The sequence below is a fragment of the Pseudomonas sp. NMI542_15 genome (genome assembly GCF_021283425.1).
Lineage (GTDB): Bacteria > Pseudomonadota > Gammaproteobacteria > Pseudomonadales > Pseudomonadaceae > Aquipseudomonas > Aquipseudomonas fortuita.
Genome location: NZ_JAJSRO010000014.1, coordinates 1 through 57,671 on the forward strand (window position 1 = coordinate 1; position 57,671 = coordinate 57,671).

General features: G+C 56.3%; 39 protein-coding genes and 2 pseudogenes (1 of these 41 running past the window's edge). 18 read left to right on the forward strand and 23 right to left on the reverse strand.

Translation table 11 applies throughout. The features are described from left to right. Positions 1-605, reverse strand: a pseudogene (locus LU684_RS19255) (glucose-6-phosphate isomerase); the annotation flags it as partial. A gap of 329 nt (positions 606-934) precedes the next feature. On the opposite strand from LU684_RS19255, the gene LU684_RS19260 reads away from it, so the two are divergent. Continuing rightward, positions 935-1,729 carry a lipopolysaccharide kinase InaA family protein gene (locus LU684_RS19260; RefSeq protein WP_224372456.1) on the forward strand — a complete coding sequence of 265 codons (795 nt, stop codon included), beginning with the start codon at positions 935-937 and terminating at the stop codon, positions 1,727-1,729. A 109-nt stretch (positions 1,730-1,838) separates the two neighbouring features. Here LU684_RS19260 and LU684_RS19265 read toward each other — a convergent pair whose 3' ends face one another. From LU684_RS19265 to LU684_RS19290, 6 genes are all read right to left on the reverse strand, one after another. Further along, a complete protein-coding gene (locus tag LU684_RS19265; protein WP_060518624.1) occupies positions 1,839-3,857 on the reverse strand; it encodes a polysaccharide biosynthesis protein in 2,019 nt (672 codons plus the stop codon). A 105-nt stretch (positions 3,858-3,962) separates the two neighbouring features. Beyond that, on the reverse strand, positions 3,963-4,970 hold the full coding sequence (locus tag LU684_RS19270; protein ID WP_060518626.1) for an MraY family glycosyltransferase: 1,008 nt from the start codon (positions 4,968-4,970) through the stop codon (positions 3,963-3,965). After that, the gene (locus LU684_RS19275) at positions 4,970-5,938 is read right to left on the reverse strand and encodes a UDP-glucose 4-epimerase family protein (protein WP_102689854.1); all 969 of its coding nucleotides are present in this window, start codon (positions 5,936-5,938) and stop codon (positions 4,970-4,972) included. The genes LU684_RS19270 and LU684_RS19275 overlap by 1 nt, the downstream gene beginning before the upstream one ends. A 219-nt stretch (positions 5,939-6,157) precedes the next feature. Next, complete coding sequence (locus tag LU684_RS19280; protein WP_232894918.1) at positions 6,158-7,573, reverse strand: TolC family outer membrane protein; 1,416 nt, start codon at positions 7,571-7,573, stop codon at positions 6,158-6,160. Next, positions 7,570-8,895, reverse strand: a complete 1,326-nt coding sequence (locus LU684_RS19285; RefSeq protein ID WP_232894920.1) for an HlyD family type I secretion periplasmic adaptor subunit — start codon at positions 8,893-8,895, stop codon at positions 7,570-7,572. The genes LU684_RS19280 and LU684_RS19285 overlap by 4 nt, the downstream gene beginning before the upstream one ends. 12 nt (positions 8,896-8,907) lie before the next feature. Continuing rightward, entirely contained in the window at positions 8,908-10,713 is a 1,806-nt protein-coding gene (locus LU684_RS19290; protein ID WP_232894921.1) for a type I secretion system permease/ATPase, read from the reverse strand. A 574-nt stretch (positions 10,714-11,287) separates the two neighbouring features. Here LU684_RS19290 and LU684_RS19295 point away from each other — a divergent pair. The 9 genes from LU684_RS19295 to LU684_RS19335 all read left to right on the forward strand — a co-directional run bounded on the left by LU684_RS19295 (position 11,288) and on the right by LU684_RS19335 (position 24,459). Then, complete coding sequence (locus tag LU684_RS19295) at positions 11,288-12,163, forward strand: hypothetical protein (RefSeq protein ID WP_060518634.1); 876 nt, start codon at positions 11,288-11,290, stop codon at positions 12,161-12,163. A gap of 17 nt (positions 12,164-12,180) precedes the next feature. After that, positions 12,181-13,638, forward strand: coding sequence for a DUF4214 domain-containing protein (locus tag LU684_RS19300; protein ID WP_060518636.1), 1,458 nt, complete (start codon positions 12,181-12,183; stop codon positions 13,636-13,638). 145 nt (positions 13,639-13,783) lie between these two features. Further along, positions 13,784-16,255 carry a glycosyltransferase family 2 protein gene (locus tag LU684_RS19305; protein WP_232894922.1) on the forward strand — a complete coding sequence of 824 codons (2,472 nt, stop codon included), beginning with the start codon at positions 13,784-13,786 and terminating at the stop codon, positions 16,253-16,255. After that, positions 16,255-18,636, forward strand: a complete 2,382-nt coding sequence (locus LU684_RS19310; protein WP_232894923.1) for a glycosyltransferase family 2 protein — start codon at positions 16,255-16,257, stop codon at positions 18,634-18,636. Before LU684_RS19305 ends, LU684_RS19310 begins: the two co-directional genes overlap by 1 nt. A gap of 98 nt (positions 18,637-18,734) precedes the next feature. Continuing rightward, positions 18,735-19,811, forward strand: a complete 1,077-nt coding sequence (locus tag LU684_RS19315; RefSeq protein WP_232894924.1) for a tetratricopeptide repeat protein — start codon at positions 18,735-18,737, stop codon at positions 19,809-19,811. A gap of 3 nt (positions 19,812-19,814) precedes the next feature. Next, on the forward strand, positions 19,815-21,722 hold the full coding sequence (locus tag LU684_RS19320; RefSeq protein ID WP_232894925.1) for a glycosyltransferase family 2 protein: 1,908 nt from the start codon (positions 19,815-19,817) through the stop codon (positions 21,720-21,722). Further along, positions 21,719-22,732, forward strand: coding sequence for a glycosyltransferase (locus LU684_RS19325; protein ID WP_232894926.1), 1,014 nt, complete (start codon positions 21,719-21,721; stop codon positions 22,730-22,732). Before LU684_RS19320 ends, LU684_RS19325 begins: the two co-directional genes overlap by 4 nt. Continuing rightward, complete coding sequence (locus LU684_RS19330) at positions 22,729-23,895, forward strand: nucleotide sugar dehydrogenase (protein ID WP_232894927.1); 1,167 nt, start codon at positions 22,729-22,731, stop codon at positions 23,893-23,895. The genes LU684_RS19325 and LU684_RS19330 overlap by 4 nt, the downstream gene beginning before the upstream one ends. Positions 23,896-23,958: 63 nt before the next feature. Further along, positions 23,959-24,459, forward strand: a complete 501-nt coding sequence (locus tag LU684_RS19335) for a hypothetical protein (RefSeq protein WP_232894928.1) — start codon at positions 23,959-23,961, stop codon at positions 24,457-24,459. 347 nt (positions 24,460-24,806) lie between these two features. On the opposite strand, the gene LU684_RS19340 is transcribed toward LU684_RS19335, so the two are convergent. Further along, positions 24,807-25,673, reverse strand: coding sequence for a hypothetical protein (locus tag LU684_RS19340; RefSeq protein ID WP_232894929.1), 867 nt, complete (start codon positions 25,671-25,673; stop codon positions 24,807-24,809). A 964-nt stretch (positions 25,674-26,637) separates the two neighbouring features. Here LU684_RS19340 and LU684_RS19345 point away from each other — a divergent pair. Beyond that, a complete protein-coding gene (locus LU684_RS19345) occupies positions 26,638-26,799 on the forward strand; it encodes a hypothetical protein (RefSeq protein ID WP_232894930.1) in 162 nt (53 codons plus the stop codon). Then, positions 26,792-30,136 (forward strand): glycosyltransferase, encoded by a 3,345-nt coding sequence (locus LU684_RS19350; RefSeq protein ID WP_232894932.1) that lies wholly within the window; start codon positions 26,792-26,794, stop codon positions 30,134-30,136. The genes LU684_RS19345 and LU684_RS19350 overlap by 8 nt, the downstream gene beginning before the upstream one ends. An 81-nt stretch (positions 30,137-30,217) precedes the next feature. Here the strand turns inward: LU684_RS19350 and LU684_RS19355 are convergent, their stop codons facing one another. Continuing rightward, the gene (locus tag LU684_RS19355) at positions 30,218-32,119 is read right to left on the reverse strand and encodes an acyltransferase family protein (RefSeq protein WP_158248162.1); all 1,902 of its coding nucleotides are present in this window, start codon (positions 32,117-32,119) and stop codon (positions 30,218-30,220) included. Positions 32,120-32,650: 531 nt separating this feature from the next. On the opposite strand from LU684_RS19355, the pseudogene LU684_RS19360 reads away from it, so the two are divergent. Beyond that, positions 32,651-34,657: pseudogene (locus LU684_RS19360) on the forward strand (glycoside hydrolase family 99-like domain-containing protein); the annotation flags it as partial. 14 nt (positions 34,658-34,671) lie between these two features. Next, positions 34,672-35,814 carry a glycosyltransferase family 4 protein gene (locus LU684_RS19365; RefSeq protein ID WP_060518665.1) on the forward strand — a complete coding sequence of 381 codons (1,143 nt, stop codon included), beginning with the start codon at positions 34,672-34,674 and terminating at the stop codon, positions 35,812-35,814. 194 nt (positions 35,815-36,008) lie between these two features. Here LU684_RS19365 and LU684_RS19370 read toward each other — a convergent pair whose 3' ends face one another. Further along, the gene (locus LU684_RS19370) at positions 36,009-36,971 is read right to left on the reverse strand and encodes a GDP-mannose 4,6-dehydratase (protein WP_060518666.1); all 963 of its coding nucleotides are present in this window, start codon (positions 36,969-36,971) and stop codon (positions 36,009-36,011) included. A 70-nt stretch (positions 36,972-37,041) separates the two neighbouring features. Next, complete coding sequence (gmd, locus tag LU684_RS19375; RefSeq protein WP_060518668.1) at positions 37,042-38,073, reverse strand: GDP-mannose 4,6-dehydratase; 1,032 nt, start codon at positions 38,071-38,073, stop codon at positions 37,042-37,044. A gap of 429 nt (positions 38,074-38,502) precedes the next feature. Between gmd and rfbB the strand changes: the two genes are divergently transcribed. The 4 genes from rfbB to LU684_RS19395 are packed head-to-tail and all read left to right on the forward strand — an operon-like array spanning position 38,503 to position 42,321. Further along, positions 38,503-39,579, forward strand: coding sequence for a dTDP-glucose 4,6-dehydratase (gene rfbB / locus LU684_RS19380; RefSeq protein ID WP_232894934.1), 1,077 nt, complete (start codon positions 38,503-38,505; stop codon positions 39,577-39,579). Further along, positions 39,576-40,481, forward strand: a complete 906-nt coding sequence (gene rfbD, locus LU684_RS19385) for a dTDP-4-dehydrorhamnose reductase (protein WP_060518672.1) — start codon at positions 39,576-39,578, stop codon at positions 40,479-40,481. The genes rfbB and rfbD overlap by 4 nt, the downstream gene beginning before the upstream one ends. After that, positions 40,478-41,368, forward strand: a complete 891-nt coding sequence (rfbA, locus tag LU684_RS19390) for a glucose-1-phosphate thymidylyltransferase RfbA (RefSeq protein WP_060518673.1) — start codon at positions 40,478-40,480, stop codon at positions 41,366-41,368. Before rfbD ends, rfbA begins: the two co-directional genes overlap by 4 nt. A 2-nt stretch (positions 41,369-41,370) precedes the next feature. Continuing rightward, positions 41,371-42,321, forward strand: coding sequence for a glycosyltransferase (locus LU684_RS19395; RefSeq protein ID WP_102689512.1), 951 nt, complete (start codon positions 41,371-41,373; stop codon positions 42,319-42,321). A gap of 76 nt (positions 42,322-42,397) precedes the next feature. On the opposite strand, the gene LU684_RS19400 is transcribed toward LU684_RS19395, so the two are convergent. The 12 genes from LU684_RS19400 to LU684_RS19455 form a co-directional block, all read right to left on the reverse strand. Continuing rightward, positions 42,398-46,330, reverse strand: coding sequence for a rhamnan synthesis F family protein (locus tag LU684_RS19400; protein ID WP_102689511.1), 3,933 nt, complete (start codon positions 46,328-46,330; stop codon positions 42,398-42,400). Next, the gene (locus tag LU684_RS19405) at positions 46,331-47,707 is read right to left on the reverse strand and encodes an ABC transporter ATP-binding protein (protein WP_060518678.1); all 1,377 of its coding nucleotides are present in this window, start codon (positions 47,705-47,707) and stop codon (positions 46,331-46,333) included. It lies immediately after the preceding gene. Further along, a complete protein-coding gene (locus tag LU684_RS19410) occupies positions 47,697-48,527 on the reverse strand; it encodes an ABC transporter permease (protein WP_060518680.1) in 831 nt (276 codons plus the stop codon). Before LU684_RS19410 ends, LU684_RS19405 begins: the two co-directional genes overlap by 11 nt. Before the next feature lie 106 nt (positions 48,528-48,633). Next, positions 48,634-49,179 (reverse strand): dTDP-4-dehydrorhamnose 3,5-epimerase, encoded by a 546-nt coding sequence (gene rfbC, locus LU684_RS19415; RefSeq protein WP_060518682.1) that lies wholly within the window; start codon positions 49,177-49,179, stop codon positions 48,634-48,636. A gap of 105 nt (positions 49,180-49,284) precedes the next feature. Next, entirely contained in the window at positions 49,285-50,247 is a 963-nt protein-coding gene (locus LU684_RS19420) for a glycosyltransferase family 2 protein (RefSeq protein ID WP_232894935.1), read from the reverse strand. 128 nt (positions 50,248-50,375) lie between these two features. After that, a complete protein-coding gene (locus LU684_RS19425; protein ID WP_060518685.1) occupies positions 50,376-51,818 on the reverse strand; it encodes a mannose-1-phosphate guanylyltransferase/mannose-6-phosphate isomerase in 1,443 nt (480 codons plus the stop codon). A 281-nt stretch (positions 51,819-52,099) separates the two neighbouring features. Further along, a complete protein-coding gene (locus LU684_RS19430; protein WP_232894936.1) occupies positions 52,100-53,530 on the reverse strand; it encodes an MBL fold metallo-hydrolase RNA specificity domain-containing protein in 1,431 nt (476 codons plus the stop codon). Between the two features lie 102 nt (positions 53,531-53,632). Beyond that, positions 53,633-53,896 (reverse strand): lipopolysaccharide assembly protein LapA domain-containing protein, encoded by a 264-nt coding sequence (locus LU684_RS19435; RefSeq protein WP_016485360.1) that lies wholly within the window; start codon positions 53,894-53,896, stop codon positions 53,633-53,635. 19 nt (positions 53,897-53,915) lie between these two features. After that, a complete protein-coding gene (gene ihfB / locus LU684_RS19440; protein ID WP_016485359.1) occupies positions 53,916-54,212 on the reverse strand; it encodes an integration host factor subunit beta in 297 nt (98 codons plus the stop codon). Positions 54,213-54,502: 290 nt separating this feature from the next. Next, on the reverse strand, positions 54,503-56,179 hold the full coding sequence (gene rpsA, locus LU684_RS19445; RefSeq protein ID WP_003252673.1) for a 30S ribosomal protein S1: 1,677 nt from the start codon (positions 56,177-56,179) through the stop codon (positions 54,503-54,505). 124 nt (positions 56,180-56,303) lie between these two features. Continuing rightward, a complete protein-coding gene (gene cmk / locus LU684_RS19450) occupies positions 56,304-56,990 on the reverse strand; it encodes a (d)CMP kinase (RefSeq protein WP_016485358.1) in 687 nt (228 codons plus the stop codon). Beyond that, positions 56,987-57,671, reverse strand: the 3' portion of a protein-coding gene (locus tag LU684_RS19455; protein WP_016485357.1) for a bifunctional prephenate dehydrogenase/3-phosphoshikimate 1-carboxyvinyltransferase. It continues 1,556 nt past the right edge of the window; the window shows 685 of its 2,241 coding nt (coding positions 1,557-2,241); its start codon lies off the right edge, out of view; its stop codon occupies positions 56,987-56,989. The genes cmk and LU684_RS19455 overlap by 4 nt, the downstream gene beginning before the upstream one ends.

Genomic DNA, 57,671 nt, shown 5'->3' on the forward strand with positions numbered 1-57,671 from the left:
GCGCGCAGGTTGGCCGAGAGCTCGTGGAATTCACTGCCGTCGATGTTCGCCAGGTAGTGGCAGCGTACGCCACGCTGAGCGTAAGGCAGTAGCGCTTCGGAAACCAGCTCGGGGCCAAGGAACGAGCCACCGATGCCAATGTTGACCACGTCGGTGATCGGCGTCTCGTTGTAGCCGCGCCACTGGCCACAATGGATGCGCCCGACCAGTTCAGTGATTTGGTTGAGCACCTTGTGCACTTCCGGCATGACGTCCACGCCGTTGACGCTGAGCTTGTCGCCCACCGGCCGGCGCAGGGCGGTGTGCAGCACCGGGCGGCCTTCGGAAGCGTTGATGATTTCGCCGCTGAACATCGACTTGATGGCGCCCTGCAGGCCCACTTCGTTGGCCAGGTTCACCAGCAGGTCGCGGCTTTTTTCGGTGATCAGGTTTTTCGAGTAGTCGAGGAACAGGCCGCAGCAGCTCAGTGAGAACTGGTCAAAGCGTTGGGCATCGGCGGCGAAGGCTTCGCGCATGCTGAAGCCTTGCATGGCTTTGCGATGTTCATTCAGCGCCTGCCAGGCGGGCATGCGCGTTACATCATGGGGGTTACGGTAATACGACATTGCAACTCGGTTCCTTCATGTACATCGTTCCTTGAATAGCCCCACTGCAGCGGGGCCTGGGTAGCAGCAACTGTTTGGCCCCTGAACTGAAAGACTGCTTGGTGCTTGCGTGCCCATGTAAAGCAACCTGGCATTGTATGTGCTGCTAATAGCCGGTTGCCAGCCATGAAGGTGACTTCTCCCGCTCATCGTGCAGAATTGTAAAAAAGTGTACGGAATAAGGCAGAGAAATGTATCATTGGATCCATTAGGCTGATGGCATTTTGATTCCATAAGGATGTGACGTGGTAGGCGATCCCCGGGTTTGGCAAAACGAGTACCCCCATGTTGTGCGTTATCGTGATGCCACCCTGCATTTTCAAACCGTCCTCCCCAGCCATACCCGGCAAGCTATCGAGCAGTTGGTGGAACAGACGCCAACCGCCAAACGCGTGAGTGCGCCGCTCCCGTGTAGCGCCAGCAAGCTTTTTGCCAAACGCGAAAAGCTCGACTCACTGAAAAAAAAATGGCGCATGCAACGTGGTAACCCAAAGCGCAACGGGATGTACGACTGGCCCATTGAAGAGCTGATTAACACGCGTGAAGCGGCCAAGCGAGGCGCCCGGGTACCGGGGCTGATCGGTTATGGATACACCAGCTCGAAACTTGGGCTGATCCAGGACTTTTTCCTGATTACCGAGTTGCTGCACGATCACGTCGACGGGTTGAGCAAAGCCCGTGAGGCGCCCGCAGCAGTGAGCGCCGTGATAGAGGCTACCTTCGAGCTGCTGCATGCATTGCACCGCCGAGGCATTACGCATATGGACCTGTGGGTTGCCAATGTCATGCTGCCCCAACAGGGTAAAGCTCGCGCCATCGACCTGGAAAACTGCTTCTTCGGCCAAACGGATTACCCGGATGAAATCCTGGGCTTCCAGTTTGGTTTTATCTACTTCCGAGAGATTTATCGGTACATCACCGAAGCGGACTATGACAGCGCGGTAGAGCAGGCGCTGGCCACGTATTTCCCGAACATTGGCCGCGCGGGTTTCGACCGCATTTATGCATTGGCCAAGCATCAGGAGGTGGGGCGCCTGGAGCGGCGTGACATCTTCAACAACGGCGTACTGCAGAGCCGTTGGTAGGGCCAGAGCGGGTTTAAGCTGTAGCGACGAACTTGCCCCAGGGCAGCGGTTAATCAATCAAGGCGGTTATGCGGCCATCGCCGGCAAGCGGGCCGCATTAGCTGCCGCCCTATCGGTCCAACAGCCCTTGGCGCCGCTGCAGATACACCCAATCCACAATTTCTCCCTGAGGCGAGTAACCACTGACCAGTTCTCGCAACAACTGTCGCACACGGGTGAAGTCATCGTCGGCAACCGCAGCCAGCAACTGGGTCAGCCGCTCACGCAGAAAATCCCACGCCAGGAAATCTTCGTTGGCGGCCATGATCATCGGGTGGGCTGTGGGCGATACGTCATCGCCGATAAGCAACTCTTCGTAGAGCTTTTCACCGGGGCGTAGCCCCGTGAAGTCGATGGCGATATCGCCCTGCGGGTTGCCCTGGCTGCGCACACTCAGCCCCGAGAGGTGGATCATTTTTTCGGCCAGCTCGACAATGCGTACTGGCTCACCCATATCCAGCACGAACACATCGCCGCCCTGCCCCATGGCACCTGCCTGCACCACCAGTTGGGCAGCTTCGGGGATGGTCATGAAGTAACGGGTAATTTTCGGGTGAGTTACCGTCAACGGCCCACCCGCCTTGATCTGCTTGTGAAACAGCGGAATCACCGACCCGGAAGAGCCCAGAACGTTGCCAAAGCGCACCATGGTGAACCGGGTCTTGTTCACCCGGGCAATCTTGCTGCTGTCTCCATACATCACCGGTGCCGCCTCGCGGCTCAGCGCCTGCAGGATGAGCTCGGACAACCGCTTGGTGCTGCCCATGACATTAGTCGGCCGCACGGCTTTGTCAGTGGAAATGAGCACGAAGTTGGCGACACCGGTCTGCAGTGCTGCCTGGGCAGTACACAACGTGCCATAAACATTGTTGAGAATACCTTCGGCGATGTTGTGCTCGACCATCGGCACATGCTTGTAGGCTGCCGCATGGTAGACCGTATCGACGCGCCAGGTGGCCATTACATCAACCAGGTGCTGCTGATTGCGAACCGAGCCCAGAATCGGCAACAGCCTTACCGATAGCGACTCACGCAAGATGCGCTGTTCCAACTCACTCAAAATGCTGTAAAGGTTGAATTCACTGTGATCGAACAACAGTAGCGTGGTAGGCCCCAGCCCGATGATCTGGCGGCACAGCTCGGCACCTATGGAGCCCCCCGCCCCGGTGACCAACACGGTTTGCTTGTAGATGCAGCGCTCAAGCAGCCCTTCCTGGGCGGGAACCGGGTCACGCCCCAGCAGATCGGCGATGTCTACGTCCTGAATGTCATCCACTTTTACCCGGCCACTGGCCAGGTCGGCGAAAGCTGGCACGCTCCGTACGTGCAATGGGTAGGGTTCGAGCAAGGCGAGGATGTCCCTGCGCCGTGCTCGCGAAGCGGATGGTAGCGCCAAGAGAATTTCCTGGGCGCCGGTTTCTTTGATCAACTGGTCGAGGTGCTTGGGTTTGTACACCTGCAAGCCTGAAATCACACGGCTGGCAAGATCGCTGTCATCGTCAATGAAGGCCACAGGGCGCATGACCCGGCCCATACGCAGGGCTGCCAACAGCTGGTTGCCAGCGGTACCTGCACCATAAATGGCGACCTTGATAAGGTCGTCGTCGCGGTTGGCGAATGGTATCTGATGAGACCCGGTAAACCAGTCCCCCAGGAAGTACTGGCGCATGATCAGGCGCAGGCCCCCGATGATGACCATGCTCAACCACCAGTAGTTGAAAATGATCGACCGCGGCACGACAACTTGATGGTTGCTGTACCAGTACACCACCACCGCCAGAATCAGTGACGACAATGTTACGGCCTTGATGATGGTCACCAGCGCATCATTGCCGAAATAGCGCATGACCGCCCGGTACATGCCAAAGCGGATAAACAACGGTATGGCAACTACCGGTGCGGCGAGGAACAGCCAGCCATGCTCGACGATAGGGTTGTACATTTCATCGACGCCCAGGCGCACGATAAAGGACAGCCACAACGCAAACCAGATGAGCACAATGTCGGTGCACACTTGTACCAGGCGTTTCTCCCGCCGGGACAAGCTGACAAGGTACTCACGCATTTTTTTATTTTTTGCGTCGCTCATCCAGTTATCCTCTGCGCATCGGGGCTTCGATTGACTGACCAGAGCGCTTCTGAGCAGAACCGAAGGTTCAGCAGCGCGATACGACGCCTTCCTTGTTCGACCATCCTATTCCTGTTTCCCTGCCTGATAGATCAGCGCCAACACTATAAGAGGCGCATACGCCACCATCGTTCCCAGCGCACCATCGAGTTTCAACAACACCACCGCCATGGCCACAGGCAACAGCCAGCCAAGGTTGATGGCCGCCACTGCCAGGCTGACCGGGCGGTGGCCGGCGTAGCGACGCGAGGCATACTGGTAGGCATGGCTGCGGTGCGCCTGGTAAACCTTGTCGCCGCGCAGCAGGCGCCGTGCAAGGGTGAACGTGGCGTCCACCACGAACACCCCCAAAAGTATTAACCACCCCCAGAATAATAGCGGGTTTATCCAGCCTGCCATTAATGCGAGCAGGCCCAGGACAATACCCAGAAAACCACTGCCGGCATCGCCCATGAAGATGCGTGCAGGAGGCAAGTTCCAAACCAGGAAGCCGGCCACCGTGGCCGCCAGCAACATTGGCAACAAGGCCTCCTGGGCATGGCCGGTCAGCCAGTACAGCAGGCTGCCCCCAAGGCATACGCAGATAGCCTCGATGCTGGCGATACCATCGATGCCGTCCATGAAATTGTACAGATTGAGCAACCACACCAGGTACAGCAGCCCGATGATGATGCTGAGCCAGGCTGCAGATAACGGCACGCCAAAAATCATCATCGGTGGCAAGCCGCCGATCCAGAAAAGCCCCCAGCCGGCCGCAATGAAATGCCCCAGCAAGCGCCAGCGCGCGGCGATGTGGCCATGGTCGTCCATGAAGCCGACCAGCGCTACCACACCACCAGCACCCACTATTGCAAACACAGTCTCATTGGCGAGTGCGCCAGACCAGCGAAGCGCCACCAGGCCTAGAAGGAAGGCAAATACGAACGATAGGCCGCCCCCACGAGGCGTGGGCAAGGAATGAGAGCTTCGCGCATTGGGGATATCCAGAATACTGCGTGCCAAGGCATAACGGCGCAATGCGGCAGTCATCAGTAGCGAAGCCAATCCCGCCACAACAAGAAGGAGCCAAATCATCAATATCGGTGTTCCAGAAATGAGCGGGCGGTTATCTGCAGGCCTTGGTCGAGCGTCAAAGGCGGCGTCCACGCAAGCAGGTCGCGATTTTTTCGAATGTCCACTTGCAACGATCCCAGCAGCCGCAAAGCCAGGTCACCTCGCCCGACCATGCCCGCTGCAAACTTCAAAGCCACCACAGGCACAGGCACAAGCCGCACCGGCCGACCCAAAGCATGGCCCAATCCACGCAACAAGCGAGGCAACGAAACATCGTCACCATCGCTGGCGATAAATACTTGATTGGCCGCGGCGGGATGCTCGATACAGGTAACGATCAAATCGACCAGATTGTCTAGCGATACCAGGCTGCGCCGGTTATCGACTGCCCCAAAGGGTAACGGGACGCCCCGCTGCACCCAACACATCATGCTGTGGAAATTGGCTTTTACACCCGGCCCGTAGACCAGCACAGGGCGAATCACCACGACTTCGAGGCCGCAGCTGGCTGCCAGTTCGAACAAACCCTTCTCGGCTTCCTGCTTGGAAATACCATAGGCATCCACGGGCGCTGGTACATCGTCTGCGTGCAATGGACGACCAGGCTGACTGGTTTCGCCATTGACCTTGACGGAGCTGATGTAGATAAAGCGCCGCACCCCCGCAGCAGCCGCTTGCCTGGCAAGGTTCAGGGTACCTTCGACATTAACCAGGCGAAATGCCGCCAAACTATCGGCAGCAGTTTCGTTCATCACGTGCACACGCGCAGCGGCATGCACCAGCACATCAACACCTGCCAGCGCCGCAGCCCAGTCGGTAGAGGCATTCAGATCGCTGACAGTAGCAGCCTGGACGCCAGGTGGAAGCGGTGTGCCGGCCACTCGCACCGCCCCTCTGGTGGCAAAGGCACCGTGCGTGCTCAACGTATGGCAAAGCGCGCGCCCTACGAAGCCACTGGCACCAGTGACAAGAATCGTGCGTCTATCCATGAAAGCTGTCTCGGGAACCTGCTGCTTGCAACGCCTCGTTGGCGTTATCGCCAATGAGGATTAAACGCGGCAGTATACATCTCAGGCCTACATCGCTCGACACCGATTCTGTAGGAAGAAAGCCAAGCGCATCCGGCGCCCGACTTGGGGCTGCCTGGCAAGGCAGCCTCCACATATCATAGTGAACAGCCTCTGCATGCCCGTGCATTGCCCATCTACTCAGGTGCGCGCATCCAGGCTTGCCACATCGCCACCCGGCAGGGTGGTCTCAGGCACCGGACTAAGCCACACATTTACGTTGTCGACACTCTCCTGGTTCAACTCGCCCGCCCATCGACTGAGCAGGAACAGGTTGGTGATGAAGTCATACTGAGACTTGAGCAGATCGCGGCGTGCCTTGAACTCGTTCTGCACGGCAGTTAACACATCGACCGCATTCACGACACCAAAGGTAAATGCCTTCTGCGCCGCCACGCTCGACTTTTGTGCCGAAGACAACGCATTGCGGTTGGCGCGTATTTTCTCGACGCTGGATTGCGCTGTCAGGTAGGCCGTGGTGGTTTCCTTCACCACCTGCCTGCGAATACCCTCCGCTTGCACCTCCGCCGCCAGCTGCTGGTCATACAAACCCCGCACGCGAGCCGAGGTGGAGCCACCGCTATAGATCGGGATCTTCAACCCCAGGCTGGCGACATAGCTATCGCTACGCGGCGCCTGGGTGTTGTCATAACCCTGGTCGCTCTGTTGGGCACTCACGCTCAGGGCGAGTTGTGGGTAATGCTCCCCCTTGCCTTCACGCACCGCAGCATTCGCCGCTTCGGCGTTGCTTTGGGAAGCCTTGAGCATCGGGTTTGTTTCAACTGCCTGGGTAATCCAGCTTTGCAGCGGCCGCGTCGGCGCCTGCAGGGTTACATCGTTGCGCACCCGGCTGAGCGGCTCATGGATAGGCCGCCCGACAATTTCGGCCAGCGCCTCGCGACTAACCTGCACCTGGTTGCGCGCATCCACCTCCTGGGCGGCCAATGTATCAACCCGCGCTTGTATGTCGAGCTTGTCGGTAATTTTTGCCATCTGCCGGTCGAACATCATGCTGACACGGTCCAGGTTTTTTTGCGTGGCACGGCGCTCCGCCTGAACCAGCGCCAACTCGTCATCGGCAGCCAAGGCGACGAAATAGCGCTTGGCCAGGTCCACCGTCGCCTCAGCCAGGGTGTCCTCGGCCTGCTGCCCTTTCTGCGCCTTGACACTCTTGGACTTCTGATAACGCTCCCAAGCCGGTTTGTTGTACAGGTACTGCGTGAGGCTAAGGGAATAGGTTTCGTTGTTGTAGATGTCGCGGGTGGCCTCGTTCTTGCGCAGTACACGGCTGGAATTGGCATTGGCCGACACCTGCGGCAGCAACTGGCCAAGGGCCTCGCGCTGCTGCTCGGTGGCGGTGCGAGCGTTGGCGTAGGCCGCCAGCACACGCGGGTCTTCAAGGCGCGCTTCGCGGTACAGGCCAGCAAGGTCCAGGGCATAGGTTGATGCCGAAACACTCTTGGCCGGCTCGGTGGCCAGGTTTTTCGACTCGACGGCCGTTGCCTGCAAGGCCGTCAAGCAAATGAGTACACCAGGTAGCAGACGCAACACGATCATTCCTCAATCAGCGATTGAGCGAACATGTTGCTCGCCGGTTTCAGCAGGTATTCCAGCATCGTGCGCTCGCCTGCATTGATCAACACGTCAGCGGGCATGCCCGGCTGCAGCTTGCGGTTGCCGAGCTTCTTCATGCCGTCTTCCGACACTTTCACCCGCACCAGGTAATAAGGGTCGCCGGAGTGCTCATCGGTAAGGCGGTCGGCCGAAATGCGCACCAGGTTGCCTTCGATAACCGGCGTGGTGGCAGCACTGAACGCACTGAAGCGGATATCAGCCGTTTTACCCAGCTTGAGCCGATCGATGTCCTTGGGGTCTACCTTGGCTTCGACAACCAGTTCCGACGCTTCCGGAACGATGTCCAGCAAGGGCGTGGCCGCGCTGACTACACCGCCAATGGTGTGCACCTTCATGTCCAGCACCATGCCGCTTTCAGGGGCACGGATTACGACGCGCGACAACCGGTCGCGCAATGCCGCTTCTTTCTCCTGAAGGTCGAACACCTTGGCCTGCACATCGGACAGTTCGTTGGCCACATCAGAGTCAAACTTTTTCTTCAGTTGCACGATCTGAAGTTCGGTCTCGCCGATTTGCAGCTTGGTCTTGCTGATGGTCGACTCATGGTCGGCCACTTCGGTCTTGAGCATGTCAAGGCGGCGCTCTTGCTCCAACAAGCGCTGGTTATCAACGAAGCCTTCGGCCAACAGCTCTCGCAATTGCTTGATTTCGCCGCTGTATGACTTCTCAAGGCCTCGCTTGGTGCGGATCATTTCGTTAAGGCCAACAATCTGCTGCTTCATCTGCTCGATGCGTTCGCGGTTTACCGAGATCTCACCCTGCAACGAATTGCGACGGGCCGTGAAAACCTGCAGTTCACCGTTCAGCGCCTCACCGGCACGGGGCGAGTCGGTGCCCTCCATCTCAACTGCCGGGATCGCATCCAGGCCGTCGCGCTCGGCGCGCAGCCTTGCTTCTTTATAACGGGCCACGATCAGTTGGTTGCGTGTGGACTCGTACTCGGCGCTCAGCTGGCTTTCATCCAGCACGATCAGCGGGTCGCCTTTTTTTACCAAGTCACCATCACGGGCATGCAGCTCTTTGATGATGCCGCCTTCAAGGTGCTGCACGGTTTTGCGGTAGTTTTGCACGGTGACCACACCCGACCCGTGCACTGCGTTGCTCAAGGGTGCAAACGCAGCCCATGTACCAAAAATGCCGAAGGTGACAAACACAATGGTAAGGCCAAGACGACGTATGCCCCGGTCGGATGTGGGCATGTCATCAAAATTGTGGTCGAACGTGCTGATAGCTTTACTGCTCATCTGAAAGTCCTTTTACGCGCCAGTACTGGTCGGTACGACCGGCGCTGCGGCAGCAGGCGCTGGGGAAGCTGGGTTGGGTGTAGCGGCGGCAGGGGCCTGCGCTGCGGCGGCCTGGCCGACACGCTGCTGGCCCTTGGCTTGCTGCGCGGCCAACTCGGCGATAACACGGTCACGCTCGCCATACAGCGAAATGGCCCCACCAGCCATGACCAAAATGCGGTCCAACCGGGTCAGGATATTGGGGCGGTGCGAGACGATGAACACCGTAGCGCCGGTTTCCTTGAGTTTTTGCAAGGCAACCCCCAAGGCGCGCTCGCCGACATCGTCCAGGTTGGAGTTAGGCTCGTCGAGTACGATCAAGCGAGGGGTACCGTAGATAGCCCGCGCCAGGCCGACACGCTGGCGCTGGCCGCCGGACAGGTTGACACCGTCGCTACCGATCACGGTGTCGTAGCCATCCGGCAGCATCAGGATCATTTCGTGCACGCCAGCCATTTGTGCAGCCTGCACCACTTTTTCCGGGTCGATCTTGTCAAAGCGGGCGATGTTTTCGCTGATGCTACCTTCGAACAACTCGATATCTTGCGGCAGGTAGCCCACATACTGACCCAGCGCTTGTTTGTCCCAGCTGGCGATATCGGCGCCGTCCAGACGCACCACACCATGCTGCGGCGGCCAGATGCCCATCAACGCTCGTACCAGGGTGGACTTGCCCGCCGCACTTGGCCCAACGATACCGACGATGGAACCGGAAGGCACCACGAAACTCATGTTACGAATCACGGGGGCCTTGGCGCCTGGTGGCGCAACAACCAGGTTTTCTACCTGGATCTGGCCTTCGGGTGCCGGCAGCGGCATACGCTCTGGCTCCTTGCTCAGGGCGTCTAAAACCTTGCTTAAGCGGTCGTATTGCACTTTGGCCGCGACGAAGCCTTTCCAGCTGCCGATCATCTGATCGATGGGCCCCAATGCCCGGCCAAGCAGCAACGAGCCTGCCATCAGCAAGCCTGGGTTTATTTCGTGGGTAACCACCAAGTAAGCACCAATGGCCAGCATGATCGACTGCGACCAGGTGCGGAAGGTTTTCGAGATGGTGCTGACGATCCCCCCCTTATCACTGGCCTCCGACTGCATCAGCATGATGCGGCGCTGGCGCTTGGCCCAACGGTTCATGAGCGTTTCGAGCATGCCCATCGACTCGATGACTTCCGCATTACGCAGCGTCTTGGTAGTGACAATATTAGAAGCGACGTTCTCTTTGTTGGCATTTGCCAAGGCATTGGCAGTCAGCCGGTGATTGACCACGGCCAAGCCAGCGAGGACAAGCCCGCACGCTAATGTCATGTAACCGAACCAAGGGTGGAACAGGAACATCACGACGGTATAGATAGGGAACCATGGCGCATCGAAGAAAGCGAACAAACCCGAACCGGTAAAGAATTGGCGCAGCGCCGTAAGGTCGTTCAGCGACTGCGCCGTGGCATCCGCACCACCGCTGGAGAGCGCGCGCTTGAAGCTTGCGCGATAGACATCGCGGCTTAGCATCACATCCAAACGGTTGCTGATACGCACCATGATTCGCGAACGCACCCACTCCAGGGCGCCCATCGTTGCGACCAACACAGTCAGGATCAACGTCAACATCAACAGGGTCGAGGTGCTGCTGGATGGGACCACCCGCCCCGATATCTGGATCATGTAAAAAGTGGGCACCAGCATCAGTGCGTTGACGAAGAAGCTGAAGAAGCCAACCGACAGGAAGCTGCTTTTGCAGGCTTTGAGAGCGGCTTGCAGGTTGTTGTCAGATAGAGAACTCATGGTATCCATACTGAGAAAGGCGAAAACGGCCGGCAGTGTACCACCCACTTCCAACGAGTAGGGCGCCGGTTGGCGACTTGGCGTCCACCTGTGCCTCTCGCCTGAAAATTTGTGAATACATAGTGAATAGCGTCAAAACGCCACAATTCAATCCCGAACAGCCGTGGCACCGCGAATCGGCACCTCCGACTTAAAGCTGTCATATCAGCGAGGCGACAGACGGCACCCCTTGTATCGCAACCACTCTTGACCTGTCGAAAATCCGCCACAACGCTGTCAAGCGTTATCTGATAAATCTTTAAATCATTGATTAATATGGATTTTCTTGTAGCATCACAAGGCCGACCAACTCACTAGGTTATCGAGCAAGCCAACCCGCAGACTGCTAAGAGGATGATTTTGTTCAATTTCTTGGTGAAATTTTTTTTACCTTTGTGAGTTGACAACTTTTCCCATGCATTGCATCTTCGCACCTTCGCAGGGAGCCATCACTGGCCGTTTTGTGTGCATGCACGGGTCTGAGCAAGTTAGCTACCAGTGTTTTGTTTAAAAGGAGCTAAACAACGCCATGTCTATGCCTTCGCAACCCCTTGACGGCCTGAGGATAAGCACCCGGGTCACGTTGCTTGAGCCCGGCATGTTCATTTTCCGGTTCGCCTCGCAACCGCCTGCCGACAAGCCCGTCTGCATTGCACTTCAGCAAGCGCCCCTAGGTAAAGGCTCCATCGACTTTTTCCCTGCCGAAGGCGTCAGCAAAAACATGCTGACTAAGCTTGGCGATACCATTGTGGCGCGCGTCAAAGGTGGTGTGACCACTGTTTTGATCACCGAATACCATATGTTCGAAGACGTGATCGAGCCCGTCGACCTGCGTATCGACCGCATCGACACCTCACCTGCCATCATGCGCACCTTCGCCGTGGTTGCCACCGACCCCTCTCTCGCACCGCCCAGTACCGCCCCCCTGCCTTTCGAGCTTACCGCCCACTTCAATCGGGGTGGTGAGGTGGTATCGACCGAAGGGTGGGTGGGCTCGCCAGGCAGCGACGATTTCATCGAATGCTTCGCCATCGACTGGCCGAACAAGCCCACCGGCGTCGACCTGCTGTACACCTGCATGGTTGCCGGGTCCGGCCCAAGCCGGAACGTGTCCACCGGCACCTTCGTCGGCTTGCGCGGTGAAGGCCTGCCGTTGATCTGCGCAGGCTTCAGCCTGGTCGGCCCACAGCGCAAACACTATGAACTTACAGGCCACATTGTGTTCGGCAACGCCGAACCGCAGTGCCTGGTGACCAATCAGATGATGCATGGCCCTACCGGCACCGAGCCGTTGGTGGCGCTGCATATCGCCATTACTCCCGTTACGAAGACGAACGCTGCCCGCTCTAAGTCTCCGTGGGAAAACTCTGCCTATCAGCAGAAAATCAGCACCGCAAGCCAACTGGCTTGAAGTAACAGGAATACACCATGCAATACGATAACCCCGTATCGTCCACACAGCTGCAAGCGCACCTGGACAGCTCCACCCTGTCGGACAGCACTGTAGCCGCCATCAGCTCCCTGCTGGGCTTGGGCGAAGGCACCACTGTCAATGTGGCTAGCTTCGACGGCGTGAACCTGCAGGTTCCGACCTCCGGCGCTGTCGACGTGGTAACCGGCGTTGTAGCCGGTAACAAAGGCGACCAAGTTACCCTCGACCTGTCCAAAGCTGAAGCCGCTGGCGCCAGCACCTACATCCTGGAAAGCGACGCTAACCTGGTTGTCAACCTGCAGGGCAACTCCGCTGCCCCAGCCGTTCAGGCCTTCGCTGCCCTGGCTGCCGATGTTGCCGTCACCGCTGACGACTCCGCCATCCAACTGGTAGTCACCACCGGCAACGGCGATGACGTGATCACTGTCAAAGGCGACCAGAACACCCACATCGACGCAGGTGACGGCAACGACACCATCGTTACCGGCAACGGCAACAACACCGTTATCGCTGGCGCTGGCAACAACAACGTGACCACCGGTTCGGGTAACGACACCGTCGTCCTGAGCGGCGTTAACCACGCTGACGTAGTCGACACCGGTGCAGGCTTCGACGTTGTCCAGCTGGACGGCGCGCGCGATGCCTACAACTTCGCAGTTGGCAACAACTTCAACGTCAACCTGACCGCTGCTCCAGGTGCTGGCCAAACCGCTTCGATCACTAACGCTGAGTTCCTGACCTTCGTTAATGGCGAAACCGTTGAAACCGTAGCCCTGGCTCACAGCCAAGACGAAGCTGCTGCCCTGCGCCTGTATGAAGGCATCCTGGGCCGTGACGCTGACGCACAAGGCGCCAAAGACTTTGTTGGTGCAGTGAACGCTGGCGTTTCGCTGACCGACATCGCCAACATCTTCCTGAACTCCAACGAGTTCGCCGGTGCTGTCAACGCTACCGACATCAACGAACTGTACCAAGCTCTGCTGGGTCGTGATGCTGACGCCGACGGCGCTGCTGCCTGGGCTGGCCAGCTGGCCAACGGTTCGCAGTCCCTGGCCGACATCGCTGCCGCCATCGCTACTTCGCAAGAAGCGATCGCTGCCGACCAGTCGAACGGTGACTTCGTCCGTGACCTGTACGAAAACGTACTGGGCCGCCCTGCCGAGGAAGAAGGCCTGAACGCTTGGGTAGGCCAGCTGTTCAACGGCGCAAGCCGTGCCGACGTGGCTGCTGCCATCGTTGGTTCCGCTGAAGCTCAGACCAAGTCTGACAGCGACTTCATCGAAGGCCTGTACCAGTCCGCGCTGGGCCGTGCTTCGGATGCAGACGGTAAAGCTGATTGGCTGGCTCTGCTGGCTAACGGCGGCACCCACGCAGACGTGGCGCTGGGCATCGTTGGTTCCGACGAAGCTGTTGCTCACATCGACAACGTCGTTGTGCTGCACGGCCAAGTCTAACTAGCCCTGCTATAGCGAAGCGTGTGCCCGGCCGCAAGGCTGGGCATATGCCAAAGGGGGCGACTTTCGGGTCGCCCCTCTTTTTATTTTTTGTAGCCAAGCCAAGCTTATGTCCAGACAACTCGACCATGGGCGAGAAACGCTCATGGACATTTTCCACCGTCACCGTCAAGCCAACGAGCCTGGCCCGGCGGCAGCGGCACTCGAGCGCGCCCTGCACACCGCCGAGTACCGGCCGGAAGCGCTGGTTTGGAAGGGCATCGCGGCATTGCCGCAAACGCCCGAGCTGGCCTTTGTTTATTTCGCCAATGCCGCCCAGGCCCTGCCGGAGCGTGCAGACATCCATGCGCTGGTCGGGCGCAGCCTACTGGCGCAAAACCATTTCGAACTCGCCACCCGTTACCTGACAACGGCGTGGCAGACACAGCCCAACGACCTGGCGCTGCGCCTGACGCTTTGGCAGGCCCGCAGCCAATCGGAGCACCCTGCCGAGCTGCACCGCATGATTTTGGCCCACCTGCCAGACATTCATACGGGTCAGGAACTGGCCCATGTGCTCAAGCAGCTGGCAGGGTTGACCGATACCCCGACCACAGTAGGCGTGGCACGCTATGTACCTGAACAGCAGGTAATCCAGGGTTGGGCGATCGACTTGCGCAACCTCCAGGCGCCCGTTGCACTCAAGCTTCAGGCCAACGGTATACAAGCCGATACGTCTGCCAGCGCAGCGCACCCACTGCTTAGCGCCGCAGGCTTGCCTGGGAGCCATGGCGGCTTCCGGATCAGCGTGACAAACCCAACCGCCGCAGTGCATCTGTGCTTTGCCAATGGCACACCGCTGCTGGGCAGCCCGGTATTCGCAATGCCAGCCTTTGCACCGCCCCCACCAGCAGGCGGCGGCGGCCAGCAGCAGCCTGTGGACGTGCTGATTCCGGTGTACAACGGCCTTAGCGAGACATTGGAGTGCATAAACAGTGCACTGGATGCCCGCAAGCTCAACCGCACCCCCCACCGCCTGGTGGTGATAGACGATGCCTCCCCAGTGCCCGCACTGTCCAAAGCACTGAAAGTACTGGCAGCCAAGGGCAAGATCACCTTGGTGACCAATGCCGTCAACCTGGGCTTTATCCGCAGCATGAACCGCGCCATGGCCTTGAGCCCGAACAAGGATGTGGTGTGGCTGAATGCCGATACCCGGGTGCATGGCAACTGGCTGGACAGGTTACGCCAGGTGGCTTACAGCGATGCCACCATCGCCTCGGTCACCCCCTTTACCAACAATGGCGAACTGATGAGCTTTCCGCAAAGCCGGGTCAGCCATGCCATGCCCACCGCCCACGAGCAGGCCGAACTCGATACCCTGGCGCAAAGCTGCGACAGCGTGCCGGTGGAGATCGAAACCGGCTGCGGCTTCTGCCTTTATATAAAGCGTGCAGCACTGGATGAGGCGGGGTACCTGGACGAAGCGCAACTGGCCCGCGGCTACGGCGAAGAAACCGACTGGTGTCTGCGTGCCCGTACCCTGGGGTGGCGACACATGGGCGCGACCAATGTGTTCGTGGCGCATCAAGGGGGTATTTCGTTCGGCGCGGAAAAAACCCTGCGTGTAGCACACAACAATGCCATTTTGCGTAAACGCTACCCGGATGCCCCAGCCCGCTACAACAGGTTTTGCTTGCGCGACCCTATCAAGCCTGCCCGCCAAGCCTTGCAACGCGCCCGGCTGGCTAAACTTGCCAGCCTACCTCACGCTACCCGCAAGGCCCAGTGGCCCAAGCAAAGCCAGCGGGTTTTGCACCTGCACGCTGGCTCGCATAGCGATGCTCAATTCAACCTGGCCTGGCACCATGACAGCCATCGCACCTGGGTAACGTTGCAAGCCCCACTGCCACCCCTGGCACTGCAATTGGACTTCGAACTGCCTGGCGAATTCGACACGCTGGTCGACACCCTGCGCAGCTTGCCCCTGGAGAGGCTGGCATATGAACAACTGGCACGCTGCCCAACTGCTTTGTGCGATTTACCCAATTTGCTGGGCGTACCTTACCACATCATTTGCCGCGACGACCGCCTGCTGGGCGAAACTGAAGACTATGATTGGCGCTGTTTTGTCCAAGAAGCAGCCACTGTGCAGTTACCCTGGCAAGCCCTGCTGGGCAATTACTCAAATAGCTACCCCACAGCTGACTGGTCAACGCTGGCGACCAAGCAGCACCCGACAAAAGCGCCCAAAGCACCCCGCGTGTTGCTGATTGGCGACACCCTGATCAACTCAATCATTGCCCAACGCTGGCTTGCACTGGCCAGACACATAGCCCGCCAAGGCCTACCGTTGGTATTACTGGCCAAGGATGACACCCCTTGGCTCAAGGTACTTCAGGCAACCGGCAGCATCCACCGGCTGCCCGCCCCAGCGGGCTTCAGCCTTGCAGAGCGTGCCCGCGCGGCAGGCTGCGACGGGGTTTTGAGCCTGGATGATGCCCCAGGGGCAGGTTGGCTGGCCCCCCCCCTGGCCGACGAACTCACCACCCCCCTGTACGCACCGCCAAGCGCTGCTGCTGACGAAGCCGGCGCAAACTCGCTGGCCACCCTCCCCTTTTCACTGAGCCAAGCCTGATGACTCAAGACTTGCAGCAAAAGCCCCAGGCGGCCCAGCAACCCGTCGCATCCCAAACCTTCAGTGGCGCCATTCTAGGCCTGCAAGGCGATGTGCTGCAGGGTTGGGCGATAGATACTGCGCAACCGGAACAACGCCCGGTCGTAGAAATTTTTATCGACGGCGCTGGCATAGCACTGGCACGTGCCGATCAGTATGAGCCGCAAGCTCCTCAGGGCGACCAGTTTCACGGTTTTGCCGTACAGCTGCGCGAAAGCTGGCTCGCCGAGGCAAAGGTTATTACCGCTCGTATCGCCAACCAGCCTTTCACTCTGGATGGCACCGTCGTGCTACCCGCCAGCCCGAGCAAGCAAGCGCCTGCATTTGCCTCCCAGGTGTGGCACACGGGCGGGCTGCGCGTTGCGGGCTGGTCTTGGGACCCGCAGTCGCCAAACCGCCACGTGCAAATCACTGTGCGGGAAGGTGATCAGATAATCGGCCACGCTACCTGCAACACCCACCACCAGGCGCTGGCATATCGAGCCACCAGTGACCATGGCTTCACCCTTGACCTGCCTTGGGAACTGGCTGACGGCAAGGTGCATGTACTGGACGTCGTGAACGACCTTGAACAACCACTTGCCGGTAGCCCTATTCGCGTTTGCTGTCGACCGGAGGGTGCTGCGGGCTTGCTGCGCCAGCTTGACTCAAGCCATGACACCGCAGCCTTGGCCCTACTTACCGAAATCATCAAGGAGCAGGACCAACTCCTGGCAAAAAGCTCAGGCTGGCAGCATTATCCAAAATGGTTCGAAGCCTTTCAGCGACTTGAAGGCCTGGAGCGCCCTGCCCTGCAGGGTAAAACCGGCCTTTTGCTACTCAGCGAAGGCGATAAGGAACGCGAGCAAACCAGCCTGGCCAGCCTGGGGGCAGACGTCGAGCACGTGCACCATTTAGCCACGGCCCCGACCGATGAGCTTTTGCCGGCCATCCGGGAACTGCTGGCACAGGGGTGCGACCGCATCCTGCCCCTTGCTGCTGGTGATCGCCTGGCCCCACTTGCCTTACCACACCTCTGTGCGTTGTTGGATGACGGTAGCGCCTGGGCCTATGCCGACTGCGATCGCGACAGCGCTCAGGGGGAACGCAGTTTGCCGTGGTTGAAGCCTACCTGGGACATAGATTTGTTTGTGGGAGCAGACATTTTTTCGCCGGGTGCCATTTTCAGCGCACACATCATTGAACAAGCCTTGGCATTATTGGAACTTGGCGATAAACCGCGAACAACAGGCTGGCATGACCTGATTGCAGCGATAGCGTTGGCGACGCAAAAGAACAGCGCCAGTGTGGTCCACCTGCCACGCGTGCTTTACCACCGAGCCAGTGACACTCCCGCTAGCCCGGAGCAGGCAGAGCCTTCATCGCACAGGCTGAGTGCTGTGGAATGGCTATGCGATAGCCTGACGCCTGGCGCAATAGTGACCCGCGTAGCGCATTACCCGGCGCTTCTCAGAGCGCACTGGCCACTGCCTGAGCAACTGCCGCGAGTGAGCCTGATCGTTCCGACACGCGACCAGTACAAATTGCTGCATGCATGCCTTGAAGGCCTGCTGACCCGTACTGATTACCCAAACCTTGAAATAATGGTTGTCGACAATCAATCCACCGATCACCAAACCCTGGATTACCTTGCCACATTGAAAGCGCGAGGTGTGATAGTGCTCGATCACCCCTTCCCGTTTAATTACTCGACCATCAACAACCGCGCCGTAGACGCGGCCACCGGCGAAGTGATCGGCCTGATCAACAATGACATAGAAATCATTGAAAGCAGTTGGCTAAAGGAAATGGTCGCACAACTGATGCGTCCGGGCGTTGGTGCTGTAGGTGCTAAATTGCTCTGGCCAAATCGCATTGTTCAGCATGGAGGCGTAGTAGTCGGCGTTAACAAGCTGGCAGCACATTCAGGAAATAATCTCGATGACAACGATGCTGGTTATCTGTCAAGAAATCAGCTCGTTTGCCGCCAAAGCGCTGTTACGGCAGCATGCCTGCTCATGAGAAAGTCAGAATTCCAATCAGTGAATGGACTTGATGAGGAAGCGTACCCAGTCGCATTCAATGACGTTGATCTGTGTTTGAAAATCAAAAAATCTGGTCATCACATCATCTGGACTCCATTCTCGAAGCTCATCCACGCAGAATCTGCTAGTCGCGGGAAAGACATCAGTAAAGAAAGGCGATCAAGAGCACATCGCGAGCAAATGGGCTTTATTCAGAAATGGACTAAATGTGACAACATTGATCCGTCCTATCACCCAGCGCTTAGTCATGATTACTTGAGCGGCCCATACGGAGGCTTGGCAATGCCTCCCCTCTCAACAAACCCAAGAAAATATTAACAGCCTGTTAACGTAAAGGAACTACCACAGATCTCAACTCTCAAAAACTACTAGTAACTTTTACTAATCAGAGCTCCTTTAAGCCAAGGCTTGGACCCATGCTAAAATCACACTCAAAACCAGCTCCCCAAGCGCCAGTTCAAATTGTTGGCCACCTCGACTACGTTGATGAAGGCTATGCTTATGGATGGGCATTCAACCCTCTAAATCCACATAACCGAGTGAGTGTAGATATCTTATGTGAAGGTAAATTGGTAGGGCATGGCCCAGCTGATGGATATCGTGAAGACTTGAAAGAAGCGAAGATCGGAGATGGAAATCATTTATTCAAGATCAAGCTTTCTTACGAACTTTATGATGGAAAGGTGCATAGCCTTTACGCTCGCAATGCGAGCAATAATATCCTGTTAACTGGCTCAAACGTAATAATGGGCCCTGAAAAGGCAACCTTGCCTTTCCCCTTAATATCCCGCGACGAGGGTGAGAATTACATCAGTGAGCTGTGCCAGAGCCTGACCACCAAAACAACGAGTAAGCAGCTCGAAAAGATCACTCACGCCTTCCAGATTGCGAGTCTGCTTCAGGAAACGGGGAAACTTGATGACTCTCGCTACGCTTGGAACTCCCTAATAAAAGTTTTAGGACCCAATTCCTTTTGCTGCTGCAAAGTTGCTGAATCTTACCTGTTAGAAGGCCAGCACGCTCGTGCGCTAGAGCACTATAAACATGCCGCGGAACAAAACCTGCTGAATTCATGGGCTCATTTAGGCATGAGCATCTGTCACAAGTTCCTAGATGATTACGAAGCTGCGGAAAGCGCGCTTGATTTCGCTTCTAGCACCTTACCCATATCAGAATCAATTAGCGACCAAATTTTAGTCGCAAAGTTAGCTTTGCTGCCAAGAAAGATTGAAATATTATTGGCAAACGAAAAGAAAAGTGACGCAATCGGCCTGCTCTTCCAATATCTTTTAGCGGACCCAGAACAAAATTACGTCCTGGACACTATCAAAGGTTTATTAGGCCAAGAAATTCAACACTCAGGCAGCAAAAATACGGCGGCTGCCCTCACCTCACACCATCAGTCGCTTAGATTATTAGAGATGGCTATTGCCGCTACCACCGCTATCTCTACCCAAGAAATCTCATCAAATGACACCTTGCAGGCGGAATAAATAATGTCTAGTGAACTTAACATCAAGTCACTCGAAGAACGACGGGCACGTCTCGGGGCGATTGGCGCGCTAGACTTCCTCATTGATTATCAACGCAAAAAGCAAAGCGGCGCCTCCTATCCTATTAATTACATACCTTTCGACACAAAAGCTGTCGCCGTTGACAATGATTTAAGCCGCTTCAGCAAAGTACCCCAGAACTTTCCACTGGCTGAAAGCTTGCCTCCGATCCAAGGTCTCGCCAATGATTTCTCCCACATGGAGAGCGAGATCGATCCTACGCCTGAACTCAACAAAGTAAAAGTGTCGATTGTAATTTTAACTTACAATCGAATTGACCCCCTACGCAGAACTCTTGCAGGCTTGTCGCGACAAAGTTATCCCTCCGACCTTATCGAAGTAATTGTGACTGATGATGGCAGCAGCGAACAAACAACTGATGTCATCAAGGAATTCAGCAACCTTCTTGACATCAAGTACGTTTGGCACAAAGATGTCGGATTCACTGCATCAGCAGCCAGAAACAACGGTGTGAACGTCGCTCGCAATGATCTTATTATTTTGCTTGACGTGGACATGTTCCCATCAAAGCACCTCGTGCGCAACTATGCAAAATGGTGGCAAACTTTAGATAGGACGGTTCTAATCGGACCGCGTAAATACATCGACCTATGCAACACAACTGTTTCCACCATTTTGCATGACGCCAACCTTGAAGATAGCTTCAAGGAGATCGTGACCAATAACACCGTTGCCGGTAAAATCCAAGGGAAGCACTCTGTCGACTGGCGACTCGAAATTTTCGAGCGCACTAATAATCTTCGTACTGAATCGGTGCCTTTTAGAACTTTCGCTAGCGGCAATGTCGCTTTTTCTAAAAAGCAGTTTACGGAGATCGGCGGCTTTGATGAGCGTTTTAACTCTTGGGGTTTCGAAGATACCGAGCTTGGGTATCGTTTTTTCAATACCGGTAAATACATAGTCCCAGTACTGGACGCCATGGCCTTCCATCAAGAGCCCGAGGGCGGCGAAAATGAGACGGATCGTAGCGCTGGCAAGGAAATAAGCGGTGAGTTGTTTGGTAACATCTGCCCTTACTACAGACATTTGATCTCAAACAAAAAAGAATTTTATAGCGTACCTCGGGTTTCAATCTACATTCCTGCCTATAATTGCGCAGATACAATCTGCGATGCGATTCACAGCGCCCTCAATCAGACCTTCACAGATCTAGAGGTTTGTGTTTGCGATGATGGATCGACGGACGACACACCTCAGATCCTTGAGCGTTACTTCTCCAATAACCCCCGCGTGCGATGGGTACGCCAAGAAAATGGTGGTATAGGAAAAGCATCCAACACAGCCTTGAGCTTGTGTCGGGGTATTTATGTCGGACAGCTTGACAGCGACGATTACTTAGCCAGAGATGTGGTGGAGAAATGCGTTGCCGTACTCGACAAAAAACCAAACACCGGCTTAGTTTATACTACTTATGAAAATGAGTATCCAGATGGCCGCATTGAGCAGGGTTATAACTATCCGGTATTCACCCGCGAGAAGATGCTAACGGCCATGATTGCGCATCACTTTCGAATATTCAAAAAGAGATATTGGCATCGAACACTAGGATTCAATGAGCGCGTGCGGAACGCTGTCGATTATGACATGTACTTAAAGTTGTGCGAAGTTTCTGAAGCCGAGCATCTCAATATTATCGGTTATCGCCGTCGACTACACGGGCAAAACACCTCCCTCGTCAACTTTGGGGAACAGATGAAGAATACGGCCGTGGTTGTTAACTCTTCAATGCGCAGACTTGGAATTAATCTCCAGGCCAGCCTTGAAAGCGAGAACGCCTCGCGACTCGTTTACCAACCGACAACTTATCAGAACGCGAAATTAAAATCATGAAAAAAAATATAATTATTGCAATCCGCTACTCCATCATACAAAAGAATAGCGCCTCTTGGCGCGCGGCCGAACTCAGCTTTGAAGACTACGCAAATAAAATATTAAGCAACGAACGGTTAAATATCCGCGAGCAAACCTTCAAAAGCTTAACCCTAAAATCTCTTTGCAACCAAATCAATACGGATAAGAATGTAACTTATACTGTCTTGATTATGGTTTCCGATATGCTACCTGAAGGGCGGATAGATAGACTTCGCTCAATGATAAACGAGAACAACATATCCGGACTTGACTTCAAAATTGTTAAAATAGACTCAGGCACTGGCCTGATGCACGACCATATAAATATTAATGAAGCTATAAAGGCCACCATAAAGCGAAATTTAGCAAATCTACCGGAAGCTTTGCTAGCAACAGTACGTCTTGATGACGATGATGGCCTCAGCACTAATTTTATTGAGAAGCTGAGTCATCATATGCGTCCTGGATTGACAGGTTATGCTGTTTCTTTTGCCTACGGAGTTGAAGGCTATTGGGATTCAGCTGCAAATACAGTGAGTGACCTGAAGCATAGCTATTTCCCTAAATCCGCATTCGGGTTGGCATATCTTAATGCTTGGTCCCAGATTAGAGGTTTGGAAGATAATAAAACGATCCATGTTTACAACATGGGAAATCATATGAAAATTGACGAGAACTACCCAACTATCGTCGACGCTACCGAGCCGATGTATTTCAGAACTTTGAGCTCCACCAATGACTCTGTAGGTTCTCCATATCACAAAAACCTGCCTAGCATCAAAGGAAAAAACACCCTTTCCAACTTTGGCTATTTAGTAGATTTGCATACGGAGCAATCTCTTCCAGACTATGAAGATATCAAAAGCTTAGAAATTTGCAAGTCGAGTAGTCCCTGGATGGCATTGATAACACATTTAAATAACCGCATACAGCTGCGCGAAAAACAAATTCGTGAATTGACTGCTCGTCTTGAGGGTAACAAGCCTTGAAAATTGCAATCGCTGGAACTGGCTACGTTGGTATGTCGAATGCTGTGTTGCTCGCGCAGCATAACGAGGTTATTGCTTTGGACCTGTTACCGGAAAGAGTGCAGGCCATCAATGATCGGCAGTCGCATTTAGAAGATGCCTGCTTGCAAGAATACTTACAAACCAAGGACCTCAATCTTCGTGCCACTCTCAGTAAAGAGGAGGCATATGACGGCGCTGATTTTGTCGTAATTGCAACCCCAACTGACTACGACCCCGCGACTAATTTTTTTAATACCACTTCAGTTGAGTCTGTCGCTAGAGACGTAAAATCTATCAACCCCGATGCCACGATAATAATCAAGTCCACGGTACCGGTGGGTTTCACTCAAAAACTCAAAGATGAGATCAACCATGCTAACATTATCTTCTCTCCTGAATTTTTGAGAGAAGGTAAAGCTTTGCATGATAACCTCTATCCGTCGCGGATAATTTTAGGCGCCGACAACGATACCGCTAAGATCTTCGCACGCCTACTTGCCGATGGAGCCATTAAACAGGATGTACAAACTCTGTTTACTGAGCCCAACGAAGCTGAAGCAATTAAACTTTTCGCAAATACCTTCCTAGCAATGCGAGTTGCTTACATTAACGAGCTTGATACTTACGCCGAGGTTCACAACCTCAACGCTCGGCAGATCATTGAAGGCGTAGGGTTAGACCCCCGGATTGGCAATCACTATCATAACCCATCTTTTGGATATGGTGGCTACTGCCTTCCAAAGGACTCAAAGCAACTTCTTGCCAATTACCAGGACGTGCCAAACAACCTAATTGGGGCTATTGTAGAGGCTAACAGAACGCGCAAAGATTTCGTTGCCGACTCGATAATAAAGAAATCACCCGAAACAGTTGGGATTTACCGTCTCACCATGAAAAAAGGCTCCGACAACTTTAGGACTGCCTCAATTCAAGGCGTGATGAAACGTATCAAGGCAAAAGGTATAAATGTCGTTGTATACGAACCCACTCTAGATGAACCAACCTATTTCAATTCCAAGATCATTAAGAGCCTTGAAGAGTTCAAGTCGCTCTCGGATGTCATTGTTGCCAACCGCTGGGAGGACGAAATTAGGGACGTGAGCTCGAAGGTGTATACGCGGGACCTCTTTGGTCAAGATTGAGGACTCGGTTGCATCAATACTCCGACGCTAGTTTTATCTGTATCGTCAATCATAGGTAAGCAGATGACATCTATTACTAAAATCCAAAAGATCATTTCCGACTTACAGGCTGCTGAAAGGGATTTACACCTTGACCTTTCTAGCTCGCGTGAAGGCACACAAGCCTCACGAGCACAGGCTTGTATCGGCCATGATATGACGCTCTCTACCCACGAGGAAGAGGTCGGCAGGCTTAACGATCAGCTTGATAAGCTTTCATCAAGACTCGAGCTCGTTGAAAACCAGAACAAAGATTTAGAATCTGAACTGGAGACTCTAAGAACAGAGAACAAGAGTCTTGCGCAACAACTTTATGACGCTCAAAAAGAAAGTATTTTAAATAGGATCTCCCGCGAAGAGGCATCTCAAGAAAACGAGACATTGATATCCAAAATCCTTCAAGTCCAAATTGAACTTGAAGAATACTACCAAGATAAGGTTTCGCTTGAGCTAGCTCTAGGTAATTCGACATTAGCACTGGATAAAGCGAGAATAGCTATTTGTAGCCTGAATGCCGAGAAGTGAACAAGACACTTAACTCAAAAGCTTCCACATGAGTACTTGAGGGCTCCTTTTCATAGGAGCCTTCCCATGTTTCTGACAAAAGCTCAACGTGGACGGCTCATCCAGCCTTACAGCAAAGAAACTATAAACCGCCAACCTTAGATACTCTGACATACCGATTTTTTTGACCTAGGCTCCAACGTACGCTCCTTCTGAATAATATTTAATGCTAGCAACAGGGCAAATAGAAAACCCAGAATCGTCAAACCTTACAGAATACATACAGATAATTGACACCCTATTTATTTCCTGCATAATCACTTACAAAACCAAACTGTCGATTATCACTAAATAACCTCTGATGCTTTCTAGTGCTGCGTAGCACTTTGAACTCTACCAAAGTCCACCACAGCTTTAAGCCATCCCGCTTTAGGGTCAAGAACGGGTCGCTTACCTGACGAGTCACGTGAACGGCTACTCGCCCATAATACGCAACCATCAGCACCAAGACTTTTTAGCAATTTTAATCGACTCATCATCTCATCATAAGAAAGCCAGCGAGACCTCCCATTATCCTCAACTTCCGGAGTTATAAACGGGAAGATCTTTTTTGTTCTCGAGTACTTTTTTGCCGCTTCAATATTATATTCCGCCCCTTTTTTCCAAGACTCGAAGTCATTAAGGCTATAATTGTATAACGACGGACTAAAATAGTCGACAGCATCAGCTACTGTGGCATATTTCTCGTTTTGTCCATCGTAATGTCCACGTTTTTCCTCACGCCAGACATAAGTATTTTGTGGAACGGTGGAATAGAAACCTACTATCGCATCTGGATTCGCCTCGCGAAATATTTGCAACACTTTCAAATATCGACTCGGGGTTTCTGAACTGAAGCGATTCCAACTTTCCAGGTCGAGCGAAACCATAACATCTCTACTTTGACCCGACTCTTTCGCAATCCTAGTGACTTTATCGACATTAATAACCGCATTACTATTCCCAGTACTGTTATCCGGTCTATCCAGAAGCCTATCCTCGTAGACTAGCTTTATCGGCTTAATACCGAGATTTCTAAACCAATTGTCCGAAGGCCTGCCGCTTACGATTTCATTCCCCACTACTTTTGACGTGTAGGGTATGAACCCATAAATTTCGAAAGCTGATGAGATGCCTGAGAAAACCATCAGCACTGCAACCGTGAGGCCCCGTATTTTGTTTCCATATGCCTTCACGAGCATTCCTCCTGAACGTCTTTAACAACAAAGTCTTTTCACAGGAATTAAAATACCTTGCACCTTCCGAGAATTCAAGCCAACCAATGAGCATGAAATCTGTCGCACACGCAACATTCGTCTTCCTATGCAGGCACAAATATTGCGATCGTCTTCCATGTGAGATTTTGCAATTCTATTTTCTCTTCGGCACCATTCGAAACTCTGCTCGCCCAAATTTCACGCCCCTTCACTGCCTCTTTTTGGTCAACAGGGTTTTGGCTGCACCTCCTTCAGTGCAGCGAAGATGAGAGATTTTTCCGATATTGATCTCGGTAGCAGCGTCTCTACGGATTGCTAACCTCGTCCACAGCGCTTTAGTGTACCGGACGTCACTGACGGAGCTGCCACATACAAGGAATAGCGACTGTATCCGTTGGCGTCGCAGAGCACGCGGACTTTGGATGTCAGCCTCCACTATTGGGGCCTAGAGCGTGGTAAGCATACGTATCTGCCAATTTTTCGGTCCCGCTGCTAGAATAGACGCAGGTAGTGTTGAGTTGGGTAGAACATCCAAGCCTGCTAATTAATCAAACTTTCCTTGCACAACCCAAATGCAGGCGCTTAATCATCTGTTAGTATCAGCCCCGTTACATCATCCTCTGGATCCGTTGCTGACAGCTTCCCGCGGGCCGAAAGGCTCTGGTTTATCTTGCCGAGCTACAGAGGCCCCTTCGAGCATCACTCTGCCCCAGAAACAGGACCGCGTTCGATCATGTGTTCCCCTAAGAAATCGGCAACAGACCAGCCTTCATCCGAGGCGTCTTGCCGCATTATCCTCGTAAGATACCTTCAGCGAGCCGTTAACATGTTCACTCGCCAACGATGAATTAAGCGATATACTCGCCACGATTTATACCCGTGACGTGTACAGCAAGGACTGAGCGCGGCCATGACATGGATACCGCTTTCTAAGGAGGCTTCGATGCACCCCCTACTTTCCGGCTTGAGTGAGCAGGCCCGCCGCGCGGATGTTGGATTTTTTTATGACGGGACCTCCTCGGTTGGGGGGTATCCAATCATGCAATGGGGATCGGTTGCGGCCTACATGATTGCCGATCATCAACGAGTGCCTGCCGATGCCTGATTATAAAGTGATAGCCCCGTACAAAAGTGTGGTCGACGCTCAGTGGTATCTGGCGACTTACCCCGATGTTGCCGTTGCCGGGGCCGACCCGCAAGAGCATTACGATCTGCATGGTGCCGTTGAGGGTCGGCTGCCCCGTTGTATGCAAGCCTACCGCCTGGAATCCACCCTATGGGGCGGATTCACCAAGCTGGCGCTGCCCGAACTCAAGGCCCTCCAGCACTCCACTACTGACCCTGAGGAGCATGCCTACGCTTCCTGGGCCCTGGCCCGCTGGCATGCCAGTGCCTCGCAATGGTCGAGCGCACTGCCGTACATAGACGCCCTCGCACAGCCACTGCCACCTTACATCGGCACCCTTGGCCCAATATTGCTAAGGGCCGAGGTGCTGCTGCGGAATGGCCAGCAGTCACTTGCGCAAGCCTGCATCGCCGAGGCCATCGCGGCAAAAGGCCTGCAAGCCGACTTGTGCCTGGCAGCCGCCAATGTGTCGCTGGCCACCAAGGGCACCCAACACCAGCCGCCAGCCGCTATGCGCCTGTTCTGGCTTAACCGTGCGCTCGCCGCTGCCGACCTGGCACCGGTTGCCCTGCGCGACGCCGGAGCTGCGCTCACCCTGGATAACATCCAGGCCGCGTCTGCCGCGAAGGTTCCGCCCCAGGCCCAGCCAAAAATCAGCGTGATCATGCCGGCGTTCAACGCCGAGGCCTTCATTGAAACGGCCCTGCGCAGCCTACTGGCTCAAAGCTGGAGCAACCTTGAAATCCTAGTTGTCGATGACTGCAGCAGCGATGCCACGGTCGAGCGTGTTTCTGAGCTGGCCCGCGAAGACGCGCGCATCATGCTGCTAGAGCAACCGGTAAACCGCGGTGCTTACGCGGCGCGCAATACCGCGTTGAAACACGCGACCGGCACGTTCGTGGTCAACCACGACAGCGACGACTGGTCCCACCCTCAGCGCCTCGAGCTCATGGCCACTCCGCTGCTGCATAACCCAGGCCTGGTCGGTACCTTGGCGGAATGGGTCAGGGCTGATACCGAGCTGCACTTCCAATGCTGGCGCATGGAAAACAGCCTGATCGAACCAAGCGTTTCCACCATCATGATGCGCTGCGACGCAGTACGCGCCCTTGGCGGCTGGGATGAAGTGCGCGTCGCTGCCGACCACGAACTGCGCCAGCGCTTGCAGCGCTGCCATGGCGCCGATGCTCTGCTGTATGTGCTCCCAGGGGTGCCGCTGGTCATTGCCCGTCACCTGCCACAGTCGCTGACCATGGCTTCCGGCACGCACTTGCGCTCAACGTTCTATGGCCTGCGCCAGTTATACAGCGCTCTTGCCGAGGCCTGGCACGGCATGGCGAACGATGCAGGCGGGCTGCGCTTGACTCCAGGTAGCGGCACGCGCGCGTTCCCCGCGCCAACGCCGATGCTGCGTAACGCCCAGACCGAGGCCAGCTACGATTGGCTGGTGGTCAGCGACCTCAGCGAAGCAGCGCGCACCGCCAAGCCTCTGCGTCTGGTGCTGGCGCGCTTGCAGGATCAGGGCGAGCGTATCGGCCTGCTGCATTGGCCAGATTATCAGCGGCCAAGCCCGATTGACCCGGCCCTGCTGCGCCAGGCCGTCTCGGGTGAAGTCGAAATGGTGCTGGGCGAGCAGGCACTGGTGGCCCGCCGAGTACTGGTCGTGGGTCGGCACCTGCTTGCTAATCCATTGGATCAAGTACCAACAGTCAAAGGGCTGCAAAGCTGCCGGGTTATCGATTCGGTCCGCGAGGCCAAGTCGCTGGAAATCGGCGCAACACCAGTTTCACCTCAGTTGGCCGGCCCGCTCGCTGCCGAGGTGGCTCCGGCACTTGTTACGCCGCCAGTACCGCAGGTTGCCATCCCTGAGCAGCCCGCAGTAGAGGCCGCCGCACTGGAGCCCGCCGAACCTGTGATACCGGCCTTGTTCGACGAGGCCTGGTACTTGGAGCGCAACCCAGACTTGCAAGGCGCCAGCCTCGACGCCTGGCAGCATTACCTTGCCCACGGTCATGCTGAGGGCCGCGAACCTGGCCCAGACTTCAATACGGCGTGGTACCTTGAGCAATGTGTCGAAGCCCGCGACAGTGGCATGCCTGCACTGCTGCATTATCATCAGTCGGGTCGTCATACCGGTTACGATGTTGGCAACCCAACATTCGCTGGCAACCTGCAGCACCGCCCAGGAAGGCCCACCGTACTGCTTTGCGCCCATGCGGCTAACGTGCAGCTGTTTGGGGCGGAGCGCAGCTTGCTGGATATGCTGGATGCGTGCGCTGCGCTAGACTTGAACGTGCTGGTCAGTGTGCCGAGCGTGGCCAACCCGGCTTACATCGACGCGTTGCGAGCGCGCGCTACGCATGTGGCATGCATCCCAACCCAGCTGTGGCGCACTGACATTGCGCCGTGCCGGGTAGCCGTTGAGCGTTTCTGTGCCTTGATTCGCACCCACTCGGTGGACCTGGTGCACAGCAATACCCTGATGCTGCGCGAGCCGCTGATCGCAGCACGCCTTGCCCAAGTACCGGCCGTGCTCCATGTGCATGAGTCCCCCGCGCATGATGCTGACCTGTGTGCGGCCATCGGCTTGCCAGCTGACCATATCGTTGCCGAGGCATTGAGCCGAGCCGACCAGGTACTGGCCAACTCCGCCTTCACGGCGCAGCACATCGCCAAACCGGGCGCTACCCATGTGGTCGGGAACATCATCGACCTCAAGGCGTTCGACCTGCCTAACACGCCGGACAACAAACGCATCACAGCGGCACTTATCAGCAGCAATTTACCCAAGAAAGGCATCGCCGATTTGTTGCAACTAGCGTGTGACACCGCTGCCGACACGCCCAACTTGCAATTGTTGTTGATTGGCCCGCACACGCCGGGTGTTGCTGCTTTGCGCACCTTGGAAGCCCGCGGCAAACTGCCACGCAATTTGAGCATCATGCCTTACGCCGAAAGCCCGCAGGCTGCCATTGCCCAAGCCAACATTGTGCTGAATCTGTCTCACTGCCAGGAAACCTTTGGCCGCACTGTCCTGGAAGGTATGGCTGCCAGCCGGCCGGTGCTCGCCTATCGCTGGGGGGCTTTGCCAGAGCTGATTGATGAAGGCGTTACGGGGTACACCTTTGAGCATGGCGACACCAAAGCCATGGCCAAAAGATTGCGCCAGTTCTGCCTAAATCCGAAAAAGATCCGCACGCTGGGTGCTGCGAGCCGCAAACGTGCCAAACAGTACAGCCTCAAGCTGCTAAGTCAGCAATTGAAAAGCGCTTATGAGTCGGCGCTGGGAACTTCACTGATGCGGTCAGGCGATTGAAATGAGGTGAACGGCACGGCAGGCACGGCTTGAGTCTTAAGCAGTGCCTGCCGCTCTGTTCGGCCTGCGCCGCTTACAAGGTTACTGAAAGATTTCAGCCTTGATCTTATCCACAAAGTAGATAGAACCATGCTTGCTGAGGTGACCAAAGTCCACCACTGGCAGGTCGATCAAGTCGCTGCCAAGGCGGCTTAAACACCCCTCCCCTTTGCAGAGTATATCCAGGGCCGAGATATAGGACGCACCAATAGAGGGTACGCGCTGCTTGAAGAAGCCGTCCCAGTCCGCTACTTGCGGGTTCAACCCGTACGCCATGTATTGCGGCGGAACTTTATTGTGTTCTGCCCAATAGCCCAGCACCACCGAACTTAAATTGCCATTCCAGTGCGGGACTGGGCCAATCACAACGACTTTGCTCACGGGCGACACGGCTTTTATCTTGCTCACTGTTTCTTGCAGCATGGCCAACGCTTGGTGCTGTTCATGAGGGGCATTACTGCCGAACACCAGCCAGGTCAGCACCACCACGTCGGGCTTATAGTGCGCCACGGCTTCAAGCCGGTCGTTGTTGGCTTGTGCAACTGGCTTGCCTTCATCGGTCTTGCCAGGGATGGCAAAGAATGGTGGGCCATTACCGTCGGTCATTTGTGAAATACCGTATTCGGTGTGCCCGTTATCGCGGGCACTCAGTAGACCTTGGTACAGCGCCGCCGCATAGGAGTCGCCCCAGATAAACAACATTTTGCGGCGGGGTTCGATGCAGTGGGCATAACTGAGTTCTTTGGACACCGAGTGGCAAACGCCGTAACGGATGTTCTGTTTGAAGTCATAGTATTCGTAGACGTTCGTAATGGCCGATAGGGCCTGAATTTCCCCCTCCACCCGGTAGGCAGCGCCGTTGCTTTTTACAACCGTGAACCCGGCAGCCAGCACCAGGCAAAATGCAGCGATGGCGGTTGGGCTGCGCACTTGGCTAAGCCTGGCGAGGAACGTGCCGGGCGATGCGGCGCGTTGACCGGCGATATTTTCGACGGTCAGGTAAGACACCAAACCCAGCACGAACGATAGCAACACACCGCCAATAATCGCCTGAGGCTGCTCGGCCAGGCCGCTTTTAAACAGGTAAACGCAAATGGGCCAATGCCACAGGTAAGTGGAATAGGAGGTTTTACCCATCCAAGCCACCAGCCAGTGCTTGGCCAGGCGCGAGCCAGTGTAACCGGCGGCGATCACCAGGCAGGTGCCGATGACCGGCAACAACGCCCAATGCCCGGGCCACGCGGTGGTGCTGTCGAGGGCGAACAGCGAACCCACGATCAATAGCAGCCCGGCAAGCGCGACAGGAGCTTTTTTGCTGTCGCGAAGATTGACTGGGTGCAAGTAGACCACGCCACCAATCAACATCTCCCACGCCCGTGATGGCAGCATGTAGTAGGCGAAGCTTTCCAAGTAGTAAGAAGCCCAAGTGGCGAAGGCGAACGACAGTATCGTCAGGCCAACTATCACTAATCGGCCAGCGCCGGCCCCCAGCGCCCTGAGCACGGCCATAATGATCAGAGGGTAGACGAGGTAAAACTGCCATTCGACCGACAGTGACCAGGTGTGCAGCAGCCATTTCAAATGCGAAGCTGAATCGAAATAGCCCGACTCGCTGTAGAACATCAAGTTGGAGGTAAACGAAAGTGCGCCAGCCACATGCTGCCCAAGTTGCTTGTACTCGATGGGAAGCAGGTTGAAGTAACCCCATGCCAACATGGCAGCGCAAAGGGCGACCAAGGCGGGAATCAACCGTTTGGCTCGGCTGGTGTAAAAACCCATCAGCGTGAAGGTGCCGGCCTGCACTTTGGGGAAAATGGCACCGGTCATCAAGTAGCCCGAGATGACGAAAAACACATCAACGCCGGCAAACCCTGCGGGAAGCATGGTGGGGTTGAAATGGAACAGCACCACAGCAACGACTGCTAACGCACGCAGTCCATTCACGTCGTCCCTGAATCGCATACGCACCTTTTAGGTAAAATCTTGGCTGAGCCTTATTGGAATTAGCGCGACTTTAGCAGATCACAGGTGGCTAATGGGTATCAGTTTGTGAGCGTAGTCGGGGGGGGGGGGGGCGCCAGGTGCCTGGTTTGAGTTTAGGGAGAGGCGTACATCGAGCGCCGCCCGCGCGGCGCTCGGTTTCATGGGCGCTGCTAAACCTATGGCGAACAATGCGCCCCCCAATGGGCCGTGCAGCACGCCCCGTCGGTCAGCGTTTCCGATGATGCACCTCGCTTCGTAAGCGTGCTCGCCCGCATTACGCGGTATGCTGTAGGAGAAGCGTCTCCACAGGAACCCGCACCCGCTATGACGGAACAGCCATCGCAGGCAGCCGAGTCGGCCGCCGCAGTATACCCCGCACATGAAGACCTGCTCACCACTCTTGCCGCGCCCGCCGAGCAAAATGCCGCTGGCTCATCAGCGCAATTTACGAATGCAGTGCCTGCCCCCTTGCTGCCGCTTGCAGCAAAAGCATTGCCTGCCGCTGATGGCGGTTGGGAATGGCAAGACTACCCTCAGGTTCGCGCACGCATCGCTCAGGCAAAGGCCGAGCACCGCGCGGCAAACCCGGTTGCGCTCATACCCGTGCTGGACTTCGACCCAGACGAGTTGGCTGATCATGCCGCGCAGTTGCAGTTCCAGCCCCCTGGGGCGCTGCCACTGGTGTCCATCCTGATTCCGGTATTCAACAACGCCAAACTCACGCTCGAATGCCTGGCGTCCATCCAGCAGCACCTGCCTGCAGACCTGGATGTGGAGATCATCGTCGCCGACGACGCCTCTACCGACCAAACCCAGGCACTGCTAGGCCGGGTGGCCAACATTCGCTACCTGCGCAATTCGCACAACCTGGGTTTTTTGCGCAACTGCAACCAGGCCATGAGCCAGGTCACCGGTGCGTTCACCGTGTACCTCAACAACGACGTGCAGGTGACGGCGGGCTGGCTCGAAGCATTGCTGGCCACCTTCGCCGACTTCGACAAGGTAGGCGCCGTAGGGCCTAAGTTCGTCTACCCCAGCGGCCACCTGCAAGAAGCCGGTGCAGCGCTGGCACCAGATGGTTTGTCGACCATGGTAGGTTTTGCCGAAAACCCTGGCGAACCGCGCTACAACTATACACGCCGGGTGGATTACGTATCCGGCGCATGCCTGCTCGCCCCTACCGGATTGCTCAAGCGCATCGGCGGTTTCTCGGAAGCGTTTCTGCCCTGCTATTGCGAAGACAGCGACCTGTGCCTGAGCATTCGTGCCGAAGGCTACGAGGTCTATTACAACCCGCATGCCACCATCATTCATCATCTGTCGAAAACCACCGCAGCTGCCGGTGACGACTTCAAGATGGCCAGCATCGCCAACAATGTCAGTGTGTTGAACCGCAAATGGGGCTCGACCATCGAGCAACATTTCGACCCGCGGCTTATCTGCTTCTACTTGCCGCAATTCCACCCGGTCCCGGAAAATGACGTGTGGTGGGGCAAGGGCTTCACCGAATGGGCAAACGTCAGCAAGGCACAACCCAATTTCGTCGGCCATTACCAGCCACGCATCCCCGCCGACCTCGGTTACTACGACCTGCGCCTGCTCGAAGTCATGCAAGCCCAGGCAGACCTGGCCCAGCGCTATGGTATTCATGGCTTTTGCTTCTACTACTACTGGTTCGACGGCAAGCGCTTGCTGGAGCGCCCGGTCGAGCAACTGCTGCAAAGCGACAAGCCAGACATCCCGTTCTGCCTGTGCTGGGCAAACGAGAACTGGACACGCCGCTGGGACGGCCTCGAGCAGGAGGTCTTGATTGCCCAGGCACACAGCGACGAAGACGATCTTGCCGTGATCAACGACCTGATCCGGTTCTTCAAGGATGGCCGCTACATCAAAGTCGGCGACCGCCCGTTACTGCTGATCTATCGGCCGACGCTGTTCCCCGACTTCGCCGAAACGGCAGCACGCTGGCGGGACGCTTGCCGCGATCAAGGTGTGGGCGAAATCTACATCGCTATGGTCGAGTCGTTCGGGCTGGCCACCGCAAACTTCCACCCGTCTCAGTTCGGATGTGATGCAGCGGTCGAGTTCCCCCCAGGAGGCTTGGTGCAGCCCAAGCCACCCAGCGGCGAGATGCTCAACCCTGACTTCACAGGCCACTCAGCAGACTACCGGGACATCGCGGTAAGCTTCGCCTCGCGCCCCGGCCCTGCCTATACACGCTTCAAAGGCGTGATGCCCGGGTGGGACAACACCGCCCGGCGCCAGCATGCGGGCGGGTGTTTCGAGCACTCCACGCCGGGCGCCTTCCAGGCCTGGCTTGAGGAGTCGATTACCGATACCCGCCAGCAACACTTCGGCGACGAACGCCTGGTGTTCATCAATGCATGGAACGAATGGGCCGAAGGTGCATACCTTGAGCCTGACCGGCGCTTTGGCCACACCTACCTCGAAGCCGTAAGCAACGCGCTAGACGCCTCGCGTCTGTTGAAGAAAAACTGACTGGCTGGACCCTGATGACCCACATCATTAAAAACAGCAATGACGTATGCCTGGCCGGCCACCCGTTTGCGCCCATCGGTATGGGCGAACATGTACGTGCCACGTTCCGTTCATTGAGAGCGGTGTATACACCGCCTGCTATCCACGATATCTATAAAATCGTCCCTGCCACTGAGGCGGACAGCGCTGAATTTGGCCAGGCACTGACCGAGCAGCCCGCCGCTATCAACATTTTCCACATCAACGGCAACGAAGTGGAACATGCCCTGGCGCATTTAAACCAGAAACGCCCCTGGACGGGTTACAACATCATTTATCCGTTGTGGGAGCTGCCGCGCTACCCTGACGAATGGGCCGGACAACTCGACCGTTTCGACGAAATCTGGGCCGCTTCGCAGTTTGTCATGGACGGTCTCCAGGCGGCGTGCAAAAAGCCTGTGGTGCATATGCCACTGGCCACGGAGGTCCACCTCGACAATTTCTTTGGCCGCCGCTACTTCGGCCTGCCAGAAGCCGATTATGTGTTCCTGTTCTTTTATGACCTGCGCTCCTACTCGGCGCGGAAAAACCCCCAGGGCGTCTTCGAGGCGTTCAGGCAAATGCTGGCCAAGCGGCCGTACGCCAACACGCACCTGGTGATCAAGGTGAACGGGGTAGACATGAACCCGCAGGCCTTTACCGACTTGCAGGCTGAAGTGAAAGCATTGCATGGCCGAGTCACCTTGATCGAACGGACCATGAGCAGTACCGAAGTGAAAAACCTGCTGCGCTGTAGTGACTGCTTTGTGTCACTGCATCGCTCCGAGGGCTACGGTTTCGGTATTGCCGAAGCGATGGCGCTGGGCAAACCGGTTATCGCCACAGCCTACTCCGGCAACATGGACTTCATGGCCGCGCACTGCAGCTTGCCAGTCGATTACCGCTTGGTGGCGGTGAAGGAAGGTGAGTACCCCCATTACGAAGCACAGCACTGGGCGGACCCATACTGTGAGCAGGCGGTGGCCTATATGGTGCAGCTGGTGGATGACCCTGCCATGGGGCGTGCCTTGGGGCAGAAAGCGCGCCTGCATATGCAGAGCTTCTTCAGCTATCGCTATACAGGCTTGCGCTATCGCGCCCGCCTGGCAGAAATACGCCAAATATTGTCCGAGTCCTGAGGGCGAATATCAGTAAGAAGGCAGGTGATGCGGCTGCGCAGCCCATTGCCGCCAAGCCATGCTCTCATAGAACAACGTATTGATTTGGCGTCAACTTGTGGGAGCGGGCATGCCCGCGAACACCGGAAAAGCCGGTGCCATACACAGCGTTGCCTGCTTCGCGGGTGAGCCCGCTCCCACACCGCCCCACTCAATCAATCAGTTATAGGTAGTTCTAAAAACGCCTGGCCACGCCAGTAGTCGAGAATATCGCGCACCGTCTGCGCCAGGGGCGTAGTAGGCACCCAGCCCACGGCTTCTTTGATCCGGACATTGGCTCCAGCTGCCAGCGGAATGTCGGAAGGGCGCAAGCGGTCGGGGTCGGTCTGGACGGTGATCGGTACCGTGGCTTCAGCCAATAGCGCCTGCAACACACTGCGGATTTGCCGGCTTGCGCCAGAAGCAATGTTGTACGTCCGGTGCTGTAGCTGGTCCGTATCTGCGTCCAGCAGCATTGCGTAGGCTTCGCACACATCATGCACATTCAAGAAATCACGGCTTGCATCGAGGTTGCCAACCTTGAGCACGGGCGGCTGTAGACCGACCTCTATCCACGCGATCTGCCTGGCGAACGAGGCCGTGACAAAGTCTGCGCTCTGCCCTGGGCCAATATGGTTGAACGGCCGCACGACCACGCCTGGCATACCTTGGCGCAGGTACTGCATTACGGCATGTTCAGCCGCCAGCTTGCTGGCAGCATAGGGGTTCATCGGTACGCAGGTCGCGTTTTCATCCAGCAGCTGGCCACTTTTGAAGCTCTCGCCGTACACCTCGGACGAGCTAATAAACAGGGTGAAGCACCCCGGCGCGTGCGCCTTCAGTTCCTCCATCAGGTTCAGAGTACCGATGACGTTGGTATGCCAGGTCAGCAGAGGCTCCTTGAAGCTGACGGCAACATTCGATACCGCAGCCAGATGCACCAAATGTGTGGGCTTGACGCGTTGGATAACTGCCTCGACCTGAGCCCGATCACAAATGTCCATCACTTGGTAGTCGCATTCGGCTGCCGCAGGGGCTGATGCCACCGTGCCGAAGACTTCATGCTTGCTATTCAGCAACCGGCGCTGCAGTACCTTGCCGACAAAGCCATTGGCCCCGGTCAAAAGAATTCTGGCCATCTCGAAACTCCAGATCACGCGCACCTGCCGCAGCCAGGCTTGACGGGCAGGTGCACTTGGGTAACCGCCGTCAGAAACTCACGCCATTGGCGTTACGGCGCAGGTCGGCCTCCACCATCATGCGGCACAGGTCTTCCAGAGAGGTACGGGGCTCCCAGCCCAGCACAGTCTTGGCCTTTTCCGGGTTGCCAAGGAGCAGGTCAACTTCGGTGGGGCGGTAGAATTTAGCGTTTACCGCGACCAGGGTACGGCCTGTGGCAGCGTCGATCCCCGTTTCGTTTTCCTCTTTGCCCTGCCAGAGAATATCGATATCCACTGCCTTGCAAGCCAAGGTCACAAAATCGCGTACCGATTCGGTGCGGTTGGTGGCCAGCACGAAGGTGTCCGGCTCGTCAGCCTGCAGCATGCGCCACATCCCTTCGACGTATTCCTTGGCATAACCCCAGTCACGCTTGGCGTCAAGGTTGCCCAGCTCCATCCGGTCGAGCTTGCCTAACTTGATCTTGGCTACGCTGTCGGTGATTTTGCGGGTGACGAACTCACGGCCGCGCAATGGTGACTCGTGGTTGAACAAAATGCCGCTCGCGCCAAAAATGTCATACGACTCGCGGTAATTGATGGTCATCCAATGGGCATACAGCTTGGCGACACCATAGGGACTGCGGGGGTAGAACGGCGTACTTTCGACCTGGGGGGTTTGCTGCACCTTACCGAACATTTCAGAAGTCGAAGCCTGATAGAAGCGCGCCTTTGGATTAACGATGCGAATGGCCTCCAGCAGGTTCACAGCACCGAGGCCGGTGATTTCAGCCGTGGTCACCGGCTGGTCGAACGATACGCCGACAAAACTCTGCGCCGCGAGGTTGTAAACCTCTGTTGCCTGGGTGGTCTGGAGCAAGCGAATACTCGCGGACAGGTCGGTCAGGTCGTACTCCACAAGGTGCAGATTGGGGTGCTGCTCGACGCCCAGCTCGGCCAAGCGCCAGAAGTTGACCGAACTGGTGCGGCGGTAGGTGCCGTAGACGGTGTAGCCTTTGGCAAGCAGCAGCTCGGCCAAGTACGCCCCATCCTGGCCTGTAATGCCGGTGACGATCGCGATCATGAATCCTCCAGAAAAATCGCCATCGAGGCTCTCGGGAAGTCGCTCGACGGGTTAATAGACCTGCTTCGGAACATGATACTGGCTCAGCATCGGCAACACGAGGCTAGCGAGATTACCCGAGTGCTAACCTCAGGTATAGATAAACCAGGCACTTGCCATATAACCGCTCGGCGGCAATCAGAACTTTCTTACAGTCAGATCAGAACATTCCCTATTTGAGCTGTCTATGCTTTCGCTATATTCCTGCACGCTCCTGATAATTCCACCCAGAGCGCCGCTGGGCGGGGCTCAGCAACCCAGGCAAATTACCGTACTCCACGGGCGATCAGGTATACTTTTGACTCACGTCTATATGATGGCTAAGTCGTACGTGCATGGACTTATGCAGAGTTCATAGGCTCTGTCAGAACCTCAAGGTAGAAAACTCTCGTGAAGATATTAGTAACAGGTGGTGCCGGCTTCATTGGCTCGGCAGTCGTGCGACACATCATCTCCACCACCGAAGACTCGGTGGTCAACGTCGACAAACTGACCTATGCAGGCAACCTAGAATCGCTGCAGTCAGTCGACCAGAGCGAGCGCTACGCATTCGAGCGTGTCGACATCTGTGATCGCTCCGAGCTCGACCGGGTATTCCGCGAGCATCAACCTGATGCCGTCATGCACTTGGCAGCAGAATCGCACGTCGACCGCTCCATCAGCGGCCCGTCCGAATTCATCCAGACCAACATCATCGGTACCTACAACCTGCTGGAAGCAGCGCGTGGCTACTGGGTGGCGCTGGACGACACGCGCAAGGCAGCGTTCCGCTTCCACCACATCTCCACCGATGAAGTGTATGGCGACCTTGAGGGCCCGGAAGATCTCTTCACCGAGACCACACCGTACCAACCAAGCTCGCCCTACTCCGCCAGCAAGGCCAGCTCTGACCATTTGGTACGCGCCTGGGCCCGTACCTATGGCTTGCCAACCCTGGTCACCAACTGTTCTAACAACTACGGCCCGTTCCACTTCCCCGAGAAGTTGATCCCGCTGGTCATCCTCAATGCCCTGGAAGGCAAACCACTGCCGATCTACGGAAAAGGCGACCAGATTCGCGATTGGCTGTACGTCGAAGACCACGCACGTGCGCTGTACAAGGTAGTGACCGAGGGTGAGCTCGGCGAAACCTACAACATCGGTGGCCACAACGAGAAACAGAACATCGAAGTAGTTCGCACCGTCTGTGCACTGCTGGATGAACTGCGCCCAGAATCGGCCTTCCGCCCACATGTCGACCTGCTGACCTACGTCAAGGACCGCCCTGGCCATGACCTGCGCTATGCAATCGATGCCAGCAAAATCCAGCGAGAACTGGGCTGGGTGCCGGAAGAAACCTTCGAGTCGGGTATCCGTAAGACCGTGAAGTGGTACCTGGACAACCCAGAGTGGGTGGCACACGTGAAAAGCGGCAGCTACCAGCAATGGATTGACTCCAACTACACCACGCGCACGGGTCAGGCATGAAGATTCTGCTGTTGGGCAAAAACGGCCAAGTTGGCTGGGAACTGCAGCGGGCACTGAGCGTGTTAGGCGAAGTGGTGGCCCTCGACCGCCATCCGGCACAAACCGCTTACGGTGAACTGGCCGGAGACTTGTCAAACCTTGCCGGCCTGCGCCAGGCCATTACCAAGGTGGCACCGCAGGTCATCGTCAACGCCGCCGCCTATACCGCTGTGGACAAAGCTGAAACCGAGCGCGAGCTGGCCCACACGGTCAATGCCTTGGCCAGCCAAGTGATGGCCGAAGAAGCCAAGCGCCTCGAGGCCTGGCTGGTGCACTACTCCACCGACTACGTCTTCGACGGCAGCGGAAGTGCGCCATGGCGAGAGACCGACCCGGTAGCGCCGGTAAACTACTACGGTGCAACCAAGCTCGAAGGCGAGCAACTGATCGCGGCGTCGGGGTGCAAGCACCTCATTTTCCGCACCAGCTGGGTGTATGCCGCACGCGGCAACAACTTTGCCAAAACCATGCTGCGCCTTGCCAAAGACCGGCCAACGCTGAGCGTGATCGCTGACCAGGTGGGCGTACCGACTGGGGCCGACTTGTTGGCGGATGTCGCCGTGGCTGCGTTGCAGCAAGCCATGCACAAGCCCGAACTCGGTGGCATCTATCACTTGGCGCCCGCTGGCGAAACAACCTGGCACGCTTACGCAAGCTATGTGATCGAGTTTGCCCGCAAGCACGGTGAAACCCTTGCCGTGGAAGCGGTCAACCCAATCACCACAGCCCAATACCCAACGCCTGCCAGTCGACCGTTGAACTCGCGCCTGGCGACCGTAAAACTTCGCGATGCATTTTCACTGCACCTGCCGGATTGGCAATTGGGTGTAACCCGTATGCTTATGGAAGCTTTGAATAAATGAACACAACCAATCGTAAAGGGATCATTCTGGCTGGTGGTTCCGGGACGCGCCTGCATCCATTGACCTTGGGCGTCTCCAAGCAGATGCTGCCCATCTACGACAAGCCGATGATTTTCTACCCGCTGTCGGTGCTAATGTTGGCGGGCATGCGGGAGATCCTGATCATTTCCACCCCCGAAGACCTGCCAGCATTTCGTAAGCTACTGGGCGACGGTAGCCAGTATGGCGTGCAGCTCAGCTATGCCGAGCAACCAAGCCCGGACGGCTTGGCACAGGCGTTCATCATTGGTGAACAGTTCATTGGCAAAGACCCTTGCTGCTTGATCCTTGGCGACAACATTTTCTACGGTCAGCACTTCTCCGATAACCTGCGCGCCGCCGCTGAACAAACCGATGGCGCCACGGTGTTTGGTTACCATGTTGCCGACCCTGAGCGCTTCGGTGTGGTTGAGTTCGATGCCAACGGGCGAGCGCTCAGCATCGAAGAAAAACCTGCCGAGCCCAAGTCCAGTTATGCCGTCACCGGCCTTTACTTCTACGACAACAACGTCGTCGAGATCGCCAAGGGCATCAAGCCCTCCGAGCGCGGTGAGCTGGAAATTACCGATGTGAACAGTGCCTACCTCAACCAGAAAAACCTCAGTGTCGAAATTCTCGGCCGTGGTTTCGCCTGGCTGGACACCGGGACTCACCAGTCGCTAATGGAAGCCAGCCACTTCATCCAAACCATCGAAGAACGCCAAGGCTGGAAAGTGGCGTGCCTGGAAGAAATTGCCTACAGCAACGGGTGGATCACCAAAGAGCAAGTAGCCGAGCAGGCAGAAAAACTCAAGAAGACCGGCTACGGCAAATACCTGCTGGGCCTCCTGGAGCCAGGTCGCCACTGAGTATGGCCACAGGGATCAACACCGTTGACACCGCCGCCAAAATTGCCGTGCTGCTGGCTGCCTATAACGGTCGCGAATGGATAGCGGCGCAACTGGCCTCTGTCCTTGCCCAGGTTGCGGTCAACGTTGACATCTTTATCAGCGTTGACCCCTCCAGCGACGGCACCGAACTTTGGTGCGCGGAGTTCGCCCAGGCCCATGCCAATGTCGTGCTTCTGCCCTCCTCCGGCCTCTTCGGCGGCGCCTCACGCAATTTTTTTCGCCTGATCAAGGACGTCGACCTGTCAGCGTATGACTTTGTGGCATTCGCCGATCAGGACGATATGTGGTATGCGGACAAGCTCGAACATGCCGTTGCCACCCTGCGCAGCAGCGAGGCTGAGGGGTATTCGAGCAACGTCGTGGCATTTTGGGCAAATGGGCGCCGGTTGCGGGTCAATAAAGCTCAACCCCAAGTGCGCTGGGACCATTTATTTGAAGCCGCTGGCCCCGGTTGCACCTATGTGCTTAGCCGTAAGCTGGCATTGGCCTTCAAAGCACAGCTGCTTAGTTGCTGGGACGAAGCACAGCATATCGACCTGCACGATTGGTTTTGCTACGCCTTCGCACGCAGTCGTGGCTATGGCTGGGTCATTGACCCGCGCCCAGGGCTGGACTACCGGCAGCACGAGCGCAACCAGGTTGGGGTTAACAATGGGATGGCGTCAGCAATGGCGCGCTGGCGGAAGATTACCAACGGCTGGTGGTTCGAGCAGGTGCTGCTGACTGCACGGCTTTTGCAGATAGACAGCCCATTCTTCGAGCTGGCGGGCACTAACCACAAGGTGAAATCGTGGATCAAGCTGGCGTTCAGCGCTGCCATTTGCCGCAGGCGTACACGTGACCGGGTGATGTTCTTTATCATCTGCCTGCTGATGGGCGTTCTCGGTCGGCAGCCCAATCACCACAGGTAATGCGGCACCCGATCGTGCACCGCATTACTAGCGGGCTAAGGTGAAGGGTTGCTGGTCAGCCCTTCACCTTAGCTTACTACACCACACCACGTCCGCAGTAATGGTCATCCAGCATGACTTCACCCAGCAACTTCAGCTCGTCGGTAGAGTGCTTCGAGAAAAACTCATCGGCAATCGCCCGGCTGACCTCAAGCGATGGCGCAAAGCTGCCCAGCAGCTGGGTACGTACCCGCACTGCGTCCCTGGCAAACTGAAGCACTCCGTTGCGCAGATCATTCCTGAACGCATCACCATCACGCTCCTGGATTGATAGCTCACGGTAGTGGGCCTCTACGTTCACACCATCCGTCGACGTGTACTTCACAACCTGCCCATCACTGGAGCTAAGCAGTTTTTCAAGCTCGAAGCTACGAAGGTACATGATCGGTGCCGCCAGGCTGTGCTCTACGTTGTGCATCAGGCAACCGCGCACAATCACGCCGTGTTGCTCGGCCACAGGGATCGAACGCTCGTCCGTAGCCAGGTAATAGCCACTGAGCTTTTGCCCGGTAAGCTTGCACAGGTAGTTCTGGATGGTGGCGCCATAGCCAACGTCTACTACCGCGTTTCGCTGGTCACCCATCAACTCCATGCCCTTCAAATACACGACCAGTGCCTCACGCTCTTGCTCTGCCTGCTTGCAGATGGTCTCGGCCAGCTTGGTCAGCACCGGCGCCAACACGGCGAGGTTGCCGTTACGAACCTCAACTTGGGTATCCCGACCTACATTCAATTCGGTTTGCAGCTCACTCCAGGCCGCATCACTCAAGGTCAAACCGAAGCGCTCAAGCAAATAGTTGCTCGCCGTATTCAGGTAGTAGTCGCCTTTGCCGAGGGTCAGCACATCGTTCAGGTTGTCAAGCAACGGCACACTGCAGGTGCGGCGGGAAACAACCAGGTATTTCGAAGGCGGGGCATCGCTGACATCCTCAGCCCAAACGTCGTAAGCGGCTTTCATCAGCTGGCCTTCACGGGCCAGGAAGTGCAGCTGCTCAACACCTTCGCGCCGGGCATTGTCGATCAGCCACTGTGCCATACCGGTCAGCATCGGTCCGACCAGGCTGTAGCCAATGTTGTACGGCGTAGCGTGGAACAGCGACCCAGGGTTCAGGTTGGGATAAACCACTGCAGGGAAGTTCTTCTGGAACAGCAGACCCAGAGTCAATTCGGCGTTCAGGTCGTGAGCAAACTCGTACCTCTCGACAATGCTACGCAGGCGCGGCGTGCCCCTGGCCAGCTCTGTGGGGCGCAAAATATGCAAGCCGACACAGCCTTTATCGCAGGGAATCTGCAGATCCGAACGTTCGTTATCACCCACCATAATGAACTCGGCAGGTTGCAGGCCATAGGTTTGCAAAACATGGTCGTATAGTTGCCCCGTGTCCTTGCGTAGCCCCACTTCGTTCGACAGGTAAAACTCTGTCCAACCGTCCACGCCATTTGCATTCAATGCACGCGTGATGAGCGCCTTGGGCAGGAACATATCGGAGATCAATACTACCGGCTTACCTGTTGCCTTCGCTGCCTCGAACAGCTCAACACCTCCGCTGCGAGCGGACAGCGACCTATACTCTATGTGCTCCTCGAGCTTGCGGATGGTCTGTACATCCTGCTCCGAAAGCTTACTGAGCTGCCCAAACGCCTGGTAGATGTCATCCAGGTCCACATCCTTGCCTTTGTGCTTGCGCGCCTGGCCTTCTGCGAGCACCCGATAATCGCGGAACAGTTCGGATAGGTGCTCAGGCAAGTTGGCCGCTACGATATGCTTGGTGGTCTCTGCATCGATCAGTGGGCGAATCAACAGCGTGTCGAAAATATCGAAACCGATGCATTTGATCGCTGGATTGGAGAACTGCCCCACCATCCACTCATACGGGCGACCCACCGACTGGTCAAGACGCCAAGACGACCACGTAGGGTTTTCAGTGTCCTGGATGATGCCAGGTTGCAAGCCTTGCTTACGTGTACTGAGCACCAGCAGCCTTTCCAGGCAATGCGCGAATGTACCGTCGGTCTGACCCGCTTCTTCAATGAAGTCTTCGATGGTGATGCCAGCGCTGAACAGCGGCCGCATCGCGTCGCCTCGCGCCCAGAACATAGACCCTGCCGGGAAGTCGAAATACCCCTGCGGTACGGGTGCGATTCCCAAACGCGCGCACCAGGCGGCGCCCATCCCTTTATTGGCAAGCCAGGTGTTGGCCTGAGAAGGTACGGATTTGAAGTTCTGCGGGTAGACGATGCCCTTGTCGCCAGCCATCAGGGTAAAAATCCTGCGGATGGTCGCTGTGCTGCCCAACAGGTTACCCGCCAGGTACTGGCGCCAGCCCTCGGTTGCACCTGCGTTATACAACGACTTCTTGCTGTGCAGGTGAGCCACGTAATCGTAGCCACGCAGTGCCTCTCCGAATGTGACGAACATCGGGGCGATGTCACGACCACGATTGTTTACTATCTGAAAGGCCTGCGCCTCGCAATTGGGTAACTGCGCGAACGCTGCCTGGCAGACCTGCTGACCTTCGGCATCCTTCACCGATACATAAAGATCATAAGCAAAGGGCATGTTCCTGAGGTAACCGGCAAATTCACTTGCTAGGTCCTCATAATACATGTGCAAGTGAATGGCGATACTGCCTTCGACCTGCTCTGCCGGTAGAATACCGTCCAGCGTGATAAGCGTATTGTCTACCGCCTCGATGTGCGGCTGGCTTCCGTTTTTCCACATCTCGTAGTGCGGGCTACCACGAAACACGAATGCCAGGTTGCGATAGCCCCAGTTCAGCAGAGGGTTGCGGTATTTGTGCGGAATAGCCCAATACAAGGGCTTGATCTGGTTCAATACTCGAGCGCGCAGCCCACCGGCAACCAGCGGACGCTGCCCACGCACCACACGCGAAAGTACGCGCATCGGGGCGGTAACCCTCCAACTGCTAGAATGGTGAATGCCCTGCACGATGGAGGCAAACTCATCAGCAGCACGCTTGGCTTGTTCGCTCTTCAAAGCCAACTGCTGCCTTAGGCTGTTACTTTCTTCCCGAGCCTTGGCAGTTTCGCTGCGCACATAAACTACCTCATCACGAAGCGCTGCCAACGTTTCCTGATCCACCCTGGCAGCAGCCAAGGCATTGTGAGCCTCGGCAACGACGCTATGGGCTTCGGCCAGTTGCGCCCGCAACTGCTCCTGCACCCGCTGGGGAGCGCTCGCAGCATCTGCAAGTTGGGTGAGCAGCCGCTGTTGCGCATGTTGGGCTTCAGCTAACTGCGCTTGCAAATGCAGACGGCTACCCTGCAAGGCGGCGTTTTCCTCGCGTAATTGCTCTAGTAACCGAGCGCCCGCTGCGTACTCCTGGGGGTTGAGCAACTCTGCCGAGCCGCTCAGCAGTGCGTTGCTAAACTCGCGCTGGCCATTGAACATCCGGTTATCGAACTGGGCCGCAGCGGCTGCATCCTTGGCAAAAATGCCAACGAACACATGCCGGTGTACGTTTAGGTGGTCGGCCGCCTGCGGCCCGACGAACGACTCCAACAACGCTGCGGGGTAACCGCTACGCTGGGCCCAATTTACTAGCGCCCTGCCTGCATCCGGGTAGAAGCGCCAGCAATCCAGCGGCCGGCGCTGAAGGTTACCGTCATTAGGCGCGATGATGCACAACAGCCCCGACGGTTTGAGAATACGCAGGAATTCATTGAACAGCACCCAGAACATGTCCGCATGCCCAAGGCACGAGCTGCAAATGACAGCGTCTACACTCTCGGCCTCGAAAGGCAGGGCACAGGCGCTGTCCAGGACGATATCCACGCCCATCCCCTCAGCTGTATCGACGCCAATGCATTCAAAGCCTTGCGGGCAAATGTCCTTAGGCGAGCCACCCAGGTGCTGCGCACCCATGACGACGACCTTGGAGCCAACAGGCAGGTTGTTGCGGTAGGTCTCGAGAAAGAGCCGACCATAATTATGTGCAGGGAGGTGCATTTATAGACCTGTTTCGGTATCGATACTTAACTGAATGTCCAACATCGGTATGCCGATCAATCCCGATGCCGACGGATCCTGGCTTGAATGGAAAATGACAGCGTCGTGAATCCAGTGGTGCGAAGTATGGTCTTGCTGGGTACCGTCAGCGACGGCAACCTGAATCGAATAGTCGCCACCGGCAAGCCATGGCATGGGGAAGGTGAATTCTGCCTTGAACTCCTGGCCAGGCGCAGCTACTGGCGGCACGCGGTCCTTGATGCTCAGCGTGTTGCTGCCAAACAAGAACTGACCAAGCCGATCCTTGATATAGAACCCCAACACCGGGCTTCTCAACTCAGTGTAAGCAACAGCGCGAATCGTCAGTGTTACAACTTCGCCGCCCTTGAGCGCCCTGATGTCATTGCCATCTTCGGCGGTAACATTTACGTAATTGATCTGCGCCCCTAGCGGGTCGGTCTGCGCCGAAGCCTGCAAGTTGGGCTGGAAAAGGCTCAGCGGGCCAGCAGGCTCGTAAGGCTGACCACCTGCCCAGATTTCTCGAAGTTTCCGGGCTGTCGCAGACGCATGCGTCTGATCCTGGAGCTGCTTATCTTGCGTGGCTCCAAGGATAAAGTTCAAGTAGTGTTCCGAAGTTTGCTTGGCCTCACCAAGCTCTCTGGTCTCACCATCGGCCAGCCAAAGTGCCTTGTCGCACAGCGCAATTACTGACGTGCTGTCGTGGCTGACAAACAGCAAGGTTTTCTCTTCTTTGAACTTGCGCAGGAAGCGCATGCACTTTTGGGTGAAGATAGCATCGCCAACTGCCAGCGCCTCATCGATGATGAGGATATCGGCATCCACATGCGCAATGGTCGCGAATGCTAGCCGCACGAACATGCCGCTGGAGTAAGTCTTCACCGGCTGATCTATGAAATCCCTGATTTCAGAGAAGTTCACGATATCGTCGAACCGCTCGTCCGTCTGCTCTTTGGTCAAACCATAGAATGCCGCGCTGAGGTAAACGTTCTCACGGCCAGTGAACTCCGGGTTAAAACCGGCGCCTAGTTCCAGCAATGCCGCTACCCGGCCAAATGTTTGCACATGGCCATGGGTAGGGCTCAGCGTTCCGCAAATCAGCTGCAACAAGGTCGACTTGCCAGAGCCGTTGCGGCCAATGATACCGAGCGTTTCACCCTTGTTGAGGGTGAACGACACATTTTTCAGCGCCCAAAACTCTCGACTGTAGGCTTTCTGTTGCATGCCAAGCGCTCGCCGCAGACGAGGCATGATGGACTGTTTGAGCCGGTCCTGCGGTTTGCCATAAATGTGAAAGCACTTCGATACACCGCTAACGACGATCGCTGCGTCATTCTGTTGCTGGGGGTTAGAGGACATCAGCGAATCCCTTTCTCGTTCTTTGGAACCATACGTAACCCAACCAGGCAGTCATCAGTGCCATCAGCGAGTATTTAGCCAACCCTATCCAGTCCGGCATATGGCCCCAAATCAATACTTCTCGGACCTGCTCAATGATGAACGTCAGCGGGTTGGCTTCCATGAGAGGTCGCATTTCAACCGGCAGCGAGCTGACCGGGAAAAATACCGGAGACATGAACAACATGATCATGGTGATGATGCCGATGGTTTGCCCCACATCGCGCAGGTACACGCCCAACGAAGCCAACGCCCAGGCCAGGCCTTGCACAAACAGGATATATGGCAGCGCTATCAACGGTACAAGCAGCATGGTCGCGTGGAATTCGCCATTGACGAAAACAATCGCGCACACCAGTACCAGCAAACTCACACCGGTGTGGAACAGTGCGGTACACATCGAGATGACCGGTAGGATCTCGAGCGGAAAAACCACCTTTTTAACGTAGTTGACGTTTGCCAAAATCAACCCAGGCGCCCTGTTCAATACCTCGGCAAACAAACCGTGCACGATCATGCCGGCAAACAGCAACACGGCAAAATCCCCCTTGCTTTCATCCGGAGAAGTTGTCCAGCGGGCCTTGAACACCACGGAAAAAACGAAAGTGTATACAGCCAACATGAATAATGGCGTCAGGAAAGACCACAAGAGCCCCATTACGGAGCCTTTGTAGCGGCCGACTACTTCTCGGCGTGTCATTTGCAGAATCAACCGGCGGTAATGCCAGAGATTGCTTACCAGTGCCCACGGTGAGACGGGGGCCTGTGAATGCGGATTCATTCAATTACCTCGGAGCATGTATCGGACTGTCGGTGCACCAAGCAGCCACGCAGGCGCAGCCGCTCCCGCCTGCGCGGTATGGCTAGGCTTGCAAAGACCGGCAGCGTCAGGCGTAGGCGTCGGCATCGACAAAAGCGCTAGCCTTCTGATCTTTCGCCGACAATGCAGGCTCCCCTTCATAGGGCCACTCAATGGCTACGGTCGGGTCATTCCAAGCCAGGCTGCGGTCGTACTGCGGCGCGTAGAAGTCGGTCGTTTTGTAAAGGAACTCGGCAGTTTCCGACAGCACCACAAAACCATGCGCAAAGCCTTCTGGCACCCAGAGCTGGCGTTTGTTCTCAGCGCTCAGGTGAACACCCACCCACTTGCCGAAGGTCTTTGAGCTCTTCCGCATATCGACGGCGACGTCGAACACTTCACCCTGTACAACCCGAACCAATTTGCCCTGGGGCTGCTGGATCTGATAATGCATCCCCCGCAGCACCCCCTTTACCGAACGGGAGTGGTTGTCCTGAACGAAGTTTACTGGGCGACCTACCACCTCATCGAACACCTTCTGATTGAAGCTTTCGAAGAAGAAACCTCGTTCATCGCCAAAAACCTGAGGCTCGAAGAGGATAACCTCCGGGATGGCTTGCTTGATTGCTTTCATGTGCTACTTATCTCCAAAGAACAGGTGGCGCGAGGACTGTGCTACAAGCAATTAGCACGATCTTAACGCTGATGCTTGCAAACGCCCCAGCCTGTAATGTTTTGCTCAAATCCGCGCCAGACACGCAGCGATCATCAGCGTGATGTTACCTACAAATGTTTGGCGGTAGACGCCTGAGCGACGCAATGCGCAAAGACGAGCTGCAAGGCCAAGGTGCCGGCCTTTTTCGAAATGAGCCAGAATGGTGCGATTTTCCTGAGTCAACAGCGGACTCATGGCCCGCAGTATTTCCAGATTGGCATCGTTCCACCTTACAAAACGCCCTGATAGCATTTTGCGCAAGCGGTTCAGCCGTGCACTGAAGGTGCTGTTAGCCCCGATCAGATTGTCGTTGTGCTGACGGTACTCAAGACTTGCATGTGTATCGTAAAGCACAAAGCCACCACACCCTGTTACCAAAATATAGGCGAGCCAGTCATGCGCCACGATACTGGCATCTTCAGGCAACTGCACCAGCAAGCTACGGGCTTGCTGATTGATCATCATGGTATTGGCGCCGGCCAAGCTCTGAACCAGCGCATTCTGAAAAGATGGGCGCCTGGTGAAAAGAGGTGAATACCCTGCCGCATTACGGTCGCTATCAACGAGCCGGGTTCGAGAGCAATAAAGCGCCGGCTTTTCAAGCGGCATTTCGACCAGCTTGGCGAGACTTCGTTCCAGCTTGTCACTGAACCACACGTCGTCTTGATCACTGAAGGCGTAGAACCGCGCCCGCACCGCTGGCCGCTTCAGCAAGGATATGAAGTTTTTTGCGAAGCCTTGACGCGGCCCGTCAAAGACCTGCAACCGTTCTCCTCCCCAGCGCTGTTTGTACTCGGCCAGAATCTGGCCGGTAGCATCACTAGAGCCGTCGTCGGATACATAAAGTATCCAGTTGCTGAACGTCTGTGCGCCGAACGAGTCGAGTTGCTCCCTCAGGAACGAAGCACCATTATAGGTGCACATCAGGATCGCGACCTCGACCCCCTCCTCTTCCAAGCCTATGGAGGATTGGTAGCTAATTGCCATCTTTTAACCCTCCCTTTTTCATTGCTAAATATCAATTTCATCTGGTTAATCAGTTGCTTTAAACCATGCTCTCGGTCCTGACGTAATCACCACCGGCTCACGAGTTAGCTGCTCCTGCCCCCCTGTACTCAGGCATCACACCGACCATAGTTGTCTTCAAAACGGACTATATCGTCCTCGCCAAGGTACTCACCGCTCTGCACCTCGATCAAAACAAGGTCAATCACACCCGGGTTACGCAGACGGTGCTTATGCCCAGCACGGATGAAGGTGGACTCGTTGGTGTTCAGCATCAACTCTTGCTCGTCATTGACGACGACAGCCATCCCGCTAACGACTATCCAATGCTCGCTGCGATGATGGTGCATCTGTAGTGACAGCGAAGCTTTGGGCTTGACTACGATGCGCTTGATCTTGAAACGATCACCGTCTTCCAGCGTGGTGTAGGTCCCCCAGGGGCGGTGCACCGTGCGATGCAACATGTGCGCCCTATGGCCTTCGGCTTTAAGCCGCGTGACGATGTATTTGACATCCTGTGCATGATCCCTGTGGGCGATGAGCAAGGCGTCCGGAGTGTCCACTACCAGGAGGTTTTCAACGCCTACCAAGGCAGCGAGGCGGTTCTCAGTGGTAACGAAGTTGTTTTTCGCTCCATAAGCCATCACATCACCGTCGAAGCGGTTGCCGCATTCGTCGGGCGAGGTCAATTCGCTTACCGCATTCCAGGAACCGATATCGCTCCAGCCGATATCGCATGGAATGGTAGCGACCCTCCGCGAGCGCTCCATAAGCGCATAGTCGATGGAAATGTCCGGGACATTGGCAAAACTCTCGATGTCCAGAGTCAAGCAGGAATAACCACTGGCGGTAGAGCAACGTGATGATTCAAGCGTTTGCTCGACCGCTTTCAGAACGTCCGGTGCATGCTGCTGGAATTCTTCGATGACCGAGCCAACCTGGAAGCAGAAGATTCCGGCATTCCAATAGTAATTACCGGCCGCGACGTAGCCCTGCGCTGTCTCAAAGTCCGGTTTTTCAACGAATCGCTCTACCTTAAGGCCGTCGCCAAGCACACCATCGGCAGCCGCTTCGATGTAGCCAAAGCCAGTTTCAGGGTAGCGTGGCTGGATGCCGAAGGTTACTAGCCATCCGCTGGTGGCGAGCTGCGTAGCTTTAGCCACCGCATCGCGGAAGGCCACTTCTTTGCTAATCAAATGATCGGCAGCCAACACCAACATGAGCGCCTTCGGACCGTACATCTGGCGCAACTGTAGTGCCGCGGCCGCTACAGCAGCTGCGGTATTGCGGCCGAAAGGCTCCAGGATAAAGCCTTGAGGTAAACCCACGTCATTGATTGCACGGTATTCATCCTCGGTTTTGAATAGAAGCTCCCGATTGGTGACGGTCAAAATCTCGGCAACACCCTCCAACCCAGCCGCTCGAATAAACGTCTTTTGAATCAGATTCTGCCCATCTGGTAACGTCATGAAAGGCTTGGGATGTGCTTCTCGGGAAACGGGCCACAAACGGCTGCCAACGCCACCGGAAAGGATCACGGGGATCAATTGCATAGTCGAATCCTTAAACGGTTGCCAGAGTGACAGACTGCGGTAGAAATGGCATTTTGGTCTTGGTTCTGGAAGCTGCTACGACAACCACAACGACCCCCAATCTACCCTGCCGAATGTAATCACTCCTGCGCCATCCTTAGGCAAGGTAACAAGCATAGGCCCACAGAATATCAGAGATTGCTGTTTGGATCTGCTTGAGGGGGCGGGCAACGCCACAGCAACAGCCCTCCGGCGAGACCTGCCTCCAACCCGCCCACGCCATGAGCAACTCTTGATTACGGTTACGCAATAACAACATGCCCCTGCTTTGATTGCTGTATTTGTCTACCCTGCAGGGCTAGCTTCAAAGCGACTTTTGCACGCTGCTCACCATGCACCAAAACGATCGTGCTTGGCGATTTATACATCCCTTGGACGAAATCAACCAGGCCCGCCTGGTCTGCATGCCCCGAAAACCCACCCACCGTGACTACCTTCGCCCGGATTTCGTACATCTGCCCATCCAGGCCAATCTGCACAAACCCTTCTGCCCCTTCACTCGCCTGTATCACCGCCCCCGGCGTACCCTTGGCCTGATAGCCGACAAACATCACCTCATGCCGTGCATCCCCGAGCATGGCCTTGAGGTAATTGACGATGCGCCCACCCGAGCACATGCCATTGCCTGCTATCACGATCGCCGGTCGCCCGGTGCTTTTGAGGTAATTGACCACCTGCTGATGCCGGGCATGGGTATCCACGCTGATCAACTGGCTGAAATCCAGTGGGTCTCGCCCCTTGGCAAGTCGCGCCCTAGCCTCGGCATTCCAGTAGCCGTGCAGTTCCCGGTACACGCTGGTGATGCGCTGAGCCAAGGGCGAGTCGAGGATGATGGGCAATTGCGACCAGTCGAGCGGGTCACCATCAGGCCCGGGATCAGCGCCGCCCAATAAAGCCTTGCGATGGAGGATGTCTTCCAGCTCGTACAGCAGTTCCTGGGTGCGGCCCAGGCTAAACGCCGGGATGAGGATGGTGCCTTTGTCAGCCAGGGCGCGATCGATGGCGTCTTCCAGCCGTTGCCTGCGGTCGCCGGCCTGGGCATGCAGGCGGTCGCCATAGGTACTTTCCAGCACGAGCACATCAGCACGCTCCGGCGGCTGCACCGGGCGCAGCAACGGGTTGCCACACGCACCCAGGTCGCCGGAAAACACATAGCGGCTATTGGCCTGACCATGCTGCATGTCGCACTCGACATAAGCCGAACCCAACAAATGCCCGGCGCGCTGCAGGCGAATACGACAAGCCAGACCAGAGCCCTCGACCACCGCGTGCCACTGCTCAAAAGGCAGCGGCACGATAAGGTCACGGATGAATTCGATATACCGGGCTACCTGCGCAGGCTCGCTGCTGATGCTTAGTTTGTAGGCATCTTCCAGTACAAGGGGCAGCAGCCGGGCAGAAGGTTCACTGCACAGGATGGGGCCACGATAGCCGGCGGCCAGCAGCGCGGGAATGCGGCCAACGTGGTCAAGATGAACATGGGTGATGACCAGGGCCTGAATGCCCAGTATGCCGAAGCCGAGTGCCGCGCTTTCCGCACCCGTCGCAGCCTCGCTCCCCTGCTCAAGCCCGCAATCGATCAGCAGACTGGTGGACGGGTCAAGGTGCAACTGGTGGCAAGACCCGGTAACGCCGCGGGTACCACCGTGATGGGAAAGGCTGGGATATTCCATGCTGCACACACTCGCCGGGGCCGAAAATGAAGTGGGCTATTACTCCATGAGGGCAGGTGCATGCATAGGTGAGACTTTCCTAAGAGGATGTAGGAAATTTCCTTAGTTGCTGTTGAGTGCCGCCTGACGGGCAGACTCCCTGATCTTGCGCTTGCTGCGCTGCACGCCATAGGCGCCCAGCAAGGGCCCGACTGCCAGGCCAATGACCAGTGCTGCCAGCACAAGTACGGCAACCGGCATTTCCGGCGCAGCCCAGCCGAACAGAACCAGCGACACGGCTTGCTGGTTCTCCAGCACGAAGAACAGCACCACGGCCGCCAACAGCAGCACGAACACCGCCGCCAGGGCGCGCTTGAGGTTACGCATCAGAATGCTCCTTGGTTGATCAGGCTTCAGCCTCGTCATCTTCGTTGACCCGGTCGCGCAGCTCTTTACCGGGCTTGAAGTGCGGCACAAACTTGCCATCGAGGCTGACCGACTGACCGGTCTTGGGGTTACGGCCCACGCGCGGGGCGCGATAGTGCAGCGAGAAGCTGCCAAAACCGCGAATTTCGATGCGATCGCCAGTGGCAAGGCATTGAGACATCTGCTCAAGCATGGTCTTGATGGCCAGCTCCACGTCCTTGGGCGAGAGCAGGCCCTGATGGGTGACAATACGTTCGATCAGCTCCGACTTCGTCATATTTTTCCCTTCGTTATCAAGCAGCTAGATCATTGCTTAACCAGTTTGTAGCACGCCGGGAGGGATTTGAACAGGGTGGTTCTTGACTTAATAAAAAAATTCAAGATTGAAGTTTTGCAAGAATGGTCTAGAGGGCGGGAGGCGTGTAGGTGTCCGGCGGTGGATTTGCGGTGGCGCTCGATCTTATAGGCGCTGAAAATGCCACGGCGAACCCTCACCACTCAAACGCATTTTCAACTTAAAAAAAAAGGGCGACCCGAGGGTCGCCCTTTTTACCGATCAAACAGAACTCAGTTCTGCTTGGCCATTGCTTCGCGCAGCAGCGCAGCCATGGTGGTGTCGGCAGCAGCTTCCGGAGCGTTTTTCAGGCTCTGGATAGCTTCGCGCTCTTCAGCGTCGTCTTTCGATTTGATCGACAGGCTGATAACGCGGGACTTGCGGTCAACGCTGATGATCTTGGCTTCGATCTCTTCGCCTTCCTTCAGAACGTTACGCGCGTCTTCAACGCGGTCACGGCTGATTTCGGAAGCTTTCAGAGTAGCTTCGATGTCGTCGGCCAGGGTGACGATGGCGCCTTTGGCGTCAACTTCTTTCACGATGCCCTTGACGATAGCGCCCTTGTCATTGACAGCAACGAAGTTGGAGAACGGATCGTCTTCCAGCTGCTTGATGCCCAGGGAGATGCGCTCGCGCTCTGGGTCGACCGACAGGATGACGGTTTCCAGCTCGTCGCCCTTCTTGAAACGACGTACGGCTTCTTCGCCGGTTTCGTTCCAGGAAATGTCGGACAGGTGAACCAGACCGTCGATGCCGCCGTCCAGGCCGATGAAGATACCGAAGTCGGTGATCGACTTGATGGTACCGGTGATCTTGTCACCCTTGTTGAACTGGCCGGAGAAGTCTTCCCATGGGTTGGACTTGCACTGTTTGATGCCCAGGGAGATACGACGACGCTCTTCGTCGATGTCCAGAACCATGACTTCCACTTCGTCGCCAACCTGAACGACTTTCGACGGGTGGATGTTCTTGTTGGTCCAGTCCATTTCGGAAACGTGTACCAGACCTTCAACGCCTTCTTCCAGCTCAGCGAAGCAGCCGTAGTCGGTCAGGTTGGTAACGCGAGCTTGTACGCGAGTACCTTCTGGGTAACGGGCAGTGATAGCTACCCACGGATCTTCGCCCATCTGCTTCAGACCCAGCGAAACGCGGTTGCGCTCGCGGTCGAACTTCAGAACGCGTACGTCGACTTCGTCGCCAACGTTAACGATTTCCGAAGGGTGCTTGATGCGCTTCCAAGCCATGTCGGTGATGTGCAGCAGGCCGTCGATACCGCCCAGGTCCACGAATGCGCCGTAGTCGGTGAGGTTCTTGACGATACCTTTGACTTGCTGGCCTTCCTGCAGGGTTTCCAGCAGGGCTTCGCGCTCGGCGCTGTTCTCGGCTTCCAGCACGCTGCGACGCGAAACAACAACGTTGTTGCGCTTCTGGTCCAGCTTGATGACCTTGAATTCCAGCTCTTTGCCTTCCAGGTGGGTGGTGTCGCGCACAGGGCGGACATCAACCAGGGAGCCCGGCAGGAACGCACGGATGCCGTTAACGTCGACAGTGAAGCCGCCTTTAACCTTACCGTTGATAACGCCCTTGACCACTTCTTCGGCGGCGAAAGCTGCTTCCAGAACAATCCAGCACTCGGCGCGCTTGGCTTTTTCACGGGACAGTTTGGTTTCGCCAAAGCCGTCTTCGACCGCGTCCAGCGCAACGTGAACTTCGTCACCGACCTTGATGGTCAGCTCGCCAGCTTCGTTGTAGAACTGCTCGAGCGGGATGACGCCCTCGGACTTCAGGCCAGCGTGTACGGTAACCCAGTCGCCGTCGATGTCGACAACGATACCGGTGATGATCGCACCCGGCTGAAGATTGAGGGTTTTCAGGCTTTCTTCAAAGAGTTCTGCAAAGCTTTCGCTCATTTTAATTCCTGTAGATTCGGGCGAAACAAACGCCCATAACCACATTCCAGACAATGTGGGTTCGTTTTAAGTAAAGGAAAGCCGGCAGGACGTTGACTGGTGCCCCTGCCTGCTTTCCTGGCGATCAGATGAGGTCGCGCTGGGCGATCTCGCTTCTGATACGTTGCAACACCTGCTCGATGGACAACTCGGTAGAGTCCAACTGAATGGCATCGGCCGCCGGCTTCAGCGGGGCCACTGCACGTTGGGTGTCGCGCTCATCGCGCGCACGAATCTCATCCAGCAGACTCGACAGACTAACATCTTCACCCTTGCCCTTCAACTGCAGGTAGCGGCGACGTGCCCGCTCCTCTGCGCTGGCAGTGAGGAAGACCTTCAACGGCGCGTCGGGGAACACCACGGTACCCATGTCGCGACCATCGGCGATCAACCCCGGCATATCGCGAAATTCACGCTGACGCACCAGCAGCGCATCACGCACTGCCGGCAGCGAGGCGACCATCGACGCGCCCGCGCCAACGGTTTCGGTGCGGATGACGTTACTGACGTCCTCACCCTCGAGGATGATCTGTTGCAGCTTACCGGGCTGGGCTGCGATGAACTGCACATCCAGATGGGCGGCAAGCCGGGTCAGCAGCTCTTCGTTGGTCAGATCGACGCCATGATTGCTGGCGTTGAACGCCAGCAAGCGGTACAGCGCGCCGGAGTCCAGCAGCTTCCAGCCCAGCTCGCGGGCCAGCAGGCCGGCGACCGTGCCCTTGCCCGAGCCGCTTGGCCCGTCGATGGTGATGACCGGTACCAGCGAATTCACGACTTGCCCTCTTCCGCCACGCGGATACCCACTTCGGCGCACAGCGCCAGGAAGTTGGGGAACGAGGTGGCGACGTTGGCACAATCGTGGATGCGGATGGGCGCGCTGGCGCGCAACGAAGCGACGCTGAAGGCCATGGCAATACGGTGGTCACCGTGGCCATGCACTTCACCACCACCCAACTGGCCACCCTCGATGATGATGCCGTCCGGGGTCGGCTCGCACTTGATGCCCAAGGTAATCAGGCCGTCAGCCATGACCTGGATACGGTCGGACTCTTTCACCCGCAGCTCTTCTGCGCCACGCAGCACGGTACGCCCTTCGGCGCAGGCGGCAGCCACGAACAGTACCGGGAATTCGTCGATGGCCAGCGGCACCAGCTCTTCGGGGATGTCGATACCTTTCAGCCTGGCACCGCGTACGCGCAGGTCGGCCACTGGTTCGCCGCCGACTTCACGCTGGTTCTCCAGGGTGATGTCGCCCCCCATCAGGCGCAGGATATCGATGACACCGGTACGGGTCGGGTTGATGCCAACGTGTTCCAGCACCAGCTCGGAACCTTCGGCGATGGAGGCCGCGACCAGGAAGAACGCTGCCGAAGAAATGTCGGCCGGTACTTCGATGCGGGTAGCGGTCAGCTTGCCACCGGACTGCAGCGAAGCTACCGGGCCGTTGCTTTCG

Bases quoted from the DNA above. Each gene is read 5' to 3' on its own strand.
- LU684_RS19405 (WP_060518678.1), bottom strand. From the start codon at position 47,707: ATGTCCTCTAACCCCCAGCAACAGAATGACGCAGCGATCGTCGTTAGC.
- LU684_RS19365 (WP_060518665.1), top strand. From the start codon at position 34,672: ATGACCCACATCATTAAAAACAGCAATGACGTATGCCTGGCCGGCCAC.
- LU684_RS19395 (WP_102689512.1), top strand. From the start codon at position 41,371: ATGGCCACAGGGATCAACACCGTTGACACCGCCGCCAAAATTGCCGTG.
- LU684_RS19275 (WP_102689854.1), bottom strand. From the start codon at position 5,938: ATGGATAGACGCACGATTCTTGTCACTGGTGCCAGTGGCTTCGTAGGG.
- LU684_RS19425 (WP_060518685.1), bottom strand. From the start codon at position 51,818: ATGCAATTGATCCCCGTGATCCTTTCCGGTGGCGTTGGCAGCCGTTTG.
- LU684_RS19410 (WP_060518680.1), bottom strand. From the start codon at position 48,527: ATGAATCCGCATTCACAGGCCCCCGTCTCACCGTGGGCACTGGTAAGC.
- LU684_RS19325 (WP_232894926.1), top strand. From the start codon at position 21,719: ATGAAAAAAAATATAATTATTGCAATCCGCTACTCCATCATACAAAAG.
- LU684_RS19345 (WP_232894930.1), top strand. From the start codon at position 26,638: ATGCACCCCCTACTTTCCGGCTTGAGTGAGCAGGCCCGCCGCGCGGAT.
- gmd (WP_060518668.1), bottom strand. From the start codon at position 38,073: ATGATCGCGATCGTCACCGGCATTACAGGCCAGGATGGGGCGTACTTG.
- LU684_RS19270 (WP_060518626.1), bottom strand. From the start codon at position 4,970: ATGATTTGGCTCCTTCTTGTTGTGGCGGGATTGGCTTCGCTACTGATG.
- LU684_RS19315 (WP_232894924.1), top strand. From the start codon at position 18,735: ATGCTAAAATCACACTCAAAACCAGCTCCCCAAGCGCCAGTTCAAATT.
- rfbC (WP_060518682.1), bottom strand. From the start codon at position 49,179: ATGAAAGCAATCAAGCAAGCCATCCCGGAGGTTATCCTCTTCGAGCCT.
- LU684_RS19305 (WP_232894922.1), top strand. From the start codon at position 13,784: ATGGACATTTTCCACCGTCACCGTCAAGCCAACGAGCCTGGCCCGGCG.
- LU684_RS19280 (WP_232894918.1), bottom strand. From the start codon at position 7,573: ATGATCGTGTTGCGTCTGCTACCTGGTGTACTCATTTGCTTGACGGCC.
- LU684_RS19420 (WP_232894935.1), bottom strand. From the start codon at position 50,247: ATGGCAATTAGCTACCAATCCTCCATAGGCTTGGAAGAGGAGGGGGTC.
- ihfB (WP_016485359.1), bottom strand. From the start codon at position 54,212: ATGACGAAGTCGGAGCTGATCGAACGTATTGTCACCCATCAGGGCCTG.
- LU684_RS19290 (WP_232894921.1), bottom strand. From the start codon at position 10,713: ATGAGTTCTCTATCTGACAACAACCTGCAAGCCGCTCTCAAAGCCTGC.
- LU684_RS19400 (WP_102689511.1), bottom strand. From the start codon at position 46,330: ATGCACCTCCCTGCACATAATTATGGTCGGCTCTTTCTCGAGACCTAC.
- LU684_RS19435 (WP_016485360.1), bottom strand. From the start codon at position 53,896: ATGCGTAACCTCAAGCGCGCCCTGGCGGCGGTGTTCGTGCTGCTGTTG.
- LU684_RS19370 (WP_060518666.1), bottom strand. From the start codon at position 36,971: ATGGCCAGAATTCTTTTGACCGGGGCCAATGGCTTTGTCGGCAAGGTA.
- LU684_RS19285 (WP_232894920.1), bottom strand. From the start codon at position 8,895: ATGAGCAGTAAAGCTATCAGCACGTTCGACCACAATTTTGATGACATG.
- LU684_RS19265 (WP_060518624.1), bottom strand. From the start codon at position 3,857: ATGAGCGACGCAAAAAATAAAAAAATGCGTGAGTACCTTGTCAGCTTG.
- LU684_RS19320 (WP_232894925.1), top strand. From the start codon at position 19,815: ATGTCTAGTGAACTTAACATCAAGTCACTCGAAGAACGACGGGCACGT.
- LU684_RS19335 (WP_232894928.1), top strand. From the start codon at position 23,959: ATGACATCTATTACTAAAATCCAAAAGATCATTTCCGACTTACAGGCT.
- LU684_RS19310 (WP_232894923.1), top strand. From the start codon at position 16,255: ATGACTCAAGACTTGCAGCAAAAGCCCCAGGCGGCCCAGCAACCCGTC.
- LU684_RS19350 (WP_232894932.1), top strand. From the start codon at position 26,792: ATGCCTGATTATAAAGTGATAGCCCCGTACAAAAGTGTGGTCGACGCT.
- rpsA (WP_003252673.1), bottom strand. From the start codon at position 56,179: ATGAGCGAAAGCTTTGCAGAACTCTTTGAAGAAAGCCTGAAAACCCTC.
- LU684_RS19295 (WP_060518634.1), top strand. From the start codon at position 11,288: ATGCCTTCGCAACCCCTTGACGGCCTGAGGATAAGCACCCGGGTCACG.
- rfbD (WP_060518672.1), top strand. From the start codon at position 39,576: ATGAAGATTCTGCTGTTGGGCAAAAACGGCCAAGTTGGCTGGGAACTG.
- rfbA (WP_060518673.1), top strand. From the start codon at position 40,478: ATGAACACAACCAATCGTAAAGGGATCATTCTGGCTGGTGGTTCCGGG.
- LU684_RS19300 (WP_060518636.1), top strand. From the start codon at position 12,181: ATGCAATACGATAACCCCGTATCGTCCACACAGCTGCAAGCGCACCTG.
- LU684_RS19430 (WP_232894936.1), bottom strand. From the start codon at position 53,530: ATGGAATATCCCAGCCTTTCCCATCACGGTGGTACCCGCGGCGTTACC.